Origin of the sequence: Gelidibacter salicanalis (assembly GCF_016469035.1) — a bacterium.
GTDB classification, from domain to species: Bacteria; Bacteroidota; Bacteroidia; order Flavobacteriales; family Flavobacteriaceae; genus Gelidibacter; species Gelidibacter salicanalis_A.
Genome location: NZ_JAEHJZ010000010.1, coordinates 57672 through 115342, shown reverse-complemented (window position 1 = coordinate 115342; position 57671 = coordinate 57672). Strand labels below are relative to the sequence as shown.

Below are 57671 nucleotides of genomic sequence, written 5' to 3'. Positions count from 1 at the left end.
CATATCGAAAATTTCGAAAATTTTCTCAGCAATCTCTCCGTCCGTCAAGTTAAACGGGCAGGTGCCGTAAGTGTCCACATATATAGAAGTCGGTTTTACAACGCCAATGGCATAGCTTACCTGAACCAAAATTTCGTCACATAAGCCTGCAGCTACTAGATTTTTAGCAATATGACGCGTAGCATAAGCAGCACTTCTGTCTACCTTACTCGGGTCTTTTCCGCTAAAAGCACCACCACCATGGGCGCCTTTTCCGCCATAGGTATCTACAATAATTTTGCGTCCTGTAAGTCCGGTGTCGCCATGTGGTCCTCCAATAACGAATTTCCCTGTAGGATTGATATGGTAGGCAATATCCTCATTAAATAACACCTGAATATGTTCAGGAAGTCCGGCAACAACTCTCGGGATCAAAATATCAACGATATCTTTTCTGATTTTTTCTAACATTTCAGTTTCAGCGGCATCAACATCAGCTTTAGAACTTGATTTGGGTTTTACAAAATCGTCATGCTGGGTAGAAATCACAATGGCATCAATGCGCTGCGGCACGTTGTCATCGCTATATTCAATAGTCACTTGACTTTTGGAGTCGGGACGTAAATATGTAATGACCTTTTCTTCTTTACGTAAAGCTGCCAATTCAATCATCAACCGATGTGAAAGATCTAAAGCCAGAGGCATATAATTTTCAGTTTCGTTTGTGGCATAGCCAAACATCATGCCTTGGTCTCCAGCGCCTTGCTCTTCTTTATTAGCTCTGTCCACACCTCTATTGATGTCTTCAGATTGTTCATGAATTGCAGAAAATACGCCACAAGAATTGCCATCAAACATATAGGCACCTTTGGTGTACCCAATTTTATTAATGGTATCTCTAGCTATCTTTTGAACGTCTATGTAGGTGTTAGACCTTACTTCTCCAGCAAGAACAACTTGTCCTGTAGTGACTAAGGTTTCACAAGCTACTTTTGAGTCTTTATCAAAAGCTAAAAAATTATCGATTAAAGCATCACTAATTTGATCTGCTACTTTATCTGGGTGTCCTTCAGACACACTCTCTGAAGTAAATAAATACGCCATAACCTTTTATTTATTATAGGTTTACGGAAGATTTGACGTTGCGCGTCGAAGGTAGTTTACACTGCCTTTAGCATTTTTAATCTCCTACTTGATAGGGGATCTCGTCCTCGGATTTTCCGATTCAGAAGAGGTTGCAATCAGTCAAATCTTTCCTCTCAATTAATATGAGGCAAAAGTAAAAAAATTAAACGGATGGCAAATCCTTTTAATTTTATTTCATTTAAAATTAACGTTTGGATTTTTTTTGAGTGAGAATTGTTTTAGATAAAACCCTTGTATGCCCTAGGGTAATGCCTATTTTTTTGCAAAGTCTAGATTGCTTTTTTTAAAATTAAACCTTAATTAATTTGGAATTGTAACATTTGTGTTGCAATATTTGCGTTCACAAAGTTCAAAACTTATTGAAGTGTTATCAAGAAAGGCAGAGGGATTAGACCCGACGAAGCCTTAGCAACCCTCTAGCAATAGAGAAGGTGCTAAATTCTACTTAATTGCTGATTCATTTATCGGGCAATTGGATAGATAACTAAACATAATTACTCATCTGTAATTATAATTTTCTTTTTAACATTTTTCTATTTGGTACGTCAGTGATGATGCATTTGTCCCGATAGCTCGGGATTGTTTTAATTCATTTATTAACTCAAAAAACTAGAAAAATGAGTACACACAAATTCGCAACCCAAGCGTTGCACGCAGGACACGATGTTCAAGCAAATGGAGGCACCAGAGCAGTGCCTATTTATCAATCTACAGCGTATGTTTTTAAAGATTCTGACCATGCAGCAAACCTCTTTGCATTGGCAGAACCAGGAAACATTTACACCAGAATAAACAACCCTACAAACGACATTTTAGAGCAGCGCTTAGCAGCACTCGATGGCGGCATTGCAGCCGTGGTTACCGCTTCAGGAACCGCAGCTATTGCCACAACCTTATTAACACTCTTGAGAGCTGGAGACCATATTGTGGCGTCTAGTAGTTTGTATGGTGGAACTTACAATTTATTGAGCGTGACATTGCCAAGACATGGCATTACCACTACTTTTGTAGATCCTTCTGATCCTGAAAACTTTAATGAAGCTGCTCAAGAAAACACAAGAGTGTTCTTTATTGAATCTTTAGGAAACCCAAAATTAGATGTTTTGGATATCAAAGCCATTTCTAAAGAAGCTAAGGCGCATAAAGTGCCCTTGATTGTAGACAATACCATTGCCACATCATACTTGGTAAAACCTATAGAGCACGGTGCTAATATTGTTATTCATTCCTTAACAAAATATGTAAACGGTAATGGGACAGCCCTTGGAGGTGCCATTATTGATGCCGGAACTTTTGATTGGGCCAATGGTAAATTCCCTGAGTTTACAGAGCCATCGGCAGGATACCACGGTTTGGTATATACTGATGTTCTAAAAGAAGCCTCATTTATTGCAAAAGTACGTATTGAAGGTTTGCGTGATTATGGTTCAGCGTTGAGTCCGTTTAATGCCTTTCAAATTATTCAAGGGTTGGAAACTTTAGAATTGCGTATCAAGCAACACAGTAAAAGTGCTTTGGAATTAGCCAAATGGCTACAGGAACAAAAAGAGGTAACTTGGGTCAATTATCCTGGTCTTGAGAGTAGTCCGTATAAACCTTTAGCAGAAAAATACTTGCCTGAAGGTCAGAGTGGATTAGTGACTTTTGGAGTTGTTGGTGGCTATGAATCTGCAAAAACTATTGCCGATAAAACGGAGTTATTCTCGTTATTAGCAAATATTGGTGACACCAAATCGCTAATTATTCATCCAGCTAGTACGACGCACCAACAATTATCGGTAGAAGCTCAAGAAGCTACTGGAGTCACAAAAGATTTGATCCGCTTGTCCGTTGGTCTAGAGCATATTGATGATTTAAAAGCCGATTTAACACAGGCATTTAAAGTAGTTAAGGAAAATTTGTTAAAAAATTCATCTAACTAATACATAAGATAATCATGAGCGATTTAATATTTAGTGTGCAAGGAGAAAGCTCGTCAGCGGCGAAATTTATTGCTAAAACAAGACAGTTTAAATTAGTTGTCGATGAACCGGAAGATTTAGGAGGCACTGATGAAAATGCAAATCCAGTAGAATATTTATTAGCTGGTTTAGCGGGGTGTATCAATGTGGTTGGTCACTTAGTTGCCAAAGAATTGGGGTTTTCAATTAAGAAGTTAACTATTGAAATTTCAGGAAATATAAATCCCAATAAATTATTTGGATCTTCTAATGATGAACGAGCAGGCTTTAAGAAAATTGATTTAAAGTTAATTCCAGAAACAGATGCTTCAATAGAGATCTTGGCAGAATGGTTGAGAATTGTTGAAGACAGATGTCCTGTTAAAGATAACTTAACCAATATAACACCTTTAAATGTGAGTGTAGAAAAACAATTTGCAATTCAATAAATGTCAGAATTAAATTATATACAAATTCAGAATTTCAAATTAGAAAGTGGTAAGACAATCTCTTTAAAATTGTCTTACCAACTTTTTGGTCAAGCTTTAGGTACGGCACCTATTGTATTGGTTAATCATGCCCTGACGGGAAACAGTAACGTGGCGGGAGAGGGCGGCTGGTGGTTGGACCTTATTGGTCTTGATAAAGTCATTGATACTAATGTGTATACCATTTTGTCATTCAACATTCCTGGAAACGGTTATGACGGATTTGTGATTGAAAACTATAAAGATTTTATAGCACGAGATATTGCCAAATTATTTTTAGAAGGCTTGAAGCAGCTCAAAATCAATAAGATTTTCGCCTTGATTGGTGGATCATTAGGTGGCGGAATTGCTTGGGAAATGGCATTTTTGGCTCCAAAATTGGCAGAACACCTCATTCCTGTGGCAACCGATTGGAAGTCGACCGACTGGCTCATTGCTAATTGTCAAATTCAGGAGCAGTTCTTGGTCAATTCAAGCAATCCTGTGCATGATGCCAGAATGCATGCTATGTTGTGTTACAGAACACCAAAATCATTTAAGGAACGTTTTCAACGTAGCAAAAATGACGCTTTGGAAATCTTTAATGTAGAGAGTTGGTTGCTACATCATGGTAATAAATTACAGGAACGCTTCCAATTATCAGCTTATAAACTAATGAATCAGTTGTTGAGAACGATAGACGTTACCAAAAACAATGGCGATAATGCCGACATTTTAAATACCATCAATTCTAACATCACGATTGTTGGCGTCGATTCAGATTTGTTTTTTACAGCTGAAGAAAATCGAGAAACCCAAAAGCAATTGGCGTTAATACATCCGAATGTGACCTACAGTGAAATCAATTCAGACCATGGACACGACGCTTTTTTAATAGAATTTGAACAATTGGAAAAAATTATAGAGCCCATTTTTAGGCCTAATACAGCAAACAAAAAGATGAAAATATTAAAGTTTGGGGGAAAATCTTTAGCAAATGGTGAAGGTCTGCAACGCACCATTGCCATCATAAAGAAGAAAGTAGAAGAGCAAGAGAAAATTGCGGTTGTGGTTTCCGCTCGTGGTAGTGCTACTAACGATTTAGAAACTATTTTGAACAAAGCGTCTTACAGAGAAACCTATCAAGATGATTTTGAGGCTTTTAAAGCTTACCAGTCAGAGCCTTTAAGAACGGTTGATTTTACTGCAGAGTTTTCAGCGTTGGAAAACATATTCAAAGGTGTGACCCTTTTGGGGGATTACAGTGATAAAATAAAAGCCGAAGTTTTAGCCTCTGGCGAAATTATTTCGTCTAAAATGATTGCAGCTTTATTAAAAGCTGAGAACATCAATGCCAACGCGACAAATGCTACAACGCTTCTTAAAACAGAAGGGGATTATCTCAATTCGCAACCTTCTGAAAAAATTTCCCGAGAAAATGTTCTGGCACATTTCAAAAATTTCAATGGCACAATTGTTAATGTAGTGACCGGTTTTATTGGTTCAAATGCAAAAAATGAAACCACTTTATTGGGAAGAAATGGCAGTAATTATTCGGCTTCTTTATTGGCCAATTACTTAGATGCGGAAGAGCTTCAAAATTATACGCATGTCAATGGTATTTATACTGCCAATCCAGATTTGGTAGCCGATGCACAAAAAATAAGGGAATTGTCATTTGCCGAAGCCAATGAGCTTGCCAATTTTGGAACCACAGTTTTACATGCAAAAACCATTATTCCCTTATTGGAAAAAAATATCAAACTCCGAATTTTAAATACGTTCAATTCAGATGATGAAGGGACGTTGATTTCGGCAAAAGCCAATTCTAAAGAAGTGACGTCTTTATCCGTTTTGGACAACGTGGCGTTGTTAAACCTAGAAGGACGTGGCTTACTTGGAAAAGTAGGTGTTGATGCTAGAATTTTTAAGGCTTTGAGCCAGCATAATATCAGTGTCAGCATCGTGTCTCAGGGATCTTCAGAACGAGGGATCGGTTTGGTAATTGATGCTGATAAAGCCACCCAAGCGGTGATCGCTTTAGAACGCGAGTTTGAAAATGATTTTTACTCGCAAGATGTCAACAAAATTGAAGTAATTGATGACGTATCAGTAATTTCCATAATTGGGATTGAGTTGGGGTCGTTTCATAAACCGTTCAATGCCCTGATCAAAAATCAGATCACGCCGTTATTATTCAACAATACCGTTACTGGCAGAAACGTTAGTTTGGTGGTGCGTAAAAAGCATTTGCACAAAGCCGTTAATGTCATGCATGGTGAAGTTTTCGGGATTTCAAAAAGAATCAATATTGCCATTTTTGGACACGGTGGCGTTGGCGGTGCCTTGATCAATCAAATTCTGAAGTCAACGAATGATATTGAAAAGCGAAAAGGCATTAGCTTGAATATTTTTGCAATTGCCAATTCCAAACAGGTACTTTTAAATAAAAAAGGTGCAGATGAGAACTGGAAAAACACTTTAGAAAACACGTCAAAAGGCTATACCGTTGAAGATATAATCGACTTTTCAAAAGCACATCATTTGGAGAATCTAATTGCTGTGGACAATACGGCCAGCGCTGAGTTTTATACTAATTATATCCCATTGGTAGAGGCTGGTTTTGATTTGGTGTCTTCCAACAAAATTGCCAATACCATTTCTCATGATTTTTATACAGAACTCAGAAAGAATTTAGATCAAAATAAAAAGAATTATTTATACGAAACTACGGTTGGTGCGGGTTTGCCGTTGATTGATACCATCAAATTATTGCACGAGTCGGGAGAAAATATCACACGTATTAGAGGGGTGTTTTCAGGCACCTTAAGTTATCTGTTCAATAATTTTTCAGTTCAGGATAAACCGTTTAGTACCATCATTAAAGAAACTATTGACAAAGGCTTTACCGAGCCAGATCCTCGTGAAGATTTCTCAGGAAATGATGTAGCAAGAAAACTGCTGATTTTGGCGAGGGAGCTCGATTTGCAGAATGAGTTTGCGGATATTTCTGTTGAAAATCTCATTCCAGAAGCTTATCAGGAAATTCCGACATCACAATTCTTAGAACAATTAGAGGTTTTAGATGATAAATTTCAAGCGATAAAAGACCAACAAAAAGAAGGTCATGTGTTGCGCTATGTAGGCGATCTATCAGGAGATTTATCGCAAGATAAAGGGAATTTGGAGGTCAAATTGGTATCCATTCCTCTAGATAGCACTTTAGGTCATATCAAAGGTTCTGACGCTATTTTTGAGATCTTTACAGAATCTTATGGTGAGCAGCCTATCGTCATTCAAGGTGCTGGTGCAGGAGCAGAAGTTACCGCAAGAGGTGTTTTTGGAGATATCTTGAGATTATCAAAACATATTAATTAATACCCTGTCCCCTCGAGCGTAGTAGAGAGGTTTTAAACTAGAGATCTCGACTGCGCTCGATCTGACCAATAGAATCATATGATGAGTAGAGAAAACAAATTTGAAACCGACGCGATCAGAACACAAATGGAACGTTCAGAATTTTTGGAACATTCCACACCACTACATTTAACTTCCAGTTTCGTTTTTGAAGATGCTGAAGACATGCGTGCTTCTTTCGCTGAAGAAAAGGAACGAAACATTTACAGCAGATTTACGAATCCGAACACCTCAGAATTTGTAGATAAAATGTGCAAGCTTGAAGGGGCGGAGAGTGGCTATGCGTTTGCAACGGGAATGGCCGCAGTGTTTTCAACCTTTGCCGCCTTATTGAATGCCGGGGATCACATTGTGTCGGCGCGCAGTATTTTTGGATCTACACATACGTTATTCACCAAGTTTCTACCCAAATGGAATATAGAAACGAGCTATTTTAAAGTGGGTGAGGTTGACAACATTGAAAGTCTGATTCAGTCCAACACCAAGATTTTATATGTGGAAAGTCCCACAAACCCAGCAGTAGATATTTTAGATTTAGAAGAATTAGGACAGATTGCCAAAAAGCACAATTTAATATTCATTATTGACAACTGTTTTGCGACACCTTACCTTCAGAATCCCATAAAATTTGGTGCCGATTTGGTTATTCATTCGGCCACAAAACTAATTGATGGGCAAGGACGTGTACTAGGAGGTGCCACCGTCGGAAGAGCAGATTTAATTCGAGAAATTTATCTGTTTTCAAGAAATACCGGTCCAGCATTGTCGCCATTTAATGCTTGGATTCTTTCCAAAAGTTTAGAAACTTTAGGAGTTAGGGTAGATAGACATTGTGAAAATGCACTTAAAGTGGCTGAGTTTTTAGAAACGCACAGCAAAGTAGCATTAGTGAAATATCCCTTTTTAAAATCACATCCACAGTATGCCTTGGCTAAAAAACAGATGAAACAAGGTGGTAACGTTGTTGCGTTTGAAGTGAAGGGTGGGATAGATGCGGGACGCCAGTTTTTAAATCATCTCAAAATGTTATCGCTTTCAGCAAATCTGGGAGACACCAGGTCAATAGCCACCCATCCTGCAAGTACCACCCATAGCAAATTGAGTGAAGCAGACCGATTAGAAACTGGAATCTCTGACGGACTGGTGCGTATTTCAGTGGGATTGGAACATGTGGATGATATTATTGCCGATTTAAAACAAGCTTTGGCATATGTATAAAAAAAGTATCTTTGCGGCATGCTTTCAAAAAAGACGAAATACGGAATTAAGGCCCTAACCTATCTGGCCAAACGAGAGACAGGCGTTCCAGTATCGATTGCGACGATCTCTCAAATGGAAAATATTTCGCTTAAATTTTTAGAAACCATCCTACTGACCCTTCGTAAAAGCGGACTGCTAGGGTCTAAAAAGGGAAAAGGAGGCGGTTATTATCTCCTTAAGGATCCTAAGGAAATTAAATTGTCAACGGTCATGAGAGTTTTGGAAGGTCCAATTGCCATGATACCCTGTGTAAGTTTAAATTATTACGAAAAGTGTGCTGATTGCCCTGATGAGGCGGCCTGTGCCGTACATCATCTGATGATTCGGGTGCGGGATAGTAACTTAAAAATTTATGGAGAAACATCCTTAGCTGATTTAATCAAATATTAAATTCGCAAAAAAAACCTATTATTTTTATTGAATTCGGGTTGTCCTGTTTAAAATTAATCTCTAGGTTTGCATAATGCCCTACTAGTTCTATAGGACTATAATAAAGTAATAAAATATTTTTAAGAATGGAGACAACTTTTGAAACTCATATAACAAAAGAACACAACGAAACTATCACGAATACGAACGTGGAAACCAAAGAAAACATCAAAAGAACCTTGCTGAAAACCATCAGCTGGCGCGTTGTAGGCACCTTGGCAACCGTGGTCATTTCTTATGTGATTACCGGCACTTTAGCCTTGGCATTTTCAATAGGCGCTATAGAATTGGTTTCAAAAATGATCTTATACTTTTTTCATGAACGCGCTTGGAATACTATAAAATGGGGAAAATAATGGAGATCAATTTAAAACATATCAATAAGGAGTTAAGCACTAAAACACCATCGGAAATCATCCAGTGGGCAGTTGGGTTTGCAAATAACCCGGTGGTAACTACCAATTTTAGACCTTACGAAGCGGCTATTTTGCATGCCGTCATCACCGTTAAAAAGGATTTGAAAGTCATATGGTGCGATACGGGTTATAACACCCCACAAACGTATAAGCATGCTGAGGTGGTTATAGCACAACTGGATTTAAACGTCCATTTATATGTGCCCAAACAAACCACCGCACATCGCGAAGTTGTATTGGGGATTCCTCATGTTGATGAACCAGAGCATAAACTATTTACGGAGCAGGTAAAACTAGAACCTTTTAAAAGAGCAATGGCAGAACACCAACCTGATTTGTGGTTTACAAACTTGCGCAAAGGACAGACGGCTTTTAGAGATAGCATTGATATTGTCTCTCAAGGGGCTGATGGAGTTATCAAAGTCAGCCCTTTTTACAACTGGTCGGATGAAGCGCTTGATAAGTATTTAACTGATAACAATCTGCCTAATGAGTTCAAGTATTTTGATCCAACAAAGCAATTAGAGAATAGAGAATGTGGCTTACATGCCTAAAAAATAGACTTATGACAAAAGATACCTCAAAAGTTAATCCGTTAGAAAATGAAGCTATTTATATCATTAGAGAAGTGGCTGCGCAATTTGAAAAACCCGTCCTATTATTTTCTGGTGGAAAGGACTCCATCACTTTGGTAAGATTGGCGCAAAAAGCCTTTTATCCTGCAAAAATACCGTTCCCCTTAATGCACATTGATACCGGTCATAACTTTCCTGAAACCATCGCGTTTAGAGATGCGCTGGTAAAAGAATTGGGATTGGAATTAATTGTGAGAAATGTTCAGGATTCTATTGATGAAGGAAAAGTAAAAGAAGAATCTGGCAGATATGCCAGCAGAAACAGTCTTCAAACCACAACGCTTTTAGATGCTATTGAAGAATTTAAATTTGATGCCTGTATTGGAGGGGCCAGAAGAGACGAAGAAAAGGCGAGAGCTAAAGAACGTATTTTTTCTGTAAGGGACGATTTTGGACAATGGGATGAAAAAAATCAGCGCCCAGAATTGTTTGATATGTTGAATGGTCAAATTAATTTGGGACAAAATGTACGCGTGTTTCCTATCTCCAACTGGACCGAGTTGGACGTGTGGTCTTATATCGAAAGAGAAAACATTGAAATTCCGTCCATCTATTTTGCCCATACCAGAGAAACGTTTTTAAGAGATGGATTGATTTGGTCTTCAGATGATGAGGTGGTATACAGAGATGAAAATGAATTGGTTGAAGAACGATTGGTACGCTTTAGAACGGTGGGCGATATGAGTTGCACCGCTGCAGTACTCTCAGATGCAGCTGATATTGCTTCTGTAGTACAGGAAATCAGAGATTCCACCATTTCAGAACGTGGTGCGCGTATTGACGATAAACGCTCAGAAGCCGCCATGGAGAAAAGGAAACAACAGGGATACTTCTAAATATAAGAAGTTAGTACAAAGCATTGAGTACTAAGAGTATCATCGCATTATAATAAACATATAAGTATAACCAAGGTAAATTCTTAATTCTACCTACTTAATACTTAATACTAAACAAAAATGGAAGTTTTAAAAATAGCAACAGCAGGAAGTGTAGATGACGGAAAAAGCACCTTAATTGGAAGAATCCTCTATGATACAAAATCATTAACGAGCGATAAGCTCGAAGCCATAGAAAAAACCAGCAAACAAAAAGGATACGATTATCTTGATTTTTCATTGGCGACAGATGGATTGGTAGCGGAAAGAGAACAGGGCATCACCATTGATGTGGCGCACATCTATTTCTCCACACAAACCAAGAGTTATATCATAGCAGATACCCCTGGTCATGTAGAATATACAAGAAATATGGTTACAGGTGCTTCTACTTCACAAGCAGCCATCATTTTAATTGATGCCCGAAAGGGGGTTATTGAGCAAACCAACCGTCATTTTTTTATCAATAATTTATTGCGTGTCAAAGAGGTGATCGTGGCTATCAATAAAATGGATTTGGTTGACTTTTCAGAAGACATTTATAATAAGATCAAGGCTGATTTTGAAACCTTGATGGAGAAACGCGATTATCAAGATCAGAACATCACCTTCATTCCGGTAAGTGCATTAAAAGGCGATAATGTCGTGCATAAATCTAAAAACACGCCATGGTACAAAGGACAAACCTTATTGGAACACTTTGAAGTGTTAGATACTCAAGATGTTTATAATGTGGGTACTCCAAGATTTCCTGTACAATATGTCATCAGGCCCAAAACGGAAGAATTTCATGATTTTAGAGGCTATGCGGGCAAAGTATATGGTGGTGAATTAAGTGTTGGCGACGACGTGGTCGCTTTGCCATCACAAACCAAGTCAAAAATAAAAGAGATTTATCTGTATGATCAATCCTATCAAACTGCTTCAAGACGCTCTTCAGTGACCATCACATTGGAAGATGATATCAATGTGAGTAGAGGGGATATGTTGGTAAAAGTTGACGACTTGCCAACTATTGACAAACAGTTTACCGCAACCATTTCTTGGATGGATTCTCAAAATTTAGTCACGGGCAACAAATATGTATTGCAACATGGCGTGAATAAGGTCTTGGCAAAGGTAGATGCTATTCACCATAAGATTCATCCAGACTATTCAGGCATTGAAGAAAATATAAGTGCCTTAGGGATGAATGATATTGCCTCCGTCACTTTTAAGTTGAACAAGCCCATTTTTTTCGATCGTTTTAAAAACCATAGAACCAATGGCTCCTTTATTTTAATCGATTCACAATCCAATAATACCGTTGGTGCGGGCTTTATACAATAACAATCATGCAAACGTTTAGATCAGAAATAGAAAATCCAATCGTCGAAAAGGACATAATCGATTTAGCCCAAAAAATTGAGCTTTTCAAATATGGCAAGATTGATGACGATCAATTTAGAAGTGTGCGTTTGGCACGCGGTATTTATGGGCAAAGACAACCAGGGGTGCAGATGGTACGAATCAAGTTGCCTTACGGGAAAGTGTTGAGTCAACAATTAAAGCGGATTGCGGATGTCTCTGACGAATATTCCCGCGGACGTTTACATATCACTACCCGGCAGGACATTCAAATTCATTATGTGGATGTTGATAGAACGCCAGAACTCTGGTCTGAATTAGAAAAAGATGCGATGACCATACGCGAAGCCTGTGGCAATACTGTAAGGAATGTCACGGCTAGCGAAACTGCCGGGATTGATATTAATGAGCCTTTTGATGTTTCGCCTTATGCCGATGCTGTTTTTAACTTTTTTCTGAGGAACCCGATCTGTCAAGAAATGGGACGGAAATTCAAGGTGTCATTCTCGGCTTCCGATGAAGATTCGGGTTTGTCATACATGCACGATTTAGGGTTTATTGCAAAAACTGAAAATGGTGTCAGAGGTTTTAAAGTGATGTTAGGTGGCGGATTGGGTTCGCAACCACGACTTGCAGATGTGCTTTATGAATTTCTACCAACTGACAGAATAATTCCACTCATGGAAGGCGTGTTACGAGTCTTTGATCGTCATGGCGAACGTAAAAGTCGCGCTAAGGCCCGTATGAAATTTTTAATTAATGCTATTGGATTAGAAGAATTTAAGCGTTTGGTTGATGAAGAACAAGAGGCAATTGCGCAGACTTCTATTCCTATCGATGTTAAAAATTATCCAGTTTCAGTACCAGTCGAAATTGAAGCACCAAGAGTAGCCCTCAAAAATAAAGAGGCTTTTGACCTGTGGAAATCAACCAACGTCATTCCTCAAAAGCAGGAAGGCTATGTGGCAATTGGAATTAAAGTATTGTTGGGCGATTTCTATACCGATAAAGCACGTTTATTGGCTGATTTGGTTGAGAAATATGCCGCAGGAGAAATCCGATTGACCTTACGTCAAAATATTCTTATTCCGTTTGTGAAGGAGGAATTATTGCCATACTTCTATCAGGAATTAGATAAGCTCGGTTTTACGGAAGTGGGCTATAATAAAGCGGTTGATATTACGGCATGTCCTGGTACAGACACTTGTAATTTAGGCATTGCCAGTAGCACGGGCATTGCGGCAGAATTGGAGCGTGTTATCAAAAGCGAGTATCCACACTATGTCAATAATACTGATTTGGTCATTAAAATTAGCGGCTGTATGAACGCTTGTGGCCAACACAACATGGCCAATATCGGGTTTCAGGGCATGTCTGTAAGAACCCCAGATAAGCTTGTGGCACCTGCACTTCAAGTGTTGCTTGGCGGCGGAAACTTGGGCAATGGGAAAGGGGTGTATGCGGATAAAGTGGTAAAAATTCCAAGTAAAAGAGGGCCAGAGGCCTTGCGCCGTATTTTAAATGATTTTGAAGCTAATGCCAATGGTCAAGCTTTCTTGGACTATTATATAGCCCAAGGCGAAAAGTATTTTTATAATCTTTTAACCGATTTGTCTGACGTTACCAATTTATCTCAGGACGATTTTATTGATTGGGGTACCAATGAAGCCTATATAAAAGCCATAGGAATTGGCGAATGTGCGGGTGTAATGATTGATTTGATAACCACCTTGTTTTTAGAAAGTGAAGAAAAAATAGAAAGGGCCAATGAAGCTTTAGGCCATAAAGTATATTCTAACGCCATCTACTTTGCTTACAGTGCTATGGTAAATACGGCAAAAGCGCTCTTAATTTCTGAAGACATCACTACAAATACCCAAGCGGGAATTATTAGTCAGTTTGATGAAACGTTTATTGATTCCAAGAAAATAAGTTTGGAAACATCCTTTTCAGAAGTCATCTATCAAATTAAAGAAAACGCGCCAACACAAGCATTCGCTAAAGCATATATCAAAAATGCATCCGTGTTTTTGGATACAGCAAGAGCTTATAGAGCGCAAAAAAAATCCGTTGCAGTTTAAAATCAACCTGTGAAGTTTTCAAGACTTTGTGGGTTACAAAAAACAAAAAAAATGAAAACTCCAAAATTAACAGTCGTTGGTGCAGGGCCAGGAGATCCAGAACTCATCACTTTAAAAGCTATAAAAGCTATTGCATCTGCTGATGTCATTTTATATGATGCCTTAATCAATGTGGCTTTGTTAGATTATGCTTCGCCAAATGCAGAACTCATTTTCGTAGGCAAACGTAAAGGGTGTTATGCCTATCAGCAAGACCAGATCAACGATCTGATTGTGGCACGGGCAAAATCTCACGGACACGTGCTCCGTCTGAAAGGAGGAGATCCTTTTATTTTTGGTCGTGGCGCGGAAGAAATAGATGTTGCACGCCAATACGGTATAGAAACGTATGTGGTGCCAGGAATTTCATCAGCCTTAGCCGTTCCTGCCTATCAGGGTATTCCATTGACAAAACGGGGTGCTTCTGAAAGTTTTTGGGTTATTACCGGTACCACAAAGTCTCATCAATTATCCAATGATGTGAAGCTTGCTGCCCAATCTACAGCAACGGTCGTAATTTTAATGGGTATGGGTAAATTGGCTGAGATTATGGAAGTGTTTTCATCTGAGGGACAACAAAATACACCTGTGGCTATTATCCAAAATGGCACTACTAAATTCGAAAAATTCGGTGTGGGGACGGTCTCAACAATTTGTGATGTCGTAGAAAAACAGAACTTGTCCAATCCAGCAATTATTGTTATTGGAGAAGTCGTCAATCAGCGTGTTCAATTGAATTCTATAAAAAAAGAAGTCAACCATAAATTAATAAGCGCCTAAAATGGAAAGAAATAATTTATATCCCATTTTCTTAAAAATGCATAACATTCAAACTTTGATTGTTGGTGGCGGCAATGTCGCTTTAGAAAAACTCACGTTTTTATTAAAATCGAGCCCTAATGCCAATGTAGAGATGGTGGCACCTTTTTTTAGAGATGAGGTCAAGGATTTGGCGGAACAATTCAATATTCGATTAATTTATATGGCCTATGAAGATTCATTTTTATGCGATAAGGATTTGGTCATTGCAACAACTGATAATTTGGACGTTAACAAACAAGTCTACAAGGACGCGAAACAACGAAATCTATTGGTCAATGTTGCCGATACACCTGAGTTCTGCGATTTCTACTTAGGTGGCATTGTCACAAAAGGCAACGTTAAAATAGCAATTTCTACCAATGGAAAATCGCCAACAACAGCTAAACGACTGCGTCAGTTTTTTGAAGACGTCATTCCGGAAGATGTGAATGAGATGGTAGAAAATTTAAATCAGTACAGAAAAACAATAAAAGGAAATTTTGAGCAAAAAGTACAGGCGCTCAACAAAATAACCGAAACCTTAATTAGTAAATAACATGATTACAACAGACATTTTAATAATAGGAGCAGGACCTACAGGACTCTTTACCGTTTTTGAAGCTGGATTGTTAAAACTCAAATGCCATTTGATTGACGCATTACCACAACCTGGAGGCCAGTGTTCGGAATTATACCCTAAAAAACCTATTTATGATATTCCCGGCGTTCCTGATATATTGGCTGGAGATTTAACAAAAAATCTATTGGAACAAGGCAAACAATTTGAACCGGGCTTTACCTTAGGTGAACGAGCAGAAACAATAGAAAAACAAGAGGATGGTAGTTTTATTGTCACGACAAATAAAGGCACCAAACATCATGCGCCAATTGTAGCTATTGCTGGTGGTTTGGGTTCGTTTGAGCCGAGAAAACCTTTGATTGATAATATTGCATATTATGAAGATTTAGGGGTGGACTATTTTATCAAAGACCCTGAAGTGTACAGAAATAAAAAAGTTATCATTTCTGGAGGTGGTGATTCCGCCTTAGATTGGAGTATTATTTTGGCTGATATTGCTGAAGAAGTTACACTCGTACATAGACGTAGCGAATTTAGGGGCGCTTTAGATTCCGTAGAAAAGGTGCAGGAATTAAAACTGTTAGGAAAAATCAATCTTATCACACCATCTGAAGTCACAGCATTACACGGTAACAAAAGGTTAGAGGGAGTTACCATAGAACGCGAAGGAGAGCACATTTTATATGAAGCTGATCATTTTATTCCTCTTTTCGGATTGTCGCCAAAATTGGGACCGATAGGAGATTGGGGATTAGAGATTGAAAAAAACGCCATAAAAGTGGATACGTTTGACTACCAAACTAATATTCCAGGGATTTTTGCCATAGGCGATGTCAATACATATCCAGGAAAATTGAAGTTGATTCTCTGTGGCTTTCACGAAGCGACACTAATGTGCCAATCAGCATATCAAATCCTTAACCCTGGTAAAAAGTATGTGCTTAAGTACACAACAGTCAGTGGGATTAATGGTTTTGATGGGTCACGAAAGGAAGCGCCAAAAGCAGTTGTGCAAGCTATTCATTAGATGGCAGAAAATAATTGCTTAATTTTGATATTACAAACAAGAATATCGTGTAATATTAATATATGAGTAAAGTGTCACATCACCTAAATCAGTTTCAAACCTATAATATCTGTTTGAAAGATCCTGTCGAAACCTTCACAAAGGCCCTATTTTATATGCTGTTTGATGAAGAATATCGAAATCTTAACTGTCAATTTGTAAAGGATACCTTTCTTAAAATTACAACAAAACTGAAATTGGATGACGGTGAAGAAACATGGTCACAATTTGAAAAACAATTCAGTCATATTCGAGAGAAACTTGATCTAGATGCCATTGCTATCGAGAAAGGCGATCCTGCCGCTAAGAGTTTAACAGAAATTTATTTAGCGTATCCAGGTTTTCACGCGATTGCCATCCATAGATTAAGTCATGCCTTATACAACCTGAAATCATTTGTTATTTCTAGAATGATGAGTGAACATGTGCATGGGGTAACCGGAATTGACATTCATCCCGGGGCGACCATTGGTGATTCATTTTATATAGACCATGGTACGGGGATTGTTATCGGCGAAACGGCCATCATCAAAAACAACGTGAAAATTTATCAAGGGGTAACCTTGGGTGGTATTCAAATTAAAAAGGAATTCTCAGAAACAAAACGTCATCCTACCATAGAAGACAATGTGACTATTTATGCAAATGCTACGGTTTTGGGAGGCGATATTGTTATTGGTGCCAATAGTATAATTGGTGCTAACGTTTGGATTACAGTATCGGTGCCCCCAAACTCACTGGTCACCTATAAAACAGAAATTAAGATTAGTACGCGTAAAATATGATTAAAAGTCAATCCATAATAGATCAAATTGGTAACACGCCACTTGTTGAGGTCAAGCATATAATTTCTAAAAAAGGGGTGCGTTTATTCCTAAAATTGGAAGGTCAAAATCCGGGAGGAAGTGTGAAAGATCGTGCTGCGTTTAATATGATTTCAGAAGCCTTGCATCGCGGAGATGTCAAAAAAGGAGACACCTTAGTGGAAGCTACCAGTGGTAATACGGGTATTGCTCTGGCATTTATAGCGCAATTATTAGGCTTGAAAATGGTGTTGATCATGCCCGAGAATTCAACTGAAGAACGCATCAAAACAATGCGCGCTTACGGTGCAGAGTTAATTTTAACGCCAGCCGATGATGGTATTGAAGGGGCAAGGGATGTCGCTGAAAAACTGGAGAAGGATAAGGGTTATTTTAGATTAAATCAATTTGGTAATGACGACAATTGGAAAGCCCATTACAAAACCACGGGACCTGAAATTTGGAAAGATACCAACGGCGAAATCACACATTTCGTGTCGGCCATGGGAACCACAGGAACCATTATGGGCGTTTCTACATTTCTAAAAGAGCAGAATAAGAACATCACTATTGTTGGGGCTCAACCTACGGATGGGGCTAAAATTCCAGGAATTCGAAAATGGCCTGAAGCCTATCTTCCAAGTATTTTTGATCGTTCAAAAGTGGACGAGGTCATTGAAGTGAGTGAAGAAGAGGCCACTGCTATGACCAATAGATTGGCAAAAGAAGAAGGAGTTTTTGCCGGCATGAGCAGCGGCGGTTCAGTTGCTGCAGCTTTAAAAATCGCCGAAAATTTGGATAAAGGGATCATTGTCGCCATCATCTGTGATATCGGCGATCGGTATTTGTCATCAAATTTATTCGACTAAAAGTTGGTAAACCATTTTTTATGACTTAATTTCGTCCACAGTTCATATTATTAATATTTGTTATCACGAAAGGCAGAGGGATTAGACCCGTTGAAGCCTTAGCAACCCTTTACTTATAAAGAAGGTGCTAAATTCTACTTTATGCTGAATTTATTTCAGGATTTAGACAGATAACCAAAGTGTATTTTCTCTCACTTTCCTGATGACATTTTTATTTTTTTACAAGAATGTCAGATATAAAAACCGCATTACAACACCGTATTTTAGTTTTAGATGGCGCCATGGGCACCATGCTACAACGCTATAACTTCTCTGAAGACGATTTTCGGGGCGAGCGTTTTAAAGATTATCCAAGCTCCGTTAAAGGCAATAATGATTTGTTGTCTCTCACCCAACCCCAGGCTATTGCTGACGTGCACCGCAAGTATTTTGAAGCGGGGGCCGATATTGTGGAAACCAATACCTTTTCAGGGACTAGCATCGCCATGGCCGATTATGACATGGAAGATTTGGTGTACGAACTGAATTTTGAATCGGCTAAAATTGCGAAGCAAGTTGCGGAAGAGTTTACCAAAGCCAACCCTGATAAACCACGTTTTGTGGCGGGTAGCATTGGGCCAACCAATAAAACGGCGAGTTTATCTCCAGACGTTAACAGGCCAGAATATCGTGCTATTACTTTTGACGAATTGCGCATTGCCTATAAACAGCAAGTGGAAGCATTGATTGATGGTGGCGTTGATGTCCTATTAGTTGAGACCATTTTTGATACCTTAAATGCAAAAGCCGCATTATTTGCTATTGAAGAAGTCAAGGAAGAACGGCACATTGATATTCCTATCATGGTATCCGGAACCATTACAGATGCTTCGGGGAGAACCTTATCAGGACAAACCGTGGAAGCATTTTTATTGTCAATTTCCCATATTCCGCTGCTCAGCGTCGGATTTAATTGTGCACTAGGCGCAGATCAGTTGCAACCTTACCTGCAACGCCTATCCAATGAGACAGAATTTTATACGTCAGCACATCCCAATGCAGGCCTGCCAAATGCGTTTGGTGAATATGAGCAAACTGCTGGTCAAATGAATGTTTTAATAGAAGACTATCTTAAAGATGGTCTAATCAATATTATTGGGGGCTGTTGTGGTACCACCCCAGAACACATTAAGAAAATTGCGGACACCACTAAAAATTACCAACCTCGCCAAATAGAAATAATTATTTAAAATTCCTTCCCTTTTTTCCAAGGGAAGGTGGCTTCATTTCTAGTAAAGGAAATGAAGACGAAAGGGTAAAATAGAAAGAACATGAGCAAGACAAATAAATACCTATCACTTTCAGGACTCGAACCATTAATCGTCAGCCCTGAAAGCAATTTTATTAATGTAGGCGAACGCACTAACGTTACAGGATCGCGTAAATTTTTACGTCTCATAAAGGACGAAAACTATAGTGAAGCTTTAGATGTGGCCCGTGATCAGGTAGAAGGCGGTGCGCAAATTATTGATGTCAACATGGATGAAGGCATGTTGGACGGGGTGTACGCGATGACCAAATTTTTGAATTTGATCGCTTCAGAGCCCGATATTTCCAGATTGCCCATTATGATTGATAGTTCCAAATGGGAAATCATTGAAGCAGGATTGAAAGTAGTGCAGGGGAAATCTGTGGTCAACTCAATAAGTTTAAAGGAAGGCGAAGAGACCTTTATACATCAGGCTAAATTGGTAAAGCGCTACGGCGCCGCGGTAATTGTGATGGCATTTGATGAAGACGGACAAGCGGATACTTTTGAGAGACGCATCCAAATCTGCAAGCGTTCTTACGATATTTTAGTAAATAAAGTAAAATTTCCAGCTCAGGATATCATTTTTGACCCCAATATTTTTCCGGTTGGAACCGGGATGGACGAACACCGTTTGAACGCTTTGGATTTTTTCAAGGCTACCAAATGGATTCGCGAAAATCTGCCCTATGCTAATGTTTCGGGCGGAGTGAGTAATGTCTCCTTCTCTTTTAGAGGGAATGATGTCGTCAGGGAAGCAATCAATTCTTCATTTTTGTATCATGCCATTCAGCACGGCATGAACATGGGCATTGTAAACCCGACCATGTTGGAGATTTACGACGAAATTCCTAAGGATCTTTTGGAGCATGTTGAAGATGTGTTGTTCAATAGACGTGAAGACGCTACAGAGCGGTTATTGGATTTTGCCGAAACAGTTAAAGGTGATAAAAAGGAAGATGTTGCTAAAATTTTAGAATGGCGAAATGATCCGTTGCAAGATCGAATTACCCATGCTTTAGTAAAAGGTATTGAGACTTTTATTATTGAGGATGTGGAAATAGCGCGTCAAGAAAGCGCAAAACCCATTGAAGTCATTGAAGGCCATTTGATGAATGGGATGAGCGTTGTTGGCGATCTCTTTGGAAGTGGAAAAATGTTCCTGCCCCAAGTGGTCAAATCGGCGCGTGTGATGAAAAAGGCAGTGGCGTATTTACAACCCTTTATTGAAGCCGAAAAAGATGGCAAACAATCGTTTGCAGGGCGTGTATTAATGGCGACGGTAAAAGGTGATGTGCATGATATTGGTAAAAACATTGTCAGCGTAGTATTAGGCTGTAATAACTATGAAATTATCGATTTGGGGGTGATGGTGCCGCCAGAAAAAATTATAGAAACAGCTATTAGAGAAAATGTCGATATCATTGGATTGAGCGGATTGATTACCCCGTCTTTGGATGAAATGGTATATGTATCCAAGGAAATGGAAAAGAAGAACATCAATATTCCGTTACTGATTGGAGGCGCGACAACTTCTAGGGCGCATTCTGCCGTAAAGATCGCTCCTAATTACGGACATACCGTTATACATGTCAACGATGCGTCTCGGGCTGTAACCGTTGTAGGTAATTTGCTTCAAAAGGACAATCGCGTTTACAAAGAGCAAATCCGTGAAGAATATGAAAAGTTCCGCGAACAATTTTTAAAGCGTGGGAAACAGAAGAATTTCGTAACTATTGAAGAAGCTAGAAAACGGAAATTTAAAATCGATTGGAAATCCACAGAAATTGGCAAGCCTAACAACTTTGGCGTTCAGGTCATTCAAGACTTTGAGCTTAAAAAATTAGAGGAATTTATTGACTGGAGTCCGTTTTTTAGAAGTTGGGATTTGCATGGGAAATATCCCGATATTCTCACAGATGAGGTGGTAGGAGAACAGGCCACCGAGTTATTTGCAGATGCGAAAGCATTGTTGAAAAAAGTATTGGATGAGAAGCTCCTGAAAGCAAAGGCAATCTTCGGATTGTATCCAGCAAATACTGTCAATGACGATGATATTGAGATTTACGATGAATCGGGCAAAACGAAAGTCACCTTTTTAACCCTTCGCCAACAACTGGACAAACGCGAGGGGGTTCCCAATATCGCTTTAGCCGATTTTATAGCACCAAAGGATTCTGGAAAACAAGATTATATGGGTTGTTTTTGTGTGTCTACAGGTTTTGGAACAGCAGAATTGGCAAAGCAATATGAAAAAGATCTGGACGATTACAATGCTATTATGATTAAAGCACTGGCAGATCGACTTGCGGAAGCTTTTGCGGAATATTTACATAAAGAAGTTAGAATCAAACATTGGGGTTATGATACCCATGAGAATTTATCTAATGATGAATTGATACAAGAGGGTTATAAAGGCATCCGTCCAGCGCCAGGCTACCCCGCATGTCCAGACCATTTGGAGAAAAAAACAATTTGGAAACTGTTGCAGGTCAAGGAAAATATTGGTGTGGAAATTACGGATAGTTTGGCTATGTGGCCTGCAGCCAGCGTTTCAGGCTATTATTTTGGAAATAAGGAAGCCAAGTATTTTGGATTAGGAAAAATTACCCAAGACCAATTGAAAGACTACGCCAAACGGCGTGGGGTGAGCAATGAGGAAGCGGAGAAATGGTTGAATCCTAATTTAGCGGATTAGAAAACACTCAGCATTTTGACAATAGCGATGTCGCAGAGATGCACAGAGTTTGCGCAGAGCTACACAGAGGAATTTAAATATTAATAAAGCTGCCAAGAAAACATTCGTGTATTCGTGGCAAAAAAAAAATCCCACCTAAGGGGAAATTAAACATGAAAGTAACTGATCACATCAAAAAAGCCAACGGAAACACACAGTTTTCATTTGAAATATTACCACCATTAAAAGGGCAACATATCCAATCTATTTTCGATAATATTGACCCGTTAATGGATTTTAACCCCCCTTTTATTGATGTGACCTACCATCGGGAGGAATATGTTTTTAAAGAACAGGACAACGGATTACTTAAAAAGCAGGTGGTTAAGAAACGCCCAGGAACGGTCGGGATTTGTGCAGCTATCCAAAATAAGTATAAAGTGGATGCCATTCCTCATATTTTATGTGGTGGGTTTACCAAAGAAGACACCGAGAATTTTTTGATAGATCTCGATTTTTTGGGCATTCAAAATGTAATGGCATTAAGAGGAGATGCGGTTAAAACGGAAACTTATTTCACGCCAGAAAAAGAGGGTCACGAATACGCCAATGGTTTGGTACAACAAATTCATGCCCTTAATCAAGGGAGTTATTTGGACGAGGAACTTCTAAATACATCAAAAACTAATTTTTGCGTTGGTGTTGCCGCTTATCCAGAAAAACATATGGAATCTCCAAGTTTGGACAGTGACATTCATTTTTTGAAAAAGAAAATTAAAAATGGCGCGGAATATGTCGTGACTCAAATGTTCTTTGATAATCAGAAGTACTTCGATTTTGTAGAAAAATGTCGAAGTGAAGGCATCACCATTCCAATTATTCCAGGATTAAAGCCCATTGCGACAAAAAAGCAATTAAACTTATTGCCACACCGTTTTCATGTGGATCTGCCTGAAGCCTTGATATCTGAAATTATAAAATGCAAGGATAATTCTGAAGTCAAACAAGTGGGTATTGAATGGTGCATTCAACAATCAAAAGAGTTGCAACAAGCAGGAATTCCGGTATTACATTATTATTCTATGGGGAAGAGTGATAATATTCAAACGATAGCTTCGCACATTTTTTAGCGACAGTGGTGATTTTTAAACATTAATATCTAAAGATAGATTATCGCAAGCATCTCAATTTTAATTATTGCATTAAATTTGCTTCATAATTTAAATAAATGAAGTATTTATTAGTTGCTTTACTGTGTTTAATAAGTTCATTGCTGTGCGCTCAAGAAGATCCTGATGTGTTCACTTTAGATGCCAATCATTTCTACGGAACTGTATTGGAGCATAATCCAAGCATCTCACATCTTATTACCGATCATCCTACAGGATTAATTTTGAGTTATAACAAAAAAACCTACGGGTTTCAGCCTTGGGAAAGTCGTTACAACTATCCTGATTGGGGATTTTCTTTCGTTTACCAAGATTTAAAGAATACCTATTTAGGCGATAATTACAGTCTGTATGCCCATTATAATTTTTATTTTTTAAATCGGAATGTCAATTTTAGAATTGGTCAAGGTCTTGCCTACACCACCAATCCGTACGATAGAGAAACCAACTATAACAATAATGCTTTTGGTTCGCATTTGTTGAGTTCAACGTTTATGATGCTCAATTACAAAAAGGAAAACGTGTATAAAGGTTTGGGGTTTCAGGCAGGGTTTTCAATCATTCATTATTCCAATGCCAACGTCAAGGCGCCAAACACTTCTACAAATACGTTTGCTTTTAATGTGGGTGCAACCTATATGGTAGGTTATAAAAAACCACAGGACTTTCAGCCATCCACAGAAGAGAGAAAGTTTACCGAAAAAATAAAGTACAACATTGCCTTTAGAACGGGTGTCAACGAGAGTGATATCGTGGGCACGGGCCAATATCCGTTTTATAATTTATCGTTTTATGCCGATAAACGCATCAATAGAAAAAGCGCTTTTCAGCTCGGAACAGATGTGTTTTTTGCTGAATTTTTAAAGGAACTGATTTATTTCTATTCCGTGGCGTACCCAGAACGCAACATCGATGCGAATACAGATTACAAACGACTTGGTGTTTTTGTTGGCCACGAATTGTTTATCAATAAATTGTCCTTTATCACCCAATTGGGGTACTATGTGTATTATCCGTACGATTTTGAAGGACGCGTGTACAATAGGATCGGTTTAAAACGGCATTTTGGAGAACAGTTTTTTGGAGCAATCACGCTTAAATCTCACGGTGCCAAAGCGGAAGCTGTAGAATTTGGTATTGGCGTACGATTATAAAGTTACAACCATGAAGAAATTTATTTACCTCTTAATCACCTTCGTATTGCTTTCTTGCAATAGCAAGAATGTACCGGATTGTTTTCAAAACTCAGGCGATATCATTCAAAACGAAGTGGTCGTATCTGAATTCAATAAAATTATTGTTTTTGAACGGGTACAGTTGATTTTAAAAGAAGCGCCTGAGCACCAAATTATTGTGGAAACTGGCGAATATTTGAGAGAGGATATTGAAGTGAGCGTTCTCGAGGGTCAACTTATCTTGCGCAATACTAATAGCTGCAATATCAGTAGAGATTACGGAATTACCAAAATATACGTCAGCGCCCCCAATATTACCGAAATCAGATCTAGTACCGGATTGCCGGTGTTGAGTAATGGTATTCTCAATTATCCCAATTTAACCCTGATATCTGAAGATTTTGGAGCAGAAGAAGATTACCATACCGACGGCGATTTTAACTTGGAAATTAACTGTAAGAATTTGAGTGTGATCAATAACAACCTGTCCAATATGTTTCTAAGCGGAACGGTTGAGAATTTGTTCATCGGGTTCTATGCCGGAGATTCACGTTTTGAAGGACGGAACTTGATAGTCCAAAATATCCAGATTTTTCAGCGTAGTAGCAATGACATGATTATAAATCCTCAGCAATCTCTTACAGGAGAAATAAGAAGCACTGGCAATGTAATTATGGTCAATGAGCCCCCAGTTGTAGATGTGCAAACCTATTATACGGGCCGTTTAATTGTAGAATAACAGTTATTGGGCTGTCAATTCTCTAAACAAGCTTTCTAGATTTTTGTTTTTTTGATTCAGCTGTAAAATTTTAAGACCATTATCATGCGCAAAGTCAAATACTGTAGATCGCATATCCGCTTTGGTTGAAAAGGTCAATTCGTAAATAAAGTCATGTGTATTCTTAACGCCCTTAACATGTTTTAAGCGGTTCAATAGCACATCTTCAACACGATAGTCAAATTCTACTTCTACGATTTGTTCCTGATCGGCTTTTAATTCGGTAAGTTTCTTATCGGCAACAATTTCCCCTTTATTAATGATGATCACGCGGTCGCAAATGGCTTCTACTTCTTGCATAATGTGCGTAGATAGGAATACTGTCTTTTCCTTGCCCAGTGATTTAATTAACTGACGGATATCCACCAATTGGTTTGGATCCAATCCTGTAGTAGGTTCATCTAAAATCAACACCTCAGGATCGTGTAATAAAGCATTTGCCAAACCAACCCGCTGACGATAGCCTTTAGAGAGTTGTCCAATTTTTTTATGGGCTTCAGAAGTTAAGCCAGTAAGCAATATCACTTCTGTTATCCGTTCTTTGGAAACATGATACACATTGGCATTAAACATCAAATATTCTTTAACATACATGTCCAAATATAACGGATTGTGCTCAGGTAAATAGCCGACCCGTTTTTGAACGTCGAGCGCATTTTTTTGAACATCAAAGTCATTTACTTTGGCTTCACCTTCAGAAGCATCAATATAGGTGGTCAATATTTTCATCATAGTGGATTTCCCGGCACCATTAGGTCCTAAAAACCCTACAATTTCACCTTTATTAATTTTAAAGGAAATATTGTTGAGTGCCTTTTGGTCGGCGTATAGTTTGGTGATATTAGTGACTTCAATGGACATGATTCGAAATATTTACTCAAAAATAAGCATTTTAAGTACGCTAAGAATCAACGAAATCGTTGTAATGTAAAAAGAATTAAAAAAATATTTTGTTTATAAAATTAATTATCTACTTTAGCAAAATCAAATTATGAAAACAATAACTAATACATATCATAACTCGTTTTATTTCTTTTTTAGCAGAAAAGACGAGACTTCGTATGTGTAATTTATAAACTATAAATTTAATGTAAAAGTCTCGATGAAAATCGGGACTTTTTTTTGTTAGTGAAACGTTCATTTTAGAAGTTAGAAGAACGAAATAAAATGAACTAGTTGAACTAATCCCGCCATAGGGCGGGATCTATAAAAAGTTCGAGGCTATTGAATTCAAGTCAGAAACAAGCTTATTTTATAAGTTAGAAGAACGACATAAAATGAACTAGTAGAACTAAACCCGTCAAAAGACGGGGTCTATTAAAGCGTAAAGTGTTTGAGTTCATAAATTGAATTCACCACGGCATAAGTAAACTAATCAGTAGAAAGTAAAACTGAATCCCAACAGGGAACATATAACATAAACAATGATAAAATCTGTTGCCATACAAGGAATTAAAGGATCGTTTCACCATATCGTTGCCATGCAATACTTTGAAACGCCTGTAAATGTTGACGAGTGTATGACGTTCGATGGGGCAGTGCAAAGTGTACTGACCCATAAAACAGATGCTGTAATTATGGCTATTGAGAACTCCATTGCAGGCTCAATTATTCCTAATTATGCGCTCATAGATAATAATCATTTGCACATTATCGGGGAACATTATTTAGATATTCAACATCACTTAATGGGCCTGTCAGGACAGTCCATTGAAGATATCCAGGAGGTGTATTCCCATCCTATGGCACTTTTACAGTGTAAACAATTTTTTAAACAATATCCGCATATCAAACTGGTGGAAGATAAAGATACCGCTGAAGTTGCGCAGCGTATTCAACAAAAACAACTGAAAAATGTGGGTGCTGTTGCAAGTCGCTTAGCTTCAGAATTGTTTGAATTGGAAATTATCTCAGAGAGTATTCAAACCATCAAACACAATGAAACTAGGTTTGTGATCGCTAGGACATCCAATTTTGATGTTGACGAAGTTAAAATTAACAAGGCCTCACTAAAATTTGAACTTGATCATAAACGGGGCAGTTTAGCGTCTATTTTAAATGTGATGAGTGATTGTAGATTAAACCTTACCAAAATTCAATCCTTACCAAAAATAGAGACACCATGGAAGTATGCTTTTTTTGTGGATGTCACTTTTGAAGCGTATCAAGATTATCAAAAAGCAAAATCAATAATGGAAATTATGGCACAAGACTTTAAGGTTTTGGGCGAATATAAAAACGCACGACAATGATCACTTTTGCAAATCGATTAAACACAGTAGAAGAATACTATTTCTCCAAGAAATTGAGAGAGGTTAACTTGCTTAAAGCTCAGGGAAAGCCTATTATCAATTTAGGAATTGGAAGTCCAGATCTGGAGCCTCCAACACGCGTTATTGCAGCAATGACAGAAAGTTTGAATGATGCCGTAGCGCATAAATACCAAAGTTATCAAGGTCTGCCAGAGTTAAGGGAAGCCATGGCCGGGTTCTATAAAGAACATTTTGGCGTATCTTTAAGTCCTTTGTCTGAGGTGTTGCCTTTAATAGGAAGTAAGGAAGGCATCATGCATATTTCAATGGCGTTTTTGAATGAAGGTGATGAAGTCCTGATTCCAAATCCGGGATATCCAACTTATGAATCGGTAACCAAACTTGTAGGGGCAACACCTGTGTTTTACGACTTGTTAGCAGAAAATGATTGGTGCCCAGATTTGATAGCCTTAGAAAAAAGCGACCTGTCTAAAGTAAAATTGATGTGGATCAGTTACCCGCATATGCCAACAGGTGCTACGGCAAGCAATAAAGTTTTTGAAGACATTATTACGTTTGCAAAACGACACAATATTTTAGTGGTAAATGACAACCCCTACAGTTTTGTCCTGAACAAATACCCACGAAGTATTCTAAAATACAAAGGCGCCAAAGACGTCTGTTTAGAATTGAATTCTTTAAGTAAAACCTTCAACATGGCCGGATGGCGCGTGGGCATGGTCTCGGGACGTTCAGAATATATTGATGCCATTTTAAAAGTGAAAAGCAATATGGACTCTGGCATGTTCTATGGCATCCAAAAAGGCGCTATTGAAGCTTTAAAGTGCTCAAAAATGTGGTTTATAAGTTTAAATAGCGTCTATGAAGAACGTCGTCAAAAAGTGTGGGATTTGGCAACCGCATTAAACTGTACTTATGATAAAACTGCCACAGGGTTATTTGTCTGGGCAAAGTTACCATCACATAAAACAGCCGAAGCCTATATTGATATGATCTTAAAGGAGCACTCCATATTCGTGGCCCCCGGAACCATTTTTGGAAGCAATGGCGAAGGGTATATTAGGTTTTCATTATGTGCGACTGTAGAAGAATTGGATGAAGCGATTGCTAGAGTAAAATAATATGAAAAACATATACATCATAGGTGTTGGATTGATTGGCGGTAGTTTGGCGCTCGATATTAAGAAACATGATTCCAGCATAAAAGTATTCGGCATTGATCATAACGATGCACACTTGGAGGATGCCCTTCAGCTCAACGTAATTGACGCTAAAGCTACGTATGAAGAGTTGAAGCATGCCGATTTGGTAATTCTATCCATCCCTGTAGATGCCGCAGTTACTGAAATTTTAAAAATATTGGAATTAGTTTCAGATGATACTTTGGTGATGGACGTCGGTTCTACAAAAGCCGAAATTTGCAAAGCCATCGACCAACATCCGAAGCGTCGTAATTTTTTGGCCACGCATCCTATTGCAGGAACTGAATTTTCAGGACCTAAAGCAGCTATTTTGGGGTTGTATAAAAACAAGACCAATATTATTTGCGAAGTGGAAAAAACAGCCTTCAAACTTCAGGAAAGGGCATTGCAATTGTTTACGGATTTGGGCATGCGCATCCGCTATATGAATCCTGAGGCACACGACAAACATATTGCCTATGTGTCGCATTTATCGCACATCAGTGCGTTTATGTTAGGAAAAACAGTGATTGATAAAGAGAAAAATGAACGCGATATTTTTGATATGGCGGGCAGTGGATTTGCATCAACGGTACGTTTGGCAAAAAGTTCTCCAGAAATGTGGACACCAATCTTTAAGCAAAACAAAACCAACGTCCTTGAAACTTTGGATGAATATATCAACAATCTCACAAAATTCAGGACGCTGATGCATGCTGATGATTTTGAGGCCATTTATTCAGAAATGAAGGATACCAATCATATTAAGGAGATTTTGAACGGGATTGAGTAAATAGAAAATAGTAAATAGAAAATAGAAAATAGAATAGAGAGAAGAGAGAAGAGAACAAGAAATTGATTGTGAAGTTTTCTCGACAAAATAAAGAATCAAAATAGTAATTTAAGAATAACATGGAAAACAAGAAAGAGTTAAGAACATGGTTGGATGATTTAAAATTGGATCATCCATTGGTCATTGCAGGCCCATGTAGCGCAGAAACAGAAGAACAAGTCTTAGGTATCGCCCATCAGTTAAAAGATACGGATGTGAGTTATTACAGGGCTGGAATATGGAAACCACGTACACGCCCTGGGATGTTTGAAGGTGTCGGTGCTTTAGGTTTAAAATGGTTGCAAAAAGTGAAGCAAGAAACAGGCATGAAAACCGCTACGGAAGTGGCCAATAGAGCGCATGTGGAGTTGGCTTTAGAACATGATATTGACTTGCTTTGGATTGGTGCACGGTCTACCGTAAGCCCCTTTATTGTTCAGGAAATTGCAGATGCCTTAAAAGGAACCGACAAAATTGTATTGGTAAAAAATCCGGTCAACCCAGATTTGCCGCTTTGGTTAGGTGCCATTGAGCGCTTGGCTTCTGCAGATATCAAAAGATTGGGAGCCATACACAGAGGTTTTTCAACGTATGACAAAACAAAATATAGAAATAACCCGGAATGGCAGTTGGCCATTGAATTGCAAACCAAATTCCCTGATTTGCCTTTAATCAATGACCCATCGCACATTACAGGAAAACGCGATATGATTTTTGACGTGTCTCAAACAGCCTTAGATTTGAATTTTGACGGACTTATGATTGAAACACATACGGATCCGGATGCGGCATGGAGTGATGCGGCGCAACAAGTTACACCAAAAGCGTTGATTCAAATGATGAAAGATTTGAAAATCAGAAAAGAGTCCGATCCTGAAATGGAATACAATACCAACTTAAGTAATTTGAGAGCTCAAATTGATGTTGTAGACAATCAACTTATTGAAATGATGGGCAAGCGTATGAGGTTCTCTGACGGCATTGGTGTCCTGAAAAAACAAAAAAACGTTGCGGTTTTACAAAGTAAACGTTGGAATGAAATTTTAGGCAATATGGTCTTGGAAGGTGAGCAAAATGGATTGAGTGAAGAGTTTATTCTTAAAATGTTTAAAGCCATTCACCAGGAATCCATTAATCATCAGGAGAAGATTATTAACGGGTAAAATAAAAAGAGGCTGTCATGAAATTGTGATAGCCTCTTTTATATTTAGTATTGCCGTCATGTAATTTTAAAAATTATATGCTTCTGTTGTTGCGCTTCCTGAATTTAACTTTTAGTATAGCTTAATCTTCTTGAAGCTTTTCTCATTAATACATTGATTAAATCTTCAGAACTGCTTCCCATGCCACCTTTTACTTTTTTATTGTAATTCCATAATAAGATTCCATCTTCGGCATTGTGTACACTCATATTTATAACTGCGCTGTTTGTAGCGCCCCAAAATCCGGCAAGTAATCCTAAAGCAATTGAAGCGCCTTCTGACATTGGTTTGTCAGTTTCAAAGGCTCCAGTTATTATGGCATCTACGCCAAGAATTTGAGCTAACTCTTGCGGCGTGTAATTTGAAATGTTCATATAATTAATATCTTTTTTATTCAATAGGGCAGTTGTTGCCTTTGGATCTTGAATTTCGATAGTTTGCATATCACCTCTTTTTTTACGTTTTAAAAACCAAGAGTACATTGCCGTTTGGATGCCCTCGCCTTCTGATTTCTCAATACGATCCAATTGTTCATTAGTCATATCTTTCATTTGTTTAGGTCTCAGTTTTACTTGAGTTTTAAACGGTGTAATGGCTATGCTTTTATGTGTTTTAGCAATGTCATCAAATTGAGGGTTTTCATAGAGGTTTGTTTGCGCTTTCGCATTAAAGATAAATGCAATTAAGAAAATAGCGGGTAATAATTTTTTCATAATTTTAAAGCTTTAAAAGTGAAACAATTGTTAAGCCGTTGTTTTATCATTAATGGCAGGTATCGTTGTCGCGATACCTGTTTATTATGTGTTAAGGAAAATTGGTGTACATTACCGTATCCCATTTTAAATCAAAACGTCCCTCGGTAATTTCAATACGATCTGAAGGGTCATCTCTATTTTGTACTGTACAGTTAAATGTTCCAGAAACAATCCTGTTTTCAAAATCATATCTGGTAATCGTTAATGTTCCTCCATTTTCTACAGAACAGTACCATTTCAGATTCCCTGAAGCACTATCTAACCATCTAGTAGTTATATTAATGTTTTCTTTGGCATCAATTCCATCCTCGCAATTACTATTATAGATTGTGTATGATCCTTTTCCGTTTTTATGTAAATCAACAATATGCAAATTGAGCAAACCCCAATTACCGGTTTTAAAATCACGTACTGAGATTTCATTGTATTCAAATTGATTAGGGGATCCCCAAAAAGACACCCCTTTATCTTGGGTATGAAGCGTTCCAGTACCATCTCTCGGTATCAATAATTTGCCATCCACATAACAACCAAAAGTATTTTCACCAGTTTGGGTTATTGGTGGTAAGGTTGGTCCAAATTCATCATCATCACTACATGAGCCAGAAGTGAACAAAACAAGAACTAATAATAGCATCATAAATTTTTTTAGACTCTTCATAATTTTTTATTTTAAATTACTTTATAAAATTAGTAAGTTGAATTTTAAAAAAAGACCGAAAGCATCCAATTTGGATAATAATAGGACAACCTTTTTTACAATTTATGGCAGGTATCGTTGTCGCGATACGTTTTTTTTGTTATGAGAAGTTGGTGTATGGCAAAGATTTCTAGTTGATGTCAAAACGCCCCCTTGGTAATTTCAATTCGATCCAAAGGATTGTCCTTGGATAGTGCGGTTAAAAGGACCTGACACAATCCTTTTTTCATAATCGTAGCTCGTAATGGTCAATATGGCTCCATCTTCCACCGAAGAATACCATTTAAGATATTCTGAATTTTCTTCCATCCATGGGATACAAACATTAACAGATTCATTAGCGTTTATAACGTCTTCACAGTTTGCTTTTAATTTTAAATTATGTCAGAAATTACATTAAAAGGTAGCTTTTTTTAAATGTGTTTAACATGATATATATCATGTTATTGTGAAATTTTTAAAAATATACATGTAATAAAGCTAAATATATAGGTGGTCAGTTTTACAAATTTTAATTAGAAGATATACTTTTGCTCAATTTAAAAATTGTTATTTTGTTGTTTAAACTTGATTAATGACAGGAATTGTTTATAAATCCACAGGAAGTTGGTACACCGTAAAAACAGAATTGGGTGTGGTGTATGACTGCCGGATAAAGGGAAAGTTCAGACTACAGGGCATCAAAAGCACCAATCCCATTGCCGTGGGAGATGTGGTAGGATTTGATGTGGAAACCTTAGACAATGTGACTACCGGAGTTATCCATACCATTCATGATCGAGAGAACTACATTGTTCGAAAATCGGTCAATCTTTCTAAACAAACCCATATCATTGCGTCCAATATTGATCAGGTTTTTTTGCTCATCACCATAAATAATCCGCCTACACTCACCAGTTTTATAGACCGCTTTTTGGTCACCACCCAAGCTTATGGTATTAAAACTGTTTTGGTATTCAATAAGATGGATACTTATGAAGAGGATAACGTGATGGAAGTAAAATATCTAGAGTCTGTTTATAGAAAAATAGGATATGAGTGTATAGAAGTATCTGCGGTAACGGGACAGAATATTGATCAGTTAAAGAGATTAATGTTGAATAAAACAAGTATGTTTGCGGGACATTCAGGGGTTGGGAAGTCAACTTTGGTCAATGCTATTGAACCCAATTTGGATTTGAAAACAAAAGAAATTTCCATGCAGCATATGCAAGGACAGCATACCACTACTTTTGCAGAAATGTATGATTTAAGCTTTGATGCAAAAATTATAGATACGCCAGGAATTAAAGGTTTTGGTGTGGTAGATATGGACAAAGAAGAAATTGGCGATTATTTTCCAGAATTTTTCGCCTTAAAACAAGAGTGTAAGTTCAATAATTGCCTACATGTTGAAGAGCCTAAATGTGCTGTAAAAGATGCTTTAGACCGAGATGAGATTTCTTTTTCGCGCTATAGAAGTTACCTGCAAATTTTAGAAGGAGATGATGAGCACTACAGGACGGAAGAATGGATGAAGTAAGTCTTCAGTTTTCAGTTGGCAGTTTGTACTCGAGTGAATTTCAAAACACAGTAAAGAATTAAATGCATCTTTTCGGAGATTTAAAATAACATGAAAGTAGTCGTTCAAAGAGTTTCTAAAGCGAGTGTTACTATCGAGACTGAAAAAGTGGCTTCTATTGGTAACGGACTTGTGATTTTGTTGGGTATTGTTGAAGATGATGCTCAAGAAGATATCCAGTGGCTTACCCGAAAAGTAGCCAATTTGCGTATTTTTGAAGATGAGCAAGGCGTCATGAACACGTCGCTGGTAGATGTTGACGGAGAGGCCATCGTCGTCAGTCAGTTTACCTTGCATGCATCTACCAAAAAAGGTAATAGACCTAGTTATATCAAAGCGGCGAAACCAGAAGTCGCTATCCCGTTGTACGAGGAGTTTATAAGGCAATTGGAAGGGCAACTCAACAAGAAAATTCAGACAGGCCAATTTGGTGCTGATATGAAGGTTGAACTTTTAAATGACGGTCCTGTAACGGTTATTATAGATTCTAAAAATCCTGAATAACTACTTTAATATTTGTTAAAAAGTTATATTTTAGCTTTTTAACAAGCTCCCATGATAAAAATTTACCGCTTAATTTTTCTTCTGGTTTTTCCTGTTTTGAGTGTCGCACAGCAAGAAAAACTATTGAGCTCCCACAACATTCCTTCTGATTTAAGAGAAAATGCAAATGCTGTTGTAAGACTGGATGATATCCATATTGAAGTTAAATCTTATAATAAAATGGTGTATACCAATAAACGCATTGTTACAATTTTAAATTCTTCCGGCAACTCCCAAGTTGGTACTTCAATGGGGTATGATAAGAATGTTTCAATTAGAAAAATGGAAGCTCGAATCTATAATTCTAGAGGGAAGGAAATAAAAAAAATCAAGAAAAATGATTTTGAAGACGTAAGTGCTGTTGCTGGTGGTACACTTTATTCAGACAGTCGTGTTAAATATCTGAGATACACCCCAGTTGATTATCCTTATACGGTGCTTTTTGAGACCGAGGTTGAATACAATTACACGGCATATATAAGAAGGTGGAGACCTATAGAAGGGTTTTCAATAAGTACTGAAAACAGCCGCTACGTGTTTCGTTATGATCCTTCTAACGAATTGAACAAATCTGAAAGCAATTTTGAGAAGTTTGGCATAATAAATCAATCCAAAGCGGGTGAAATCCACTACGAAGCCAACAACCTTAAAGCCATCCTTTATGAAGAATACAGCCCGAGCCTAAAGGATATAACCCCCTATGCTATGCTCAATTTGAAAAACTTCTCCTATGAAGGATATGTTGGTAATTCAAACGATTGGGAAGGTCTAGGGAAATGGATGCATGAGCAATTGTTGCTAGGGAGAACTCGAGTTTCTGAAAAAACCAAGAATGAAATCATGACTTTGGTTTCAGGACTTGACGATCCCATCGATAGGGCCAGACTGGTGTATCAATATGTTCAAAATAACACAAGATACATCAGTGTACAAGAAGGTATTGGAGGAATCCAGCCTATTGAGGCCTTAAAAGTGGATGAAGTCAAATATGGCGACTGTAAAGGACTTACCAACTATACCAAAGCCTTGTTGGACCTTGTTGGTGTTGAATCTTATTATACAAGGGTTTATGCGTCTCCTAACAATATTGTGGATATCAATAAGGATTTTGTCTCTTTTCTTGGACAATCAAATCATGTCATTTTAAATCTTCCTTATGAAGGAACGAATATCTGGTTGGAATGCACAAGTCAAACCTCGCCCTTTGGGTATAACGCCAATTTTACTGACGACAGGAATGTGTTTGTTATCAGGCCTGATGGTGGTGAAATTGTCCGTACTAAAATTTATACTGCTGCGAAAAACCTATTGGATGCCAAGGCAAATATCGTCTTGACAGAAGATGGCGATATCGAGGCTAAAATTAATTTAAAATCCTACGGCACTCAATATGGGCATCGGGAGGGAATTCAGAATAGTGCCTTAAAAGAACAAATCCTTCATTACAAAGATTACTGGGGTTATATCAACAATGTAGACATACTTTCAATGAGCTACAGTAACGATAAAGACACGATAGTGTTTACTGAAAACATTCAATTGTCCGCAAAGAAATATGCCTCCAAAACAGGGAACCGATTGCTGTTGAGTCCAAATTTTTTCAATGTGCTTTCAAATGTGCCAACGCGTTATAGAGACAGAAAACTACCATTTGAAATAGAGCGTGGATTTCATGATATGGATGAATATGTGATTTTAATTCCAGAAAACTTTGAGGTTGAAGCACTTCAAAATGAAACGCTTATCGAAAACAAGTTTGGCAAATACAGTTATACCATTACTGAAAACGGAGATAATACCTTACTATTCAAACGAATTTTTATTTTGAATAAAGGCGATTATGCCAAGGAAGACTATGAGGATTTCAGAAATTTTTATTTAGAAATTGTTAAACAAGATCAATCAAGGATTATACTCATAAAAAAATCTTAGTCTCATGAAAAAAATTATCTACCTGTTTATTGTTATTGCATTTAACTGGTCCAATGCCCAAGATTACAGATTCGGAAAAGTATCCATGGATGAACTTCAGGAAACGGCATATCCTGAAGATCCTGAAGCAAATGCTGCAGTTTTATATCTCAATCAAAAAACTTACTATGATTACGTGCAAAGTGAGGGTTTCATGCAGATTACAGAAGTATACAAGCGTATAAAAATTTATAATAAGGACGGTTTTGAATGGGCTACTGAAGAGATTCAATTAAGAGATAATGGATCGAAACGGGAAACTATCAGTAATTTAAAGGCAGTAACCTACACCATGGAGAATGGGAAGATAGAGGGAGCCAAATTAAAGAAAGATGGCGTTTTTGATGAAAAAAACAATAAATATTGGAAAACTTCAAAGCTCACCCTGCCAAATATTAAAGATGGATGTATCATAGAATTTGAATATAAGATAACTTCTCCGTACATAAGTATTGGTGACATTATTTTGCAATATGGTATTCCAATAAAGGAATTGGATATGTATGTAAGAATTCCTGAATTTTATAATTTTAATAAATATGTTAATCCAAGAGCTGTCTATATTCCAAAACTCAATGAGTCTCAGGTTAACAGAACTGAAGAAATTCGTACTAGGAGCAGAGAGGGCTTTGTGTCTACAAGTACAAGATTTTCCGCTAGGAAATGGGAATTCAAAGAGAACAAGACTGACATAAAATTATCCAATATTCCTGCACTTAAAAATGAGAGTTATGTCAGCAACCTAAATACCTATAGGACCAAATTAATATGGGAATATGCATTTTCTAAAGATCCTAATGGTCAAATTACAAATTTTGCATCCACCTGGGATGAGGTGACTAAAACAATTTTTGATGACAGCGAATTTGGAGCACAATTAAAACAGACCAATTATTTTGAAGAGGATGTGTCTGCATTGATTAAAGGTGTAACCGGTGATTCTGAAAAAATCAACCTGATTTATAATTTTGTAAAATCCAAAGTTAAGTGGAATGATTATAATGGTTATACCACTGATAATGGTGTGAGAAAGGCCTATAAAGAAGGTGTTGGTAATGTAGCCGACATTAATTTAATGCTCACGGCTATGTTACGTTATGCTAAAATTAATGCCAATCCCATGTTGATCAGTACACGAAGTAATGATATTCCGTTATTTCCTGCAACCGGTGGTTTCAATTATGTTGTTTCCGCAATTGAAGTGTTCAACGATGTGATTATTCTGGACGCAACGGATAAATTCGCAACACCCAATGTGCTTCCTATACGAGCAATTAACTGGCAGGGCAGGATCATAAGGGAGGCTGGTAGTTCGGCGTGGTTTGATCTAAAACCAAAAGAGATGGTTAAAGAGAACACTTCATTAAATGCAAAAATTAATGATGATCTATCTATTGATGGCAGGATAAGAGGTCATATGACCTCATTTGCTGCCAAGAATTTTAGAAGTAAATATCAAAATTATAATGCCGAAGAAAAATTGATGGCTATTGAAAAGGATAAAGGTGAAATAGAAGTGTCAAATTATGAAATTACTGATATGGAGGTTTTGAACAATCCAATAATTTATGTATATGATTACAATCTGAAGAATGGGATAGAGCAAATAGGCGATAAGGTGTTTTTAACCCCAATGTTGTTTTTTGCGCCAAAGGAAAATCCATTTAAGCTAGACAAAAGAGAGTATCCAATTGATTTTGTGTACTCATTTAACGATAAATACACTATTAACGTGATCATTCCGGACGGCTATGTTGTGGAGTCCCTGCCGGAGAATTCCGTGTTGCAGTTTCAGGGAAATGCAGGTGAGTTTAAGTATATTGCGAAGGCAAATGGAAAAATGTTACAATTTTTGGTTTCCTTAGACATCAACCAGTCCTTCATTCTTCCAAATGAATATGATGATTTCAAGCAATTCTATCAACTGATGACAGAAAAGCAAACCGAAAAAGTAGTACTTAAAAAAATATAAAATGAAACTTCAAAACTCCCAAAAAATAGTAGATGAGTGGATCAAAACCCACGGCGTACGCTATTTTAATGAGCTGACCAATATGGCGCAACTTACAGAAGAAGTTGGTGAGGTTGCGAGGATTATTGCCCGTCGTTATGGCGAACAAAGTGAGAAGGAAAGCGATAAAGACAAGGATCTTGGTGAAGAATTGGCCGATGTTGTTTTTGTGGTATTGTGCTTAGCCAACCAAACGGGTATTGACCTGCAGGAAGCTTTCGATAAAAAAATGGATAAAAAAACCAAGCGAGACCACGATAGACATCATAAGAATGAGAAGTTGAAATAGTCTTTTTTGAGTTATAAGTTATAAGTTATGGGTTATGGGTTATGGGTTGTGGGTTATGGGTTGTGAGTTCAATCAACAATCGTCAATCGTAAATCATCAATCGTCAATCATTTTAGGGTTTTCTTTGTGAAACTTCGTGATTCTTTGTGTCACTTTGTGGAATAGCTTTTCTATTTTCGCAAATCGCAAATCGCAAATCGCAAATCGCAAATCGCAAATCGCAAATCGCAAATCGTCAATCGTCAATCGTCAATCGTCAATCAATTTAGGCTTTTCTTTGTGAAACTTCGTGATTCTTTGTGTCACTTTGTGGAATAGCTTTTCTATTTTCGTAAATCATAAATTCGCCTCCGCAAAAGCTTTGTACGGGCAGGCGTAAATCAAAAAATCAAAAATCGTATATCCAATGTTGTTAACTCTCCATAAATCTACCATAATAGCACATCCCCCAACAATTATCATTACCGGTTCAAAAAGCGAGTCCAATAGACTCTTGCTTTTGCAAGCATTGTATCCAGAGTTACAGATTGAAAATGTGTCCAATTCTGACGATTCTGAAACGATGCAAAAAGCATTGAAGTCATCGTCAAATCATATTGACGTGTCTCATGCAGGTACCGCAATGCGATTTTTAACGGCATTTTTTGCTACCCAAGAAGGTAGAGACATTACTATAACGGGTTCTGCCCGAATGAAAGAACGGCCTATTCAGGTGCTGGTCCAGGCTTTAAACGCATTAGGTGCAGACATTTCATATCTTGAAACAGAAGGCTGCCCGCCATTAAAAATTAATGGAAAACCGCTCACTAAAGACCAAGTATCACTAAAAGCAAACGTTAGTAGTCAGTACATTTCGGCCTTATTATTAATTGCTCCAAAATTAGAAAATGGCTTGGAATTAACCTTAGAAGGTAAAATTACTTCAGTGCCCTATATCAACATGACTTTGGATTTGCTGACTCAAATTGGTGTAGAAACAAGTTTCAAAAACAACCTCATAACGGTCAGACCCCTCCAAAAGTTATCTCCGCAGCAACAAGTGTTAACGGTGGAAAGTGATTGGTCTTCCGTATCTTATTTTTATAGCATTGTAGCGTTAAGTCCGGTTGGTACAACGATCACCTTATCCCATTATAAAAAAGACAGCCTCCAAGGAGATTCGGTGTTGGCTAGCATTTATACTGATTTTGGTGTGACCACGACCTTTGGCAATAACACAATAACCTTAGTAAAGACAGATGAAGCACAATTGGGGTCTGTCAATTGCCAACTTCAAAATGCACCAGACATTGCACAAACTATTGCGGTAACCTGTTTTGGTTTGGGTATTGGATGTCATTTGACTGGATTGCACACCTTAAAAATCAAAGAAACGGACCGATTGGTGGCCTTGAAAACAGAATTGGAGAAATTAGGTGCTCAAGTAGACATCACCAATGAGGCTTTACTATTACACTCCTCTACACAAATTAACGATAACGTCAGTATTGCTACTTACCATGACCACAGGATGGCTATGGCCTTTGCGCCTTTAGCATTGAAAACAAATCTCCAGATTGAAGACGCCATGGTGGTGTCTAAATCCTACCCAACCTTTTGGGAAGATCTTAAAACGATCGGATTTAAAATATCAAAATAATAATCGGTCATTTACTTGACAACGCCTACTTTGAGATTGTATATTTGCAGCTTGCAAAAAATCTATACAAATCGCATTGTGAAATACTTATAACTGAGTAGAGGCATTCGGGTTGGTAGAAAACGTAGTCCTGAGATTTATTGGCAGATAGATCTGATCAATTTGAATAAACACATTTAAACATGAAATTATCCCATTTTAATTTTAAACTTCCTGAAGAATTATTAGCTGAACATCCTTCTGAACATAGAGATGAAGCCCGTTTGATGGTCTTAAACAGAAAAAATAAGACGATTGAACATAAATTGTTCAAGGATATTATTGATTATTTTGATGAAGGAGATGTCATGATCCTTAATAATACTAAGGTTTTTCCGGCACGTTTATACGGTAATAAGGAAAAAACGGGAGCAAGAATTGAAGTGTTTTTATTGAGAGAACTAAATGAGGAGCAGCGCTTGTGGGATGTTTTAGTTGATCCGGCTCGTAAAATACGTATTGGTAACAAATTATATTTTGGAGATGATGAGACCTTAGTGGCTGAGGTGATTGACAATACAACTTCTAGAGGGCGTACATTGCGTTTCTTATACGACGGTTCTTATAAAGAATTCCGTCAAAAATTGACTGAATTAGGTGAAACGCCACTTCCTAAATACATTAAAAGAGATGTAGAGCCAGAAGATGAAGAGCGCTACCAAACCATTTTTGCAAAAAACGAAGGTGCCGTTGCTGCACCAACTGCTGGTTTGCATTTCTCTAAACACTTATTAAAGCGTTTGGAAATCAAAGGGATCAATTTTGCTGAGGTAACACTTCATGTTGGTTTAGGAACATTTAATCCAGTTGAGGTAGAAGATTTATCTAAGCATAAAATGGATAGTGAAGAGGCTTTTGTAAACCAACAAGCGGCTGACATTGTCAATTATGCCAAAACGAAGAAAAAGAGAGTGTGCGCCGTAGGTACAACCGCAATGAGAGCTGTTGAAAGTTCAGTATCTTCAAGTGGGACATTAAATGAATTTTCAGGATGGACCAACAAATTTATTTTTCCTCCTTATGAATTTAGCATTGCAAACTGCATGATTACCAATTTCCATACGCCAAAATCGACCTTATTGATGATGGTTTCGGCGTTTGCTGGTCATGATTTCATGAAACAAGCTTACGAAGAAGCAGTTAAAGAAAAGTACCGTTTCTATACCTATGGAGACGCTATGTTGATTATTTAAAAAACAGATAATATACTTAGGGCCTCATTCTTTTGGATGGGGCTTTTTTTTAGTCTGCAGTTTTCAGTTTTCAGTCCTCAGTCAATTTTTTCAGTGAATTATCGCATAGAAGATATTTAAGGTTCAATTTAGACTTCACCTTCAACTTCAACTTCAATTTCAATTTCAATTTCATTTTCACCTTCAAGTAGTTTCCTTTCATTATTTTTGCATCAGCAATGGAAACAACAAAAAAAGACATACGCGCACTATCAAAAGAACAACTCCGTGAATTTTTCGTGGCACAAGGCGATAAGGAATTTAGGGGGAATCAAGTTTATGAGTGGCTATGGAACAAAGGTGCCCACAAGTTTGAGGACATGACCAACATCTCCAAAGACATGCGTCAGGTGCTGGAGGACTATTTTGTGATCAATCATATTGAAGTAGACCAAATGCAACGTAGCAATGATGGAACAATTAAAAACGCCGTGCGCTTACACGACGGGTTGATTGTGGAGTCTGTATTGATACCTACTTCAAGGCGGTCTACGGCCTGTGTGTCATCTCAAGTAGGCTGTAGTTTGGATTGTAAATTCTGTGCTACGTCGCGTCTTAAACGCATGCGTAACCTTAACCCTGATGAAATCTTTGATCAGGTGGTGGCCATTGATAAGGAAAGCAGGTTATATTTTAATAGACCCTTAAGCAATATTGTGTTTATGGGCATGGGAGAACCACTCATGAACTACAACAATGTGTTGAAGGCTATTGAGAAGATAACTTCTCCCGAAGGTTTGGGCATGTCTCCCAAACGAATTATTGTGTCTACATCAGGAGTGCCTAAAATGATCAAGAAAATGGCAGATGATGAGGTCAAATTCGGCCTTGCCGTATCACTGCATTCGGCTATTGATGAAGTCCGAACGTCTATTATGCCATTTAATGCTACATTCCCTTTGGCTGATTTAAGAGAAGCCTTAGAATATTGGTATGCCAAAACAAAAAATACAATTACCTATGAATATGTGGTTTGGGATGGTATTAACGACTCTAGAAAGGATGTGGAAGCTTTGATTCAATTCTGCAAATTTGCACCCAGTAAGGTGAATTTAATTGAATACAATCCCATAGATGATGGACAGTTTCAACAAGCCGATAGTGCGGCCTTAGATATGTATATCTCCATGTTGGAAGCGAATAATATTACCGTCACAGTGAGACGCTCTAGAGGTAAAGATATTGATGCGGCTTGCGGACAGTTGGCTAATAAGTCCTAAAAATTTTAGTGACTAATTGTTTAGAAGTGATTTTGCTGAATTAAAAAAACCGAGACGGTGGAAGTCAAGTTGATGAATGTGATGTTTTTTTACACTAAGCACACGTCTTTCTAAATTTAATAATAGCATATCATGGCCATTTTTAGTACGTTTGTTGTCAAATTCTACAGGACGACATTCACTTGAAAATTGTTGAACAAATAAAGCAGCCCATTGCATATGAAATGGAACTTTTTGAACAAAAGTTTCTACTTTCTATGTCTTCAAAAGTGGCGCTTTTAAATCGGATAACAACCTACATCGTAAACAGAAAAGGCAAACAAATGCGACCTATGTTCGTGTTTCTCGTGGCCAAGATGGTCAACAATGGTAACGTAAGTGAACGCACCTATAGAGGTGCTGCCGTAATTGAACTGATCCACACCGCCACCTTAGTGCATGATGATGTTGTGGATGATAGTAACAGAAGGCGAGGGTTTTTCTCCGTAAACGCCTTGTGGAAAAATAAAATTGCAGTTCTTATTGGTGATTATCTACTGTCTAAAGGCTTATTGCTTTCCATCGATAATAATGATTTTGATCTTCTTAAAATCATCTCCGTAGCGGTAAGGGAAATGAGTGAAGGCGAGTTGCTTCAAATTGAAAAAGCACGTCAATTGGACATTACAGAAGAGATTTATTACGAAATCATCCGCCAAAAGACAGCCACGCTTATCGCGGCTTGTTGTAGCCTTGGTGCGGCATCCGTAAAACCGAACTCACCCGATGTAGAAACCATGCGTAAGTTTGGTGAGCTGATAGGAATGGCCTTTCAAATTAAAGACGATTTATTTGATTATGGCAATGAGGCCATCGGTAAGCCTACCGGGATCGATATCAAGGAGCAAAAAATGACCTTGCCGCTTATCTATGCCATCAACAATTGTTCGAAAAAAGAAAAATCTTGGTTGATCAATTCGGTTAAAAACCAAAATAAAAATAAAAAACGGGTCAAGGAAGTTATTGCTTTTGTTAAAAGTAAAGGCGGACTCGATTATGCGGTTGCCAAGATGAAGGCGTTTCAAGAGGAAGCTCTTCAACTCCTCACTACCTATCCTGAATCTGAATTTAAGGCCTCCCTATTACTGATGGTCAATTACGTAATTGACAGGAAGAAATAGGCGTTTTTAAAGCTGCTATATTCCACAATTAGTGTCTATATTTAATTAGGCGACTTTTTTTTACTCCCCCAGGCAACCTTTTGCATTAGATTGACGTCTTTATAAATAGAAGACTTAATCAGACCAATTTTTGAAAGTTATCCAGTTACATAATAACAACATCCAACTCATTAAAAAAGCGGTTAAAAATAATCGTGAGGCACAACATGTGCTTTATGAAACACACGCGCCAAAAATGTTGAGTATTTGTCGCTATTATATTAAGGATCTTCAACATGCGGAAAATGTGATGCTCAACGGTTTTTTTAAGGCCTTAACCAATCTGAAAAACTTTAAAAATGACGGCAGTTTTGAAGGATGGCTTCGGAAAATTATGGTTAGGGAAGCGATTTCGTTTTTAAGGCAACAAAAGACTCTTGAGTTTTCAGTTGAAGATGTTGAAATTGTGCATCAGCACGATAACACTATGGAATCGGAATTTGAATTGGAAGAGATTCAGCGGCACATTGATGCCTTGCCTGAAGGCTATAAGATTGTGTTTGTAATGTATGCTATTGAGGGCTATAAGCATCATGAGATTGCAACCTTACTCAACATTACGGAAGGCACTTCTAAATCGCAGTTATTTAAGGCAAAGCAACTGCTACAGCAAAAGATTAACACATCAAATAGACAGCACAATGAAACAAGTGAAATGGGAAGATAATATAAAACAGGTGCTTGAAAAGAGAGTGATGACGCCCTCTGACGCCTCCTGGGGCGCCTTGTCTGAGAGATTAGACGCCTCTGAAAAGCATAGTATCAAACCAATGTTTTGGTGGATCGGTATCGCGGCCAGTGTCACGACGTTACTATTTATAACGACACTGTTTTTTAACGGAAACACTCCTGACCTTCAAAATCAAATTGTTGTTGAGACACAAGAGCAGGTTGATGAGCAATCCTTAAAAATGGAGCAAGCACCACAGGAACATCAGTTGGTAGAGCGTAATGAAAAGAGTGATACAGCTGCTCAAGTAGAGAAGAACGATGTTACAAAGCAACCGATAAAATCACAGGATATTATAACATCAGCAAAACAACAAAGAACTGAAATTGTTAAAAATAATCAGGTAGCACCAGTCTCGCCTATGGTCCCTAATAGTGAAATGGAAACCTTGGAAAATATAAAGATTACAGAAATTGTAGCCCAAATTCAAGATTTAACAAGTAAAGGAGAAACGGTAACAGATGCGGATATTGAAGCGTTATTGGTAAAAGCCCAAAAAGAAATGAATTACCAATCAGCTATCCGCGAAAGTAATTATGCTGTTGATGCCAACGCTCTCCTACGAGATGTCGAAACAGATTTGCAGGAATCGTTTAGAAATAAAATATTCGAAGCACTCAAAAATAGTTATGAAACACTAAGAACTGCGGTTGCCGAACGTCATAATTAAAGCGCGATAAATAGTGTCATAATTAATAAAAAATGCACTCATAAAGTTGTAAGGATTCTCAATTTTAATAGATCACCAATCACCAATCACCAATCACCAACCCGCCCGTACCGAAAAGGCAAGTTCGGGCGGGTCACCAATCATCAATCAATATACATCAATCAAAAATCGAACACTATGAACACAATTATCAAATGTATTGTGCTGGCAAGCTTATGCTTAATTATGGATAAAACGCAAGCACAGGATACGCTACAAAAAGCCCAAAGCCAAATAAGAATTGAAAAACTTCAGCAGTACAAGGAAACCATTGCAAATAAGGAAAAAGCCTTTTTAAAAGCTGAGGTAGAGGCGATTAATCAACGTCTTGAAAATGGTGAGATTACGAAACCTCAAGCTGAGGAGTTGAAACGAGAGTTGGCAAAAAAACGTGCCTTAAATATTGAAAATCGGTTGACCATTGTAGACAGCCAAATAGAGCTTATAAAGCGTAATCCCGAGTATTACGCGGCAAAACATTCTACAGATACTAATTTCGTGATTTCGATTGGCCAAAAGAAAATCTTGTCCTTTGCTAAGGATTCCACACCAAAATATGACATCCGTACCGGTAATAAATTGTTGTTTGCCATTGGGTTCAACAACACCATTACGGACGGCCAAAGTTTAAACGATTCACCCTACGAAATTGGAGGATCTGGATTCGTGGAACTGGGTTGGATTTGGAGTACCAGAGTACTCGAAAATTCAAATTTTGTCAGAGTTAATTATGGCTTGTCCTTGCAATGGAATAAGTTAAGCATCAAGGATAATCAATACTTTGTTGAGAATGGAGACGATACCAGTTTGGCAACCTATCCTTTAAATCTTAAAAAATCAAAATTGAGAACCACGAGTTTAGTTGTTCCTGTCCATTTTGAATTTGGACCGTCTAAATTGAAAGATTATGGAGACCGCATCAGATATTTTAATGATAATCAATTTAAGATTGGAATAGGTGGATTTGCTGGTCTAAATTTAAACACGATGCAAAAATTAAAATATGAAGTAGACGGCGACAATCAAAAGGAAAAAGTAAAATCAGATTTTAATACCAACAGTTTTGTGTATGGTTTAAGCGGTTATGTTGGCGTGGGAGACTTTAGTGTCTACGCTAAATACAATCTGAACACGCTATTTAAAAATCAAATGGTTGACCAGCGTAATGTGTCTTTAGGATTGCGTTGGGCATTAGATTAAGAAGTAAAATAATGAATTCATTAATTTGTGTTAGTCAAAAAAGGTCTTGAAAATTTTTCAAGGCTTTTTTTTTCTAAACCCATTAATTTTCTGCCTTACGTTTTTCACGTTCCTTTTTGCGCTGTTCTTTTCGTTTTTCACGTTCTTCCCTTCTTTTTTCCTTATCCAAAGCTTTATTGGCATCATCTTTAGCCTGCTGAAATGCATCTTCAAAATCGATATCGTCATCAACTTCACCCTTAAAAGCCTTAATCCACGCATTGCCAAAAATGTTTATTACTGTTGGCCAAACTCCAGATTCAACATGGTTTAAGTCGCCCTCAATGGGCACTTTTGTCGCCAAAGTGTCCGTACGCTGATTTTTCAGAACGAATTTAAAAAAGCCAACAAAGCCCTCCCACAACACCCCTAGAAATCCATCCTCTTTTCCAATTAATTTTGAATCTGTAATCATCGGTTTAATATAGCCTTTCAAGTAGCCATTGGCAATGGCTATTTCGCTATAGAGTTCAAATGTTCCTTTTTCAAAATCAATACCTGCATAATGGCGCGTCAGATCATTTAGGGCAGTAGCATTAGACCCTTCCAGCGCAAACTCTAAATTCATATCAGGAATTTCCTTAATCAAATTAATATCTCCATCTAAGGTCATGTTTCCATTTCCAAAGGTTACTCCGGTGGCATGAATAGGCGAAGGTAAAGTGCCTTCCTTAGAGATGACATTACGTAAATTATCGGCGTACAACTCTATTTTTGAAATATTCAAATCAATATTTGGTTCGGCTTGTAACTGCACAAAAGCAATTTTACCATTGTGGACCTCAAAGTGGTTGATATCAATAGGAACGATTTCGGTTAAAGCTTTTGTCCAGTCGTCTACATCTGCAGTTTTACCTTCAGAGGGTGTCTTCTGATCTTCAAAAATGTAAATGACTTCAGGACTTGTCATAATAATCTCGCTCACAATTTTCCCTCTAAAAAGAGATTTCCACTCAATGGAGATATCGTTGTTTGGAAAGTTTAAAAAAGGTATCTGAGTTTTGGCGTTCACCTTGTTTAAATACATACCATTTATAACATAAGCACCACGTATTAAAGCAATATCCACATCTTCAACCTGACCGTAATAGCCCGGGATGTCAGCAAGAATTTTATTGAGATTGTTTTTGACCAATGTTGGTAAATAGAGTCTAAAAGCCACCAACACTACAACAATAATAATTAAAATTGTATACCTTTTCTTTTTGTAGGCGCTTCGTCTTTTTGTTGTACCCATGGATTTTCTTTTTTATTAAAATTACGAAAAACTCGATGGTTTCAAAATGGGTTGAGTAAATTAATTTGTTTACACTATTTTTACAAAAAATTATAACTCTCCTTTGATCTCAAGATTCTCCATAGAACAAGTATTTGAAACCGCCCGTGTTGAGGAGGTTATTGGCGATTTCGTCAACCTGAAAAAATCGGGAAGTAACTTTAAAGGCTTAAGTCCTTTTAGTGATGAACGCTCACCAAGTTTTGTAGTGAGCCCCGTAAAGCAAATATGGAAGGATTTTAGTAGTGGCAAAGGTGGTAATGCAGTGACGTTTTTAATGGAGCACGAGCATTTTACCTATCCTGAAGCCATTAAATATTTAGCTAGAAAGTACAATATTGAAATAGAAGAAACTGAGCAAACCAACGAGCAGAAGGAAGAAGCCAATGAGCGCGAAAGTCTGTATTTGGTGAATGAATTCGCAAATACCTATTTTCAGAAAATCCTTCACAAAACCGATCAAGGAAAATCGATTGGCCTCAGTTATTTTAAGGAACGTGGGTTTACAGATGACACCATAAAAACTTTTAATCTGGGTTATTCTCTGGATGAGTGGCAAGGGTTTACAGATGAAGCCTTAAAAAAAGGATACCAAATTCAATTTCTCGAAAAGACAGGACTGACCATTGTTAAGGAGGAGAAGCGTTTTGACCGATTTAAAGGTCGGGTGATGTTTCCTATCCACAGTATGAGTGGCAGAATTTTGGGCTTTGGTGGCCGCATTTTGGGTGCCGATAAAAAAGCGGCAAAATACATGAACTCGCCGGAAAGTGAAGTGTATCATAAAAGTAAAATTCTCTATGGCTTGTTTCATGCCAAACAAGCGATAGCCAAAGAGGACAATTGTTATTTGGTTGAAGGCTATACTGACGTGATTCAATTTCATCAAACGGGAATCAGAAACGTAGTAGCGTCATCAGGTACGGCGCTATCGCCCGAACAAGTTAGGTTGATCAATCGGCTGACCAAAAACATTACCGTGCTTTTTGATGGGGATGCTGCCGGCTTACGAGCGTCAGTTAGGGGGATTGATTTAATTTTGGAACAGGGCATGAACGTGAAGGTGTGTTCGTTCCCTAAAGGAGACGACCCTGACAGTTTTGCAAGGCAAAATACTTTGGAAGAACTTTCAGTGTATCTTGAAGAAAATGCGAAAGATTTTATTCAGTTTAAAGCGTCGTTATTGGTCGAAGATGCTAAAAATGACCCCATAAAAAAAGCGGATACCATCCGGGAAATCGTCAATAGTATTGCGAAAATTCCTGATCCAATTAAGCGTGAAATCTATATTAGAGAATGTTCTAATATCATGGATATTAGTGAGCAGGTTCTGTTTACTACCTTGGCACAAATCAATAAAAAGGATACTCAAGACCCCGGCAAACAGCAGAGACCGGAACAACGCGCTTTTGACGTAGTGCGTACGGAGCAACCTAGTAAAAAGATTAACCACCAATATGAGCTGGAACTGAAAATCATTGAAATTCTTCTACTTTACGGTAATGAAACCGAACAGTTTGAAGATTTGGTGATGAAAGAAGATGAAAAATCAGGCGATTTAAAATTAGAGCCTGTGATCCATGAAGCCAAAGTTTTTGAAAAAATTTATTTGGACTTGCAGGAGGATGAAATGCAATTTTCTGATGAAGGGTTTAAAAATTTATATTATGTAATTATAGACGCCTTGCACCAAGCGAAAGAATTTCAGTTAAAAGACTTTATCAATAAGCTTGATCAAAATATGGCCAATGAAGTCACTACCATTTTGATGAATGATGAGCGTTATAGTTTGCATGATTGGGAACGAAATCATATTATTCCTAAAGAAAAGAAGGAGACCATTGCGCAATTGGTAACCCAAACAATCTTAAGTCTCAGATGTTTTCTTATTGATCAAAAAGTTGTGGAATATCAAACTGATATAACAAGGCCTGATGTCAACACAATTAGTATTATGGAAGACGTTAGAGATTATTTAAGATTAAAAACGCTCTTGTCCAAAAAGCTTGGAAAAGTTGTTGGAGGGTAAGTTTTAAATTGTGCCCATATGTCCCGCCTGATGGATTAAATCTACCAGATTATTCACATTTAGTTTCTTAAAAAGTCGCGCTTTGTAAGTGCTGACCGTCTTTTCATTGATATCGAGTTCAAGAGCTATTTCCTTGTTTTTCTTACCCGAAGACAGCAATTTCAATACTTCAACTTCTCGCGTAGAGAGGCGTTTATAAAGCTTACTCTTCTTATTTCGGGTGTCATTATAATTTAAGTGCTTAGCCATGGCATCACTTAAATAGATGTTACCACCATGCACTTTGATAATTGCGTCTTTGATGGTTGCGGTGTCTACAGTTTTAGAAAGATATCCTGAAGCGCCTGCCTTTATAGTGCTAATGGCGTAGATTTCTTCAGGTTGGTGACTGAACATGATGACTTTCAAATCTGTATTTTCTTTTTTGATGGCTCTTAATGCAGTAATTCCGTTGAGCTCAGGAAGATCAATTTCAGAAATCAGTACATCTACTTGGTGGCGTCGTATAAATTCAAAAATCTCTATACCTGTTGCCACTGTTCCTACAACTTCAATATCCGGATCTTTGTCAAACAGCAGGGTTAATCCTTCTCTTACTATGGGATGGTAGTCCACAACCAGTACCTTAATCATGATGTCTTATGTGTTAATTAGTTATGTTGGTCGCTATACTTGAGATTTGAGGCTCAATCTGTGGAGATGTGTTACGTAAATGTATAAAAAAAAACATAATTTCCACTGAAATTTTCTAAGATTCAGTGAATTAACTTACAAATTTTATGCGTATTTTAAGTTTTTGGGAATTTCGCAGACAGGAATAGGAACCATTTTGTGTTTGTTGACCGCATTTAATCTAGAAAAAAGTTTGAAGACTTCTTGTTGGCGTCCTTTAAAATCATCAGCAGTCTTCCCGTTTTCTTTCATGGTCATCGCCCATTCCAATTCAGGGTAGGAAGCTCCAATTTGATCTTCATCAGTTCTGTCATCGCCAAACAACCCATCGCTAGGAGCAGCATTTATGATGGCATCAATAACACCTAAGGCATTTGCAATGGCATACACTTCTGATTTCATTAAATCCGCAATCGGACTTAAATCCACACCGCCATCGCCATATTTGGTGTAAAATCCAACTCCAAAATCCTCGACTTTATTTCCAGTTCCAGCAACCAATAAACCATGCAATCCTGCATGATAATACAATGTAGTCATTCTAAGCCGTGCACGGGTATTGGCCAGTGCCATATCAACCGTAGCTTGTTTACCATCTAAGGATACTTCAGTTTTAAACTCTTCAAATACAGGCGTCAAATCTACTAAAACCTTTTTCACATTTGGAAACCTCGATTGTAACTGCTGAATATGCTCTTGACCCCTGGACACATGACTTGGCGGCTGATGAATGGGCATTTCAATGCACCACACATCCAGTCCCGTTTTAGCGCATAAAATTGAGGTGACCGCAGAATCAATTCCGCCAGAAATACCGATGACAAAACCATTTACATTGGCGTTAGTGGCGTAGTCTTTTAACCAGTTTACAATGTGATCAATAACTTTTTCTGTTTGCATTTTTTGGAAGATTTAACACAAAGAATACTACCTTTGTACAACAAAAATAGAGTAATCACCCAAGTAATAAAAATTAAAGACCTTTAAAAATTGCCCATGAAGAATGCTAGTTTTCTAATAGTCCTGCTGCTTTTTTTTAGTGCTTGTAAAGAAGACAATCAAATAGAAAATGAAATTTCTAAAATTGATGTTGCGGTTACTATAGAACGTTTTGATTTGGCCTTTGCCAATGCTGAGCCAAAAGAATTGCCCAAATTAAAAAAAAGCTATCCATTTTTGTTTTCTGAACGCATTCCCGATTCTGTTTGGGTGGAGCGCATGAATGACTCTTTGCAGCAAGAATTGGAGGCCGAAGTAAAATCGACGTTTTCTAATTTCAATAAAGAAGAGGAAGCCATCGCGTCTCTTTTTCAACATTTAAAATATTACGATAAGAGCTTTACAGTGCCACGTGTTATTACAGTAAACTCTGATGTAGATTACCGTAACAAGACGATTGTGACCGATACGATTGTGTTGATTTCCTTAGACACCTATTTGGGAGTAGACCATCATTTTTATGAGGGCATCCAAAAGTTCCTGACCCAAAATATGAAACGTTCGCAAATTGTGAGTGATTTGGCAGCCAATTATTCCGAGCAGTACATTCTTCAAGATAAGCCAAAAACCTTATTAGATGATATGGTCTATTTTGGAAAGCAGCTGTATTTTAAAGATAAAATGATTCCGTTTACATCAGATGCTGATAAAATAGGGTATACTGAATATCAGTTAGCTTGGGCTGGTGAAAATGAAAGTGAAATATGGCGCTATTTTATTGAGCGCGAATTGTTGTTTAGTACAGACAACAGTTTGGCAAGCCGATTTATTGCCGATGCTCCTTTTTCAAAATTTTATTTGGAATTGGACAGCGAATCTCCAGGAAGGTTAGGGCAGTATATAGGTTGGCAAATAGTCAGAGCTTATATGAACAACAATGACGTCCCCTTGATGGAGATGCTTCAAAAGAATGCTGACGAAATTTTTAACAACTCAAAATTTAAACCTCGTAAATAATGTCAAAAAATAAAACCTCTACCATTGAACTCCATGTGGAATTAGATGAAAATAAAGTTCCCGAAAAATTGAATTGGACGGCACAAGACGGTGGCATAAACAATGAAGAAGCCAAAGCGATGATGCTTTCGGTCTGGGACAGTAAAGCTCAGGAAACCTTGCGGATTGATTTATGGACGAAAGATATGCCTGTCGATGAAATGAAATTGTTTTTCCATCAGACTTTGGTGGAAATGAGCAACACCTTCCATCGTGCAACCCAAGATGAAAAAATGACCGCAACTATGAAAGATTTTTGCGATTATTTTGCTGAGAAGTTAGAACTTAATAAGTAACCCTATGATGCGTAAACTCCTCTATGTCCTAATTTTAGTTATGGTAGTCATGTTTGGCTATCGTTATTTTTTTAATGATAGTGAGAAAACTATACTACAGGAAAATTCTGCGCTCATTCAAGAACAGATAAAGAATGTCAGCAAGTTAGTGGTTACTGAAGGGCATTTCAGTCAGGTATTTACCTATAAGAATTCGAAAGCCATTTTTGCCAATTTGGTGAATGTCGAAAAGAAAGCTTTGGTGGTGGTCAATGCCGACGTTACCGTTTCGTATGATTTGAGCCAAATTGAATATGAATTGGACGAAAAATCTAAAACGCTTAAAATTTTAAGCATCCCTAAAGAGGAAATTAATATCAGTCCTGATTTTGAATATTATGATGTGACGGCCGATTTTCTGAATCCGTTTCAAGCGGAAGATTACAACAAAATCAAAAATAAAGTGAATGCACAACTCATGAAAAAGATTGAGGCGTCCAACTTAAAGAGCAACGCACAAAACCGACTGATCAGTGAACTGTCCAAATTCTATATTTTGACAAGTTCATTAGGGTGGACACTCGTATACGATGGCAATTATATAAAATCATCTGACGATTTGCAGACTATCAAACTATAATTTCTTTTTCAAGCTCAACCAGCTTCCGGCATTGATGGATTCAATGTCTTTTGATTTTAAAATTTGAGCGGCTTTGGCGGAACGCATCCCACTTGCGCAACAGGTAATGATAGGCTTGTTCAGTTTTTTTAATTTTTCTACTTGGTTTTGCAAATCATCCAACGGCACATGTTTGGCGTTGGCAATATGGCCATTATCCCATTCCCTTTTGGTTCTCACATCCAATATAATGGCACCTTTGCCCATCAGTTCCTGAACTTGCTGTTTCTTACCCGTACCAAATAAAAAGTCGAAAAATCCCATAGTTTATTTTTATTTAAATTCATCAGTGTCCAGTAAAACAGGTGAAAAGTTTGCAAAACCCCCTTAAAGTATGATCTGGTTCAAGAACTTAAAAATGACACCTTGTTTTTGAAACCAAATTCACTTAAAGTAATTAGGCAAATTTAATTTAAAATTACTACTGTTTATCAGTTAGTTACAATAAAGTCTTTGTTCCCCGCCTGACGGCAAGGGCAGGTTTATTCTATAAGCGCAGCGATCTTAATTCTTTATCGGACAATAATGATTTAAATTTACAAAATATCCATCACTCAAAGAATCTTGAGACTTAAATTTTAAATAGTGAATAGTACAGGCCAAACGCGCAAAGAAGAAATCATAAAAACTGCTGCTAAACTTTTTAAAGAGAAAGGATACAGTGCTGTCACTATGCGCGATTTGGCAAAGGCCGTCAACATTAGAGCGGCAAGTCTTTACAATCATATTGATTCCAAACAGGATATTCTCAAATCCATCATTATTTCTTTGGCGGAAGAATTTACCCGTGGCATGGAGACTATTAAAAACTCAGAAGATGTAACGATCAATAAATTAAGAGCAATTGTGGCACTGCATGTCAACATTACCATACATAACACCTACGGCATGGCATCGTTGAATAATGATTGGATGCATCTGGAAGATCAATTGGACCATTATTTGTCCTTGAGAAAAAACTACGAACAGGACTTTGTGGAAATTATTAAATCAGGAATAGAAGCTCAGGAAATTCGTGATTCAAATCCTGAAATTATTATGTTCTCTATCTTGACCACCTTGCGGTCCCTATACCTTTGGATTCCTAAAAAAGAAGATTTAAAAGGGCAGGAGCTTGCTAAAAATTTGGGAGATGTGCTTATTAATGGTATCAATCCTAAAAGTACAAAAGCGTAAATTCTTTCTTTTTCCAAAAATTCTTCCCCAGCAGTCATCCATTTTTAACAAAAGTTATAGAATTAATTTTGTAGTTTTGTCAGTAAACTAACGGTTGTTAGTTTGGGTCTTTCCGTTTTAATAGAAACATGAGGAGGCTGAGAAACAATTAAAGTTAACACCAATTCTCGTATTAAAAGAGGGTCGAAAACCATTATGGCAGAATTCCACAACATTAAAGTGGCAGATATTTACAAGGAAACGAAAGATTGTGTTGTGATTGCTTTCGATGTTCCTGATGCGCTTAAAGATAAATTTAAATACCGCCAAGGGCAGCATTTAACCTTGCGAAAAGAACTAAACGGCGAAGACATTAGGCGCAATTATTCGCTATGCTCAAGTCCGTTAGATGGCGAATGGAAGGTTGCGGTTAAAACCATTCGCGATGGTGTGTTTTCAAATTATGCGTTTAACGATCTGAAGATAGGAGATACTCTTGAAGTGATGGCGCCACACGGTGAGTTTACGGTAGATGTAGATGTTGAGGCGAGCAACAATTATATTGCCTTTGCTGCGGGAAGTGGTATTACACCATTGCTGTCTATCATCAAAACACATTTACACGAAGAGCCCAACAGTACCTTTAAACTGTTTTATTTGAACAGGACTGTAAAATCCATTATCTTTAAAGAAGAAATAGAACAGCTTAAAAATGAGTTCTTTGAAAGGTTTCAGGTTTTTTATTTTTTGACCAAGGAACAGCGCGATATTCCATTTTTAAATGGCCGTTTTGATAAGGAAAAATTAGCCATTTTGACCAAATCATTCATCGATGTGCCTGATACTAATCATGCGTTTATTTGTGGGCCACAAGACATGATTTTCCTAATTCGTGACGAATTGCAAGCTGCGGGAATGCCAAAGGAAAATATCCATTACGAACTGTTCTTTACAGGAAGTTCTGAAGAAGAAAACAAACAAATAGCCGAAGTTCTTGAACAAAGAATTGAAGGCACACAAGTGACCATAATCGATGGAGGGAAGGAATTCCATTTCATTATGGATGATGATTTTGACAACATCCTAGATGGCGCGTTGGCTGCAGGAGCCGACTTACCTTTTGCCTGTAAAGGTGGCGTTTGCAGTACTTGCAAGTGTCAAGTGAAGGAAGGATCAGTAAAAATGAAAAAGAATTACGCATTAGAAGATAAGGAAGTGGCACAAAATTATGTGTTGAGCTGTCAAGCCGTCCCAACCAGTAAAAAGGTGGTGGTTGACTTTGATGTGTAGCTTTTAACACTTAATAATTTTGAGTGCTGTTAATAAAATAATTTGGGCGTTACCCTAAAGGGTCAGGCTTTCGGCAGTCGCTCTCTGCGAGGAGCTCCGACAATGCCTCAATCCTTAACGCAAATCTGAATACAAAATAATAGTTCACTAATACAGAATAAGATGAGTGAAGAACAAATCACCCGCCCGAACGTATCGTTGGGTAAGGGCGTGGAAAATTTAGAAACCCAGTTCGAAGAACGGATCGCAAGAGACGAAAAAATCGAACCTAAAGATTGGATGCCGGAGAAATACCGTCAAACCCACATCCGTCAGATGTCGCAACACGCGCATTCTGAAATCGTGGGGATGCTTCCAGAAGGCAATTGGATTACGAGAGCCCCTTCTTTAAGACGAAAAGTCGCATTGTTGGCGAAAGTCCAAGACGAGGCAGGCCATGGTTTATACTTGTATTCAGCTTGTGAAACTTTGGGGATTTCTCGTGATGAGTTGTACGAACAATTGCATTCTGGCAAAGCAAAATATTCTTCCATCTTTAATTACCCAACAGTCACCTGGGCAGATATGGGCGCGATTGGCTGGTTGGTAGATGGCGCAGCCATTATTAATCAAGTGCCGTTGTGTAATACGTCATTCGGACCTTATGCGAGAGCGATGGTGCGGGTTTGTAAAGAAGAAAGTTTCCATCAGCGTCAAGGGTATGAAATCATGATCAAGTTAGCGAATGGAACACCAGAACAAAAAGATATGGCACAAGATGCACTGAACCGGTGGTGGTGGCCAAGTTTAATGATGCTCGGTCCTACAGATGCGGAATCAGTGCATACAGAGCAATCCATGAAATGGAAATTAAAGCGTAAATCTAACGATGAATTACGCCAACAATTCATTGATCAAACCGTGCCACAGGCTGATTTAATCGGACTCACCATTCCAGATCCAGATTTAAAATGGAATGAAGAACGCGACAGCTATGATTTTGGTGAGATTGATTGGGATGAGTTTTGGCAAGTGGTCAAAGGTCACGGCCCAATGAATAAAGAACGTATGAAAGCCCGAGTAGGCGCATGGGAAGGTGGCGCATGGGTGCGAGATGCAGCCATGGCACACGCAGCCAAGAACGCCGAACGAAAAGAAAAAGAAGCAGTATAAAAAAGAATTTTGTCAGTTCGAGTGAAATTGCATTTCGCAATTTTGTATCGAGAACCGAGTGAAATTGCAATTTCGCAATTTCGTATCGAGAACCGAGTGAAATCAAATACTATTCAAATTCAATTTCAAATTAACAGAAATAATTATGTCAACAAAAAATTGGCCACTTTGGGAGGTCTTCGTCAGAAGTAAAAACGGATTGGAACATCGCCATTTTGGAAGTCTCCATGCCGCTGATGCGGAGATGGCGTTAGAAAATGCCCGCGATGTTTACACTCGAAGAAATGAAGGTGTCAGTATTTGGGTAGTAGAATCTAAAAACATCACGGCCTCCAATCCTGAACACAATGGCGAGATGTTTGAACCGGCTCAAGATAAAGTCTACCGCCATCCTACATTTTATGAGTTGCCTGATGAGGTGAAATACATGTAAATAGATTAACGATTGACGAGTTAAGAGTTTTGATTTCAGAAGTTCAAAAATCAGCAATCACAAATCATCAATATTATAGATAGAATGAATAATACTAACCTGTATCACTACATCCTCGGCATCGCCGATAACTCCCTTATCCTAGGGCAGCGC

General features: G+C 37.9%; 53 protein-coding genes and 2 riboswitches (2 of these 55 cut by a window edge). Of the genes, 45 read left to right on the top strand and 8 right to left on the bottom strand.

Annotated features, from left to right (window positions below; translation table 11 throughout):
- Nucleotides 1-1083: the 5' portion of a methionine adenosyltransferase gene (gene metK / locus JEM65_RS06515; protein ID WP_199598138.1), read on the bottom strand. Its footprint begins 213 nt before the window's first position; 1083 of the gene's 1296 nt are visible here — the first part of the coding sequence; it begins with the start codon at nucleotides 1081-1083; its stop codon lies off the left edge, out of view.
- A 406-nt stretch (nucleotides 1084-1489) separates the two neighbouring features.
- A riboswitch (SAM riboswitch) is annotated at nucleotides 1490-1612 on the top strand.
- 130 nt (nucleotides 1613-1742) lie between these two features.
- Between metK and JEM65_RS06510 the strand changes: the two genes are divergently transcribed.
- The 20 genes from JEM65_RS06510 to JEM65_RS06415 all read left to right on the top strand — a co-directional run bounded on the left by JEM65_RS06510 (nucleotide 1743) and on the right by JEM65_RS06415 (nucleotide 25198).
- Nucleotides 1743-3047 (top strand): O-acetylhomoserine aminocarboxypropyltransferase/cysteine synthase family protein, encoded by a 1305-nt coding sequence (locus JEM65_RS06510; RefSeq protein ID WP_199598137.1) that lies wholly within the window; start codon nucleotides 1743-1745, stop codon nucleotides 3045-3047.
- Nucleotides 3048-3061: 14 nt separating this feature from the next.
- Complete coding sequence (locus JEM65_RS06505) at nucleotides 3062-3514, top strand: OsmC family protein (RefSeq protein WP_199598136.1); 453 nt, start codon at nucleotides 3062-3064, stop codon at nucleotides 3512-3514.
- The gene (gene thrA / locus JEM65_RS06500) at nucleotides 3515-6910 is read left to right on the top strand and encodes a bifunctional aspartate kinase/homoserine dehydrogenase I (protein ID WP_199598135.1); all 3396 of its coding nucleotides are present in this window, start codon (nucleotides 3515-3517) and stop codon (nucleotides 6908-6910) included. It abuts the gene before it with no gap.
- 81 nt (nucleotides 6911-6991) lie between these two features.
- Complete coding sequence (locus tag JEM65_RS06495; protein ID WP_199598208.1) at nucleotides 6992-8167, top strand: trans-sulfuration enzyme family protein; 1176 nt, start codon at nucleotides 6992-6994, stop codon at nucleotides 8165-8167.
- Between the two features lie 18 nt (nucleotides 8168-8185).
- A complete protein-coding gene (locus JEM65_RS06490) occupies nucleotides 8186-8599 on the top strand; it encodes an RrF2 family transcriptional regulator (protein ID WP_199598134.1) in 414 nt (137 codons plus the stop codon).
- Nucleotides 8600-8724: 125 nt separating this feature from the next.
- A complete protein-coding gene (locus tag JEM65_RS06485; protein WP_199598133.1) occupies nucleotides 8725-8994 on the top strand; it encodes a DUF2061 domain-containing protein in 270 nt (89 codons plus the stop codon).
- Entirely contained in the window at nucleotides 8994-9608 is a 615-nt protein-coding gene (locus JEM65_RS06480; RefSeq protein ID WP_199598132.1) for a phosphoadenosine phosphosulfate reductase domain-containing protein, read from the top strand. The genes JEM65_RS06485 and JEM65_RS06480 overlap by 1 nt, the downstream gene beginning before the upstream one ends.
- Nucleotides 9609-9619: 11 nt before the next feature.
- Nucleotides 9620-10525 carry a sulfate adenylyltransferase subunit CysD gene (gene cysD / locus JEM65_RS06475; RefSeq protein ID WP_199598126.1) on the top strand — a complete coding sequence of 302 codons (906 nt, stop codon included), beginning with the start codon at nucleotides 9620-9622 and terminating at the stop codon, nucleotides 10523-10525.
- A 120-nt stretch (nucleotides 10526-10645) separates the two neighbouring features.
- A complete protein-coding gene (locus tag JEM65_RS06470) occupies nucleotides 10646-11893 on the top strand; it encodes a sulfate adenylyltransferase subunit 1 (RefSeq protein ID WP_199598119.1) in 1248 nt (415 codons plus the stop codon).
- Between the two features lie 5 nt (nucleotides 11894-11898).
- Nucleotides 11899-13992: a HEPN domain-containing protein gene (locus tag JEM65_RS06465; RefSeq protein ID WP_199598115.1), complete on the top strand. Its 2094-nt coding sequence runs from the start codon at nucleotides 11899-11901 to the stop codon at nucleotides 13990-13992.
- A gap of 51 nt (nucleotides 13993-14043) precedes the next feature.
- Nucleotides 14044-14811, top strand: a complete 768-nt coding sequence (gene cobA / locus JEM65_RS06460; protein WP_199598114.1) for a uroporphyrinogen-III C-methyltransferase — start codon at nucleotides 14044-14046, stop codon at nucleotides 14809-14811.
- 1 nt (nucleotide 14812) lies between these two features.
- Complete coding sequence (locus tag JEM65_RS06455; RefSeq protein WP_199598113.1) at nucleotides 14813-15388, top strand: precorrin-2 dehydrogenase/sirohydrochlorin ferrochelatase family protein; 576 nt, start codon at nucleotides 14813-14815, stop codon at nucleotides 15386-15388.
- Nucleotide 15389: 1 nt separating this feature from the next.
- On the top strand, nucleotides 15390-16439 hold the full coding sequence (locus JEM65_RS06450) for an NAD(P)/FAD-dependent oxidoreductase (protein WP_199598112.1): 1050 nt from the start codon (nucleotides 15390-15392) through the stop codon (nucleotides 16437-16439).
- A gap of 62 nt (nucleotides 16440-16501) precedes the next feature.
- Nucleotides 16502-17263, top strand: coding sequence for a serine O-acetyltransferase EpsC (epsC, locus tag JEM65_RS06445; RefSeq protein ID WP_199598111.1), 762 nt, complete (start codon nucleotides 16502-16504; stop codon nucleotides 17261-17263).
- On the top strand, nucleotides 17260-18150 hold the full coding sequence (gene cysM, locus JEM65_RS06440; protein ID WP_233530548.1) for a cysteine synthase CysM: 891 nt from the start codon (nucleotides 17260-17262) through the stop codon (nucleotides 18148-18150). Before epsC ends, cysM begins: the two co-directional genes overlap by 4 nt.
- Before the next feature lie 57 nt (nucleotides 18151-18207).
- Nucleotides 18208-18327, top strand: a riboswitch (SAM riboswitch).
- Between the two features lie 50 nt (nucleotides 18328-18377).
- The gene (locus tag JEM65_RS06435; protein WP_199598110.1) at nucleotides 18378-19379 is read left to right on the top strand and encodes a homocysteine S-methyltransferase family protein; all 1002 of its coding nucleotides are present in this window, start codon (nucleotides 18378-18380) and stop codon (nucleotides 19377-19379) included.
- A gap of 81 nt (nucleotides 19380-19460) precedes the next feature.
- On the top strand, nucleotides 19461-22136 hold the full coding sequence (gene metH / locus JEM65_RS06430; protein WP_199598109.1) for a methionine synthase: 2676 nt from the start codon (nucleotides 19461-19463) through the stop codon (nucleotides 22134-22136).
- A 152-nt stretch (nucleotides 22137-22288) separates the two neighbouring features.
- On the top strand, nucleotides 22289-23245 hold the full coding sequence (gene metF, locus JEM65_RS06425; protein WP_199598108.1) for a methylenetetrahydrofolate reductase [NAD(P)H]: 957 nt from the start codon (nucleotides 22289-22291) through the stop codon (nucleotides 23243-23245).
- A 98-nt stretch (nucleotides 23246-23343) separates the two neighbouring features.
- Nucleotides 23344-24438: an acyloxyacyl hydrolase gene (locus JEM65_RS06420; RefSeq protein WP_199598107.1), complete on the top strand. Its 1095-nt coding sequence runs from the start codon at nucleotides 23344-23346 to the stop codon at nucleotides 24436-24438.
- 10 nt (nucleotides 24439-24448) lie between these two features.
- Nucleotides 24449-25198, top strand: coding sequence for a head GIN domain-containing protein (locus JEM65_RS06415; RefSeq protein WP_199598106.1), 750 nt, complete (start codon nucleotides 24449-24451; stop codon nucleotides 25196-25198).
- Between the two features lie 3 nt (nucleotides 25199-25201).
- Here the strand turns inward: JEM65_RS06415 and gldA are convergent, their stop codons facing one another.
- Entirely contained in the window at nucleotides 25202-26098 is an 897-nt protein-coding gene (gldA, locus tag JEM65_RS06410) for a gliding motility-associated ABC transporter ATP-binding subunit GldA (protein ID WP_199598105.1), read from the bottom strand.
- Between the two features lie 563 nt (nucleotides 26099-26661).
- Between gldA and JEM65_RS06405 the strand changes: the two genes are divergently transcribed.
- The 4 genes from JEM65_RS06405 (at nucleotide 26662) to JEM65_RS06390 (ending at nucleotide 30686) form a co-directional block, all read left to right on the top strand.
- Nucleotides 26662-27489, top strand: coding sequence for a prephenate dehydratase (locus JEM65_RS06405; RefSeq protein WP_199598104.1), 828 nt, complete (start codon nucleotides 26662-26664; stop codon nucleotides 27487-27489).
- A complete protein-coding gene (locus JEM65_RS06400) occupies nucleotides 27486-28631 on the top strand; it encodes a pyridoxal phosphate-dependent aminotransferase (protein ID WP_199598103.1) in 1146 nt (381 codons plus the stop codon). The genes JEM65_RS06405 and JEM65_RS06400 overlap by 4 nt, the downstream gene beginning before the upstream one ends.
- A 1-nt stretch (nucleotide 28632) precedes the next feature.
- Nucleotides 28633-29484: a prephenate dehydrogenase gene (locus JEM65_RS06395; RefSeq protein ID WP_199598102.1), complete on the top strand. Its 852-nt coding sequence runs from the start codon at nucleotides 28633-28635 to the stop codon at nucleotides 29482-29484.
- 119 nt (nucleotides 29485-29603) lie between these two features.
- Nucleotides 29604-30686 (top strand): bifunctional 3-deoxy-7-phosphoheptulonate synthase/chorismate mutase type II, encoded by a 1083-nt coding sequence (locus tag JEM65_RS06390; RefSeq protein WP_199598101.1) that lies wholly within the window; start codon nucleotides 29604-29606, stop codon nucleotides 30684-30686.
- A gap of 104 nt (nucleotides 30687-30790) precedes the next feature.
- Here the strand turns inward: JEM65_RS06390 and JEM65_RS06385 are convergent, their stop codons facing one another.
- Complete coding sequence (locus tag JEM65_RS06385) at nucleotides 30791-31438, bottom strand: hypothetical protein (protein WP_199598100.1); 648 nt, start codon at nucleotides 31436-31438, stop codon at nucleotides 30791-30793.
- Between the two features lie 91 nt (nucleotides 31439-31529).
- Nucleotides 31530-32141 (bottom strand): hypothetical protein, encoded by a 612-nt coding sequence (locus JEM65_RS06380; RefSeq protein WP_199598099.1) that lies wholly within the window; start codon nucleotides 32139-32141, stop codon nucleotides 31530-31532.
- Nucleotides 32142-32754: 613 nt separating this feature from the next.
- Here JEM65_RS06380 and rsgA point away from each other — a divergent pair.
- The 12 genes from rsgA (at nucleotide 32755) to JEM65_RS06320 (ending at nucleotide 46523) form a co-directional block, all read left to right on the top strand.
- A complete protein-coding gene (gene rsgA, locus JEM65_RS06375) occupies nucleotides 32755-33702 on the top strand; it encodes a ribosome small subunit-dependent GTPase A (protein WP_199598098.1) in 948 nt (315 codons plus the stop codon).
- A 90-nt stretch (nucleotides 33703-33792) separates the two neighbouring features.
- Entirely contained in the window at nucleotides 33793-34245 is a 453-nt protein-coding gene (gene dtd / locus JEM65_RS06370; RefSeq protein WP_199598097.1) for a D-aminoacyl-tRNA deacylase, read from the top strand.
- 51 nt (nucleotides 34246-34296) lie between these two features.
- Nucleotides 34297-36216 (top strand): DUF3857 domain-containing protein, encoded by a 1920-nt coding sequence (locus JEM65_RS06365; protein WP_233530547.1) that lies wholly within the window; start codon nucleotides 34297-34299, stop codon nucleotides 36214-36216.
- 4 nt (nucleotides 36217-36220) lie between these two features.
- Nucleotides 36221-38227: a DUF3858 domain-containing protein gene (locus JEM65_RS06360; RefSeq protein ID WP_199598096.1), complete on the top strand. Its 2007-nt coding sequence runs from the start codon at nucleotides 36221-36223 to the stop codon at nucleotides 38225-38227.
- 1 nt (nucleotide 38228) lies between these two features.
- Nucleotides 38229-38555: a nucleotide pyrophosphohydrolase gene (locus JEM65_RS06355; protein ID WP_199598095.1), complete on the top strand. Its 327-nt coding sequence runs from the start codon at nucleotides 38229-38231 to the stop codon at nucleotides 38553-38555.
- Between the two features lie 406 nt (nucleotides 38556-38961).
- Nucleotides 38962-40194 (top strand): 3-phosphoshikimate 1-carboxyvinyltransferase, encoded by a 1233-nt coding sequence (locus JEM65_RS06350; RefSeq protein WP_199598094.1) that lies wholly within the window; start codon nucleotides 38962-38964, stop codon nucleotides 40192-40194.
- Between the two features lie 182 nt (nucleotides 40195-40376).
- Nucleotides 40377-41426 (top strand): tRNA preQ1(34) S-adenosylmethionine ribosyltransferase-isomerase QueA, encoded by a 1050-nt coding sequence (gene queA, locus JEM65_RS06345; RefSeq protein WP_199598093.1) that lies wholly within the window; start codon nucleotides 40377-40379, stop codon nucleotides 41424-41426.
- Between the two features lie 218 nt (nucleotides 41427-41644).
- Nucleotides 41645-42685 (top strand): 23S rRNA (adenine(2503)-C(2))-methyltransferase RlmN, encoded by a 1041-nt coding sequence (gene rlmN, locus JEM65_RS06340; protein WP_199598092.1) that lies wholly within the window; start codon nucleotides 41645-41647, stop codon nucleotides 42683-42685.
- A gap of 182 nt (nucleotides 42686-42867) precedes the next feature.
- Complete coding sequence (locus JEM65_RS06335; protein WP_199598091.1) at nucleotides 42868-43845, top strand: polyprenyl synthetase family protein; 978 nt, start codon at nucleotides 42868-42870, stop codon at nucleotides 43843-43845.
- Nucleotides 43846-43975: 130 nt separating this feature from the next.
- A complete protein-coding gene (locus JEM65_RS06330) occupies nucleotides 43976-44551 on the top strand; it encodes an RNA polymerase sigma factor (protein ID WP_199598090.1) in 576 nt (191 codons plus the stop codon).
- Nucleotides 44526-45284: a hypothetical protein gene (locus tag JEM65_RS06325; protein WP_199598089.1), complete on the top strand. Its 759-nt coding sequence runs from the start codon at nucleotides 44526-44528 to the stop codon at nucleotides 45282-45284. The genes JEM65_RS06330 and JEM65_RS06325 overlap by 26 nt, the downstream gene beginning before the upstream one ends.
- Before the next feature lie 177 nt (nucleotides 45285-45461).
- Nucleotides 45462-46523: a hypothetical protein gene (locus JEM65_RS06320; protein WP_199598088.1), complete on the top strand. Its 1062-nt coding sequence runs from the start codon at nucleotides 45462-45464 to the stop codon at nucleotides 46521-46523.
- A gap of 82 nt (nucleotides 46524-46605) precedes the next feature.
- Here the strand turns inward: JEM65_RS06320 and JEM65_RS06315 are convergent, their stop codons facing one another.
- A complete protein-coding gene (locus JEM65_RS06315; RefSeq protein ID WP_199598087.1) occupies nucleotides 46606-47799 on the bottom strand; it encodes a DUF748 domain-containing protein in 1194 nt (397 codons plus the stop codon).
- A gap of 103 nt (nucleotides 47800-47902) precedes the next feature.
- Here JEM65_RS06315 and dnaG point away from each other — a divergent pair, with 103 nt between their 5' ends.
- Entirely contained in the window at nucleotides 47903-49867 is a 1965-nt protein-coding gene (dnaG, locus tag JEM65_RS06310; protein ID WP_199598086.1) for a DNA primase, read from the top strand.
- Between the two features lie 3 nt (nucleotides 49868-49870).
- On the opposite strand, the gene JEM65_RS06305 is transcribed toward dnaG, so the two are convergent.
- Together JEM65_RS06305 and nadE are read right to left on the bottom strand one after the other, a co-directional pair.
- Nucleotides 49871-50500 carry a response regulator gene (locus tag JEM65_RS06305; RefSeq protein ID WP_199598085.1) on the bottom strand — a complete coding sequence of 210 codons (630 nt, stop codon included), beginning with the start codon at nucleotides 50498-50500 and terminating at the stop codon, nucleotides 49871-49873.
- A 144-nt stretch (nucleotides 50501-50644) separates the two neighbouring features.
- Nucleotides 50645-51439, bottom strand: a complete 795-nt coding sequence (gene nadE / locus JEM65_RS06300; RefSeq protein WP_199598084.1) for an NAD(+) synthase — start codon at nucleotides 51437-51439, stop codon at nucleotides 50645-50647.
- A gap of 96 nt (nucleotides 51440-51535) precedes the next feature.
- Here nadE and gldB point away from each other — a divergent pair, with 96 nt between their 5' ends.
- The 3 genes from gldB to JEM65_RS06285 are packed head-to-tail and all read left to right on the top strand — an operon-like array spanning nucleotide 51536 to nucleotide 53449.
- Nucleotides 51536-52495, top strand: a complete 960-nt coding sequence (gene gldB, locus JEM65_RS06295; protein ID WP_199598083.1) for a gliding motility lipoprotein GldB — start codon at nucleotides 51536-51538, stop codon at nucleotides 52493-52495.
- Nucleotides 52495-52830 (top strand): gliding motility protein GldC, encoded by a 336-nt coding sequence (gene gldC, locus JEM65_RS06290; RefSeq protein WP_199598082.1) that lies wholly within the window; start codon nucleotides 52495-52497, stop codon nucleotides 52828-52830. Before gldB ends, gldC begins: the two co-directional genes overlap by 1 nt.
- Before the next feature lie 7 nt (nucleotides 52831-52837).
- Entirely contained in the window at nucleotides 52838-53449 is a 612-nt protein-coding gene (locus JEM65_RS06285; protein WP_199598205.1) for a DUF4230 domain-containing protein, read from the top strand.
- On the opposite strand, the gene JEM65_RS06280 is transcribed toward JEM65_RS06285, so the two are convergent.
- Nucleotides 53444-53752: a rhodanese-like domain-containing protein gene (locus JEM65_RS06280; RefSeq protein ID WP_199598081.1), complete on the bottom strand. Its 309-nt coding sequence runs from the start codon at nucleotides 53750-53752 to the stop codon at nucleotides 53444-53446. The two genes, JEM65_RS06285 and JEM65_RS06280, sit on opposite strands and share 6 nt — an antisense overlap.
- Before the next feature lie 321 nt (nucleotides 53753-54073).
- On the opposite strand from JEM65_RS06280, the gene JEM65_RS06275 reads away from it, so the two are divergent.
- The 5 genes from JEM65_RS06275 to paaC form a co-directional block, all read left to right on the top strand.
- Nucleotides 54074-54664, top strand: coding sequence for a TetR/AcrR family transcriptional regulator (locus JEM65_RS06275; RefSeq protein WP_307810546.1), 591 nt, complete (start codon nucleotides 54074-54076; stop codon nucleotides 54662-54664).
- Nucleotides 54665-54859: 195 nt separating this feature from the next.
- Nucleotides 54860-55933 (top strand): 1,2-phenylacetyl-CoA epoxidase subunit PaaE, encoded by a 1074-nt coding sequence (paaE, locus tag JEM65_RS06270; protein ID WP_199598080.1) that lies wholly within the window; start codon nucleotides 54860-54862, stop codon nucleotides 55931-55933.
- 162 nt (nucleotides 55934-56095) lie between these two features.
- Nucleotides 56096-57085 (top strand): 1,2-phenylacetyl-CoA epoxidase subunit PaaA, encoded by a 990-nt coding sequence (paaA, locus tag JEM65_RS06265; protein ID WP_199598079.1) that lies wholly within the window; start codon nucleotides 56096-56098, stop codon nucleotides 57083-57085.
- Between the two features lie 145 nt (nucleotides 57086-57230).
- A complete protein-coding gene (gene paaB / locus JEM65_RS06260; RefSeq protein WP_199598078.1) occupies nucleotides 57231-57518 on the top strand; it encodes a 1,2-phenylacetyl-CoA epoxidase subunit PaaB in 288 nt (95 codons plus the stop codon).
- Between the two features lie 84 nt (nucleotides 57519-57602).
- Nucleotides 57603-57671, top strand: the 5' portion of a protein-coding gene (paaC, locus tag JEM65_RS06255; protein WP_199598077.1) for a 1,2-phenylacetyl-CoA epoxidase subunit PaaC. The gene runs 687 nt beyond the window's last position; the window shows 69 of its 756 coding nt (coding positions 1-69); its start codon is at nucleotides 57603-57605; its stop codon lies beyond the right edge, outside the window.

Excerpts from the sequence above, each read along its gene's own strand:
- JEM65_RS06280 (WP_199598081.1), bottom strand. The coding sequence starts at position 53,752 with ATGGGATTTTTCGACTTTTTATTTGGTACGGGTAAGAAACAGCAAGTT.
- JEM65_RS06420 (WP_199598107.1), top strand. The coding sequence starts at position 23,344 with ATGAAGTATTTATTAGTTGCTTTACTGTGTTTAATAAGTTCATTGCTG.
- JEM65_RS06325 (WP_199598089.1), top strand. The coding sequence starts at position 44,526 with ATGAAACAAGTGAAATGGGAAGATAATATAAAACAGGTGCTTGAAAAG.
- JEM65_RS06465 (WP_199598115.1), top strand. The coding sequence starts at position 11,899 with ATGCAAACGTTTAGATCAGAAATAGAAAATCCAATCGTCGAAAAGGAC.
- JEM65_RS06485 (WP_199598133.1), top strand. The coding sequence starts at position 8,725 with ATGGAGACAACTTTTGAAACTCATATAACAAAAGAACACAACGAAACT.
- nadE (WP_199598084.1), bottom strand. The coding sequence starts at position 51,439 with ATGCAAACAGAAAAAGTTATTGATCACATTGTAAACTGGTTAAAAGAC.
- JEM65_RS06380 (WP_199598099.1), bottom strand. The coding sequence starts at position 32,141 with ATGAAGAGTCTAAAAAAATTTATGATGCTATTATTAGTTCTTGTTTTG.
- dtd (WP_199598097.1), top strand. The coding sequence starts at position 33,793 with ATGAAAGTAGTCGTTCAAAGAGTTTCTAAAGCGAGTGTTACTATCGAG.
- JEM65_RS06480 (WP_199598132.1), top strand. The coding sequence starts at position 8,994 with ATGGAGATCAATTTAAAACATATCAATAAGGAGTTAAGCACTAAAACA.
- cobA (WP_199598114.1), top strand. The coding sequence starts at position 14,044 with ATGAAAACTCCAAAATTAACAGTCGTTGGTGCAGGGCCAGGAGATCCA.
- JEM65_RS06455 (WP_199598113.1), top strand. The coding sequence starts at position 14,813 with ATGGAAAGAAATAATTTATATCCCATTTTCTTAAAAATGCATAACATT.
- JEM65_RS06450 (WP_199598112.1), top strand. The coding sequence starts at position 15,390 with ATGATTACAACAGACATTTTAATAATAGGAGCAGGACCTACAGGACTC.
- JEM65_RS06390 (WP_199598101.1), top strand. The coding sequence starts at position 29,604 with ATGGAAAACAAGAAAGAGTTAAGAACATGGTTGGATGATTTAAAATTG.
- paaA (WP_199598079.1), top strand. The coding sequence starts at position 56,096 with ATGAGTGAAGAACAAATCACCCGCCCGAACGTATCGTTGGGTAAGGGC.
- JEM65_RS06350 (WP_199598094.1), top strand. The coding sequence starts at position 38,962 with ATGTTGTTAACTCTCCATAAATCTACCATAATAGCACATCCCCCAACA.
- JEM65_RS06385 (WP_199598100.1), bottom strand. The coding sequence starts at position 31,438 with ATGAAAAAATTATTACCCGCTATTTTCTTAATTGCATTTATCTTTAAT.
- gldB (WP_199598083.1), top strand. The coding sequence starts at position 51,536 with ATGAAGAATGCTAGTTTTCTAATAGTCCTGCTGCTTTTTTTTAGTGCT.
- JEM65_RS06320 (WP_199598088.1), top strand. The coding sequence starts at position 45,462 with ATGAACACAATTATCAAATGTATTGTGCTGGCAAGCTTATGCTTAATT.
- JEM65_RS06505 (WP_199598136.1), top strand. The coding sequence starts at position 3,062 with ATGAGCGATTTAATATTTAGTGTGCAAGGAGAAAGCTCGTCAGCGGCG.
- JEM65_RS06400 (WP_199598103.1), top strand. The coding sequence starts at position 27,486 with ATGATCACTTTTGCAAATCGATTAAACACAGTAGAAGAATACTATTTC.
- JEM65_RS06435 (WP_199598110.1), top strand. The coding sequence starts at position 18,378 with ATGTCAGATATAAAAACCGCATTACAACACCGTATTTTAGTTTTAGAT.
- JEM65_RS06315 (WP_199598087.1), bottom strand. The coding sequence starts at position 47,799 with ATGGGTACAACAAAAAGACGAAGCGCCTACAAAAAGAAAAGGTATACA.
- JEM65_RS06285 (WP_199598205.1), top strand. The coding sequence starts at position 52,838 with ATGCGTAAACTCCTCTATGTCCTAATTTTAGTTATGGTAGTCATGTTT.
- JEM65_RS06405 (WP_199598104.1), top strand. The coding sequence starts at position 26,662 with ATGATAAAATCTGTTGCCATACAAGGAATTAAAGGATCGTTTCACCAT.
- cysD (WP_199598126.1), top strand. The coding sequence starts at position 9,620 with ATGACAAAAGATACCTCAAAAGTTAATCCGTTAGAAAATGAAGCTATT.
- thrA (WP_199598135.1), top strand. The coding sequence starts at position 3,515 with ATGTCAGAATTAAATTATATACAAATTCAGAATTTCAAATTAGAAAGT.
- JEM65_RS06305 (WP_199598085.1), bottom strand. The coding sequence starts at position 50,500 with ATGATTAAGGTACTGGTTGTGGACTACCATCCCATAGTAAGAGAAGGA.
- epsC (WP_199598111.1), top strand. The coding sequence starts at position 16,502 with ATGAGTAAAGTGTCACATCACCTAAATCAGTTTCAAACCTATAATATC.
- JEM65_RS06355 (WP_199598095.1), top strand. The coding sequence starts at position 38,229 with ATGAAACTTCAAAACTCCCAAAAAATAGTAGATGAGTGGATCAAAACC.
- metH (WP_199598109.1), top strand. The coding sequence starts at position 19,461 with ATGAGCAAGACAAATAAATACCTATCACTTTCAGGACTCGAACCATTA.
- JEM65_RS06470 (WP_199598119.1), top strand. The coding sequence starts at position 10,646 with ATGGAAGTTTTAAAAATAGCAACAGCAGGAAGTGTAGATGACGGAAAA.
- paaE (WP_199598080.1), top strand. The coding sequence starts at position 54,860 with ATGGCAGAATTCCACAACATTAAAGTGGCAGATATTTACAAGGAAACG.
- JEM65_RS06360 (WP_199598096.1), top strand. The coding sequence starts at position 36,221 with ATGAAAAAAATTATCTACCTGTTTATTGTTATTGCATTTAACTGGTCC.
- paaB (WP_199598078.1), top strand. The coding sequence starts at position 57,231 with ATGTCAACAAAAAATTGGCCACTTTGGGAGGTCTTCGTCAGAAGTAAA.
- rsgA (WP_199598098.1), top strand. The coding sequence starts at position 32,755 with ATGACAGGAATTGTTTATAAATCCACAGGAAGTTGGTACACCGTAAAA.
- JEM65_RS06495 (WP_199598208.1), top strand. The coding sequence starts at position 6,992 with ATGAGTAGAGAAAACAAATTTGAAACCGACGCGATCAGAACACAAATG.
- queA (WP_199598093.1), top strand. The coding sequence starts at position 40,377 with ATGAAATTATCCCATTTTAATTTTAAACTTCCTGAAGAATTATTAGCT.
- JEM65_RS06415 (WP_199598106.1), top strand. The coding sequence starts at position 24,449 with ATGAAGAAATTTATTTACCTCTTAATCACCTTCGTATTGCTTTCTTGC.
- rlmN (WP_199598092.1), top strand. The coding sequence starts at position 41,645 with ATGGAAACAACAAAAAAAGACATACGCGCACTATCAAAAGAACAACTC.
- JEM65_RS06365 (WP_233530547.1), top strand. The coding sequence starts at position 34,297 with ATGATAAAAATTTACCGCTTAATTTTTCTTCTGGTTTTTCCTGTTTTG.
- JEM65_RS06395 (WP_199598102.1), top strand. The coding sequence starts at position 28,633 with ATGAAAAACATATACATCATAGGTGTTGGATTGATTGGCGGTAGTTTG.
- JEM65_RS06510 (WP_199598137.1), top strand. The coding sequence starts at position 1,743 with ATGAGTACACACAAATTCGCAACCCAAGCGTTGCACGCAGGACACGAT.
- JEM65_RS06490 (WP_199598134.1), top strand. The coding sequence starts at position 8,186 with ATGCTTTCAAAAAAGACGAAATACGGAATTAAGGCCCTAACCTATCTG.
- metF (WP_199598108.1), top strand. The coding sequence starts at position 22,289 with ATGAAAGTAACTGATCACATCAAAAAAGCCAACGGAAACACACAGTTT.
- gldC (WP_199598082.1), top strand. The coding sequence starts at position 52,495 with ATGTCAAAAAATAAAACCTCTACCATTGAACTCCATGTGGAATTAGAT.
- gldA (WP_199598105.1), bottom strand. The coding sequence starts at position 26,098 with ATGTCCATTGAAGTCACTAATATCACCAAACTATACGCCGACCAAAAG.
- cysM (WP_233530548.1), top strand. The coding sequence starts at position 17,260 with ATGATTAAAAGTCAATCCATAATAGATCAAATTGGTAACACGCCACTT.